Annotated in this window: 54 protein-coding genes and 7 pseudogenes (1 of these 61 cut by a window edge); 22 read left to right on the forward strand and 39 right to left on the reverse strand. The window is 60.9% G+C overall.

All coding sequences use genetic code 11. The features are described from left to right. From NKJ81_RS20415 to NKJ81_RS20430, 4 genes and pseudogenes are all read right to left on the reverse strand, one after another. Nucleotides 1-387, reverse strand: partial view of a hypothetical protein gene (locus NKJ81_RS20415; RefSeq protein WP_352541520.1) — the 5' portion only. 291 nt of this gene lie to the left of the window's left edge; 387 of the gene's 678 nt are visible here — the first part of the coding sequence; it begins with the start codon at nt 385-387; the stop codon falls past the left edge of the window. A 156-nt stretch (nt 388-543) separates the two neighbouring features. Continuing rightward, a complete protein-coding gene (locus NKJ81_RS20420; protein WP_352541550.1) occupies nt 544-678 on the reverse strand; it encodes a helix-turn-helix domain-containing protein in 135 nt (44 codons plus the stop codon). A 171-nt stretch (nt 679-849) separates the two neighbouring features. Continuing rightward, nucleotides 850-1569 (reverse strand): SMC-Scp complex subunit ScpB, encoded by a 720-nt coding sequence (gene scpB / locus NKJ81_RS20425; protein ID WP_352541521.1) that lies wholly within the window; start codon nt 1567-1569, stop codon nt 850-852. Nucleotides 1570-1574: 5 nt separating this feature from the next. Continuing rightward, nucleotides 1575-1658 (reverse strand): annotated as a pseudogene (locus NKJ81_RS20430) (DUF1403 family protein); the annotation flags it as partial. A 95-nt stretch (nt 1659-1753) separates the two neighbouring features. Here NKJ81_RS20430 and NKJ81_RS32685 point away from each other — a divergent pair. Further along, nucleotides 1754-1975: a hypothetical protein gene (locus tag NKJ81_RS32685; RefSeq protein WP_502904305.1), complete on the forward strand. Its 222-nt coding sequence runs from the start codon at nt 1754-1756 to the stop codon at nt 1973-1975. Nucleotides 1976-2068: 93 nt separating this feature from the next. Further along, a pseudogene (locus NKJ81_RS20435) lies at nt 2069-3053 on the forward strand (IS5 family transposase). A 203-nt stretch (nt 3054-3256) separates the two neighbouring features. Here NKJ81_RS20435 and NKJ81_RS20440 read toward each other — a convergent pair. After that, on the reverse strand, nt 3257-4228 hold the full coding sequence (locus NKJ81_RS20440) for a LysR substrate-binding domain-containing protein (protein WP_352457357.1): 972 nt from the start codon (nt 4226-4228) through the stop codon (nt 3257-3259). Nucleotides 4229-4350: 122 nt separating this feature from the next. Between NKJ81_RS20440 and NKJ81_RS20445 the strand changes: the two genes are divergently transcribed. The 8 genes and pseudogenes from NKJ81_RS20445 to NKJ81_RS20480 all read left to right on the forward strand — a co-directional run bounded on the left by NKJ81_RS20445 (nt 4351) and on the right by NKJ81_RS20480 (nt 9503). Continuing rightward, nucleotides 4351-4818, forward strand: a complete 468-nt coding sequence (locus NKJ81_RS20445; protein ID WP_352541522.1) for an ATP-binding cassette domain-containing protein — start codon at nt 4351-4353, stop codon at nt 4816-4818. Next, nucleotides 4818-5594 carry an amidohydrolase family protein gene (locus tag NKJ81_RS20450; RefSeq protein ID WP_352541523.1) on the forward strand — a complete coding sequence of 259 codons (777 nt, stop codon included), beginning with the start codon at nt 4818-4820 and terminating at the stop codon, nt 5592-5594. The genes NKJ81_RS20445 and NKJ81_RS20450 overlap by 1 nt, the downstream gene beginning before the upstream one ends. Before the next feature lie 35 nt (nt 5595-5629). Then, entirely contained in the window at nt 5630-6382 is a 753-nt protein-coding gene (locus NKJ81_RS20455; RefSeq protein WP_352541524.1) for an SDR family NAD(P)-dependent oxidoreductase, read from the forward strand. 19 nt (nt 6383-6401) lie between these two features. Continuing rightward, a complete protein-coding gene (locus NKJ81_RS20460) occupies nt 6402-7241 on the forward strand; it encodes a transketolase (protein WP_502904306.1) in 840 nt (279 codons plus the stop codon). Next, on the forward strand, nt 7238-8260 hold the full coding sequence (locus tag NKJ81_RS20465; RefSeq protein ID WP_502895560.1) for a transketolase family protein: 1023 nt from the start codon (nt 7238-7240) through the stop codon (nt 8258-8260). The genes NKJ81_RS20460 and NKJ81_RS20465 overlap by 4 nt, the downstream gene beginning before the upstream one ends. 106 nt (nt 8261-8366) lie before the next feature. Then, nucleotides 8367-8653: pseudogene (locus tag NKJ81_RS20470) on the forward strand (transposase); the annotation flags it as partial. Nucleotides 8654-8724: 71 nt separating this feature from the next. After that, a pseudogene (locus NKJ81_RS20475) lies at nt 8725-8880 on the forward strand (ATP-binding protein); the annotation flags it as partial. 266 nt (nt 8881-9146) lie between these two features. Next, on the forward strand, nt 9147-9503 hold the full coding sequence (locus tag NKJ81_RS20480; RefSeq protein WP_352453730.1) for a hypothetical protein: 357 nt from the start codon (nt 9147-9149) through the stop codon (nt 9501-9503). A gap of 138 nt (nt 9504-9641) precedes the next feature. Here the strand turns inward: NKJ81_RS20480 and NKJ81_RS20485 are convergent, their stop codons facing one another. Then, entirely contained in the window at nt 9642-10610 is a 969-nt protein-coding gene (locus NKJ81_RS20485) for a glycosyltransferase family 10 domain-containing protein (protein WP_352453731.1), read from the reverse strand. Between the two features lie 536 nt (nt 10611-11146). On the opposite strand from NKJ81_RS20485, the pseudogene NKJ81_RS20490 reads away from it, so the two are divergent. Continuing rightward, nucleotides 11147-12270, forward strand: a pseudogene (locus NKJ81_RS20490) (site-specific integrase). 242 nt (nt 12271-12512) lie between these two features. Here NKJ81_RS20490 and NKJ81_RS20495 read toward each other — a convergent pair. Then, nucleotides 12513-14174: a tannase/feruloyl esterase family alpha/beta hydrolase gene (locus tag NKJ81_RS20495; protein WP_352541526.1), complete on the reverse strand. Its 1662-nt coding sequence runs from the start codon at nt 14172-14174 to the stop codon at nt 12513-12515. Between the two features lie 191 nt (nt 14175-14365). On the opposite strand from NKJ81_RS20495, the pseudogene NKJ81_RS20500 reads away from it, so the two are divergent. Then, nucleotides 14366-14675: pseudogene (locus NKJ81_RS20500) on the forward strand (integrase); the annotation flags it as partial. Between the two features lie 2 nt (nt 14676-14677). Here the strand turns inward: NKJ81_RS20500 and NKJ81_RS20505 are convergent. From NKJ81_RS20505 to nadE, 4 genes and pseudogenes are all read right to left on the reverse strand, one after another. Beyond that, nucleotides 14678-14935, reverse strand: a complete 258-nt coding sequence (locus NKJ81_RS20505; protein ID WP_352453904.1) for an aminopeptidase — start codon at nt 14933-14935, stop codon at nt 14678-14680. A 56-nt stretch (nt 14936-14991) separates the two neighbouring features. Continuing rightward, a complete protein-coding gene (locus NKJ81_RS20510; RefSeq protein ID WP_352541527.1) occupies nt 14992-15144 on the reverse strand; it encodes an aminopeptidase in 153 nt (50 codons plus the stop codon). 452 nt (nt 15145-15596) lie between these two features. Beyond that, the gene (locus NKJ81_RS20515) at nt 15597-16679 is read right to left on the reverse strand and encodes a sensor histidine kinase (RefSeq protein WP_352541528.1); all 1083 of its coding nucleotides are present in this window, start codon (nt 16677-16679) and stop codon (nt 15597-15599) included. Nucleotides 16680-17083: 404 nt separating this feature from the next. Then, nucleotides 17084-17415 (reverse strand): annotated as a pseudogene (nadE, locus tag NKJ81_RS20520) (NAD(+) synthase); the annotation flags it as partial. Between the two features lie 1013 nt (nt 17416-18428). Here nadE and NKJ81_RS20525 point away from each other — a divergent pair. The 6 genes from NKJ81_RS20525 (at nt 18429) to NKJ81_RS20550 (ending at nt 24640) form a co-directional block, all read left to right on the forward strand. Continuing rightward, nucleotides 18429-20495 carry a carbamoyltransferase family protein gene (locus NKJ81_RS20525; protein WP_352541551.1) on the forward strand — a complete coding sequence of 689 codons (2067 nt, stop codon included), beginning with the start codon at nt 18429-18431 and terminating at the stop codon, nt 20493-20495. Between the two features lie 583 nt (nt 20496-21078). Continuing rightward, a complete protein-coding gene (locus tag NKJ81_RS20530) occupies nt 21079-22263 on the forward strand; it encodes a glycosyltransferase family 9 protein (RefSeq protein WP_352541529.1) in 1185 nt (394 codons plus the stop codon). A gap of 538 nt (nt 22264-22801) precedes the next feature. Then, nucleotides 22802-23086 carry a type II toxin-antitoxin system TacA family antitoxin gene (locus tag NKJ81_RS20535; protein WP_352453587.1) on the forward strand — a complete coding sequence of 95 codons (285 nt, stop codon included), beginning with the start codon at nt 22802-22804 and terminating at the stop codon, nt 23084-23086. Next, nucleotides 23087-23596, forward strand: coding sequence for a GNAT family N-acetyltransferase (locus NKJ81_RS20540; protein ID WP_352457366.1), 510 nt, complete (start codon nt 23087-23089; stop codon nt 23594-23596). It abuts the gene before it with no gap. A 187-nt stretch (nt 23597-23783) separates the two neighbouring features. Then, on the forward strand, nt 23784-24221 hold the full coding sequence (locus tag NKJ81_RS20545) for a hypothetical protein (protein ID WP_352541530.1): 438 nt from the start codon (nt 23784-23786) through the stop codon (nt 24219-24221). Between the two features lie 236 nt (nt 24222-24457). After that, nucleotides 24458-24640 (forward strand): hypothetical protein, encoded by a 183-nt coding sequence (locus NKJ81_RS20550; protein ID WP_352457368.1) that lies wholly within the window; start codon nt 24458-24460, stop codon nt 24638-24640. A gap of 27 nt (nt 24641-24667) precedes the next feature. Here NKJ81_RS20550 and NKJ81_RS20555 read toward each other — a convergent pair whose 3' ends face one another. From NKJ81_RS20555 to NKJ81_RS20620, 14 genes are all read right to left on the reverse strand, one after another. Continuing rightward, a complete protein-coding gene (locus NKJ81_RS20555; protein ID WP_352457369.1) occupies nt 24668-24802 on the reverse strand; it encodes a hypothetical protein in 135 nt (44 codons plus the stop codon). Between the two features lie 1139 nt (nt 24803-25941). Beyond that, nucleotides 25942-27912, reverse strand: coding sequence for a relaxase/mobilization nuclease RlxS (gene rlxS / locus NKJ81_RS20560; RefSeq protein WP_352541531.1), 1971 nt, complete (start codon nt 27910-27912; stop codon nt 25942-25944). A 191-nt stretch (nt 27913-28103) separates the two neighbouring features. Further along, a complete protein-coding gene (locus tag NKJ81_RS20565; protein WP_352541532.1) occupies nt 28104-28790 on the reverse strand; it encodes a lytic transglycosylase domain-containing protein in 687 nt (228 codons plus the stop codon). Beyond that, nucleotides 28778-29326, reverse strand: a complete 549-nt coding sequence (lepB, locus tag NKJ81_RS20570) for a signal peptidase I (protein WP_352541533.1) — start codon at nt 29324-29326, stop codon at nt 28778-28780. The genes NKJ81_RS20565 and lepB overlap by 13 nt, the downstream gene beginning before the upstream one ends. Then, nucleotides 29323-29592, reverse strand: a complete 270-nt coding sequence (locus NKJ81_RS20575) for a helix-turn-helix transcriptional regulator (protein WP_023679653.1) — start codon at nt 29590-29592, stop codon at nt 29323-29325. The genes lepB and NKJ81_RS20575 overlap by 4 nt, the downstream gene beginning before the upstream one ends. Before the next feature lie 151 nt (nt 29593-29743). Further along, the gene (locus NKJ81_RS20580) at nt 29744-30067 is read right to left on the reverse strand and encodes a DUF736 domain-containing protein (RefSeq protein ID WP_023672372.1); all 324 of its coding nucleotides are present in this window, start codon (nt 30065-30067) and stop codon (nt 29744-29746) included. A 546-nt stretch (nt 30068-30613) separates the two neighbouring features. After that, the gene (locus NKJ81_RS20585; RefSeq protein ID WP_352541534.1) at nt 30614-32002 is read right to left on the reverse strand and encodes a chromosome partitioning protein ParB; all 1389 of its coding nucleotides are present in this window, start codon (nt 32000-32002) and stop codon (nt 30614-30616) included. Further along, on the reverse strand, nt 31924-32334 hold the full coding sequence (locus NKJ81_RS20590; protein WP_352541535.1) for a ParB/RepB/Spo0J family partition protein: 411 nt from the start codon (nt 32332-32334) through the stop codon (nt 31924-31926). Before NKJ81_RS20590 ends, NKJ81_RS20585 begins: the two co-directional genes overlap by 79 nt. A gap of 77 nt (nt 32335-32411) precedes the next feature. After that, entirely contained in the window at nt 32412-32831 is a 420-nt protein-coding gene (locus NKJ81_RS20595) for a DUF2958 domain-containing protein (RefSeq protein ID WP_023800968.1), read from the reverse strand. 14 nt (nt 32832-32845) lie between these two features. Beyond that, a complete protein-coding gene (locus NKJ81_RS20600) occupies nt 32846-33049 on the reverse strand; it encodes a hypothetical protein (RefSeq protein WP_352502724.1) in 204 nt (67 codons plus the stop codon). After that, nucleotides 33046-34008 (reverse strand): ArdC family protein, encoded by a 963-nt coding sequence (locus NKJ81_RS20605; protein WP_352541536.1) that lies wholly within the window; start codon nt 34006-34008, stop codon nt 33046-33048. Before NKJ81_RS20605 ends, NKJ81_RS20600 begins: the two co-directional genes overlap by 4 nt. 487 nt (nt 34009-34495) lie before the next feature. Beyond that, nucleotides 34496-34816: a sunset domain-containing protein gene (locus NKJ81_RS20610; RefSeq protein WP_352468497.1), complete on the reverse strand. Its 321-nt coding sequence runs from the start codon at nt 34814-34816 to the stop codon at nt 34496-34498. A 58-nt stretch (nt 34817-34874) separates the two neighbouring features. Continuing rightward, entirely contained in the window at nt 34875-35102 is a 228-nt protein-coding gene (locus NKJ81_RS20615) for a hypothetical protein (RefSeq protein ID WP_352453620.1), read from the reverse strand. 135 nt (nt 35103-35237) lie between these two features. Beyond that, entirely contained in the window at nt 35238-35489 is a 252-nt protein-coding gene (locus tag NKJ81_RS20620; protein ID WP_023722035.1) for a helix-turn-helix domain-containing protein, read from the reverse strand. A 117-nt stretch (nt 35490-35606) separates the two neighbouring features. On the opposite strand from NKJ81_RS20620, the gene NKJ81_RS20625 reads away from it, so the two are divergent. Next, nucleotides 35607-35876, forward strand: coding sequence for a DNA -binding domain-containing protein (locus tag NKJ81_RS20625; protein WP_352496249.1), 270 nt, complete (start codon nt 35607-35609; stop codon nt 35874-35876). Nucleotides 35877-35971: 95 nt separating this feature from the next. Here NKJ81_RS20625 and NKJ81_RS20630 read toward each other — a convergent pair whose 3' ends face one another. The 11 genes from NKJ81_RS20630 to NKJ81_RS20680 form a co-directional block, all read right to left on the reverse strand. Beyond that, nucleotides 35972-37879, reverse strand: a complete 1908-nt coding sequence (locus NKJ81_RS20630; RefSeq protein WP_352541537.1) for a putative bifunctional diguanylate cyclase/phosphodiesterase — start codon at nt 37877-37879, stop codon at nt 35972-35974. A 303-nt stretch (nt 37880-38182) separates the two neighbouring features. Further along, nucleotides 38183-39364 carry a 5-demethoxyubiquinol-8 5-hydroxylase UbiM gene (ubiM, locus tag NKJ81_RS20635; RefSeq protein ID WP_352541552.1) on the reverse strand — a complete coding sequence of 394 codons (1182 nt, stop codon included), beginning with the start codon at nt 39362-39364 and terminating at the stop codon, nt 38183-38185. 423 nt (nt 39365-39787) lie between these two features. Continuing rightward, nucleotides 39788-39940: a cbb3-type cytochrome oxidase assembly protein CcoS gene (ccoS, locus tag NKJ81_RS20640; RefSeq protein ID WP_023679633.1), complete on the reverse strand. Its 153-nt coding sequence runs from the start codon at nt 39938-39940 to the stop codon at nt 39788-39790. Then, nucleotides 39937-42225 carry a cation-translocating P-type ATPase gene (locus tag NKJ81_RS20645; protein WP_352541538.1) on the reverse strand — a complete coding sequence of 763 codons (2289 nt, stop codon included), beginning with the start codon at nt 42223-42225 and terminating at the stop codon, nt 39937-39939. Before NKJ81_RS20645 ends, ccoS begins: the two co-directional genes overlap by 4 nt. Then, nucleotides 42222-42719 carry a FixH family protein gene (locus NKJ81_RS20650; RefSeq protein WP_352474118.1) on the reverse strand — a complete coding sequence of 166 codons (498 nt, stop codon included), beginning with the start codon at nt 42717-42719 and terminating at the stop codon, nt 42222-42224. The genes NKJ81_RS20645 and NKJ81_RS20650 overlap by 4 nt, the downstream gene beginning before the upstream one ends. After that, nucleotides 42716-44275, reverse strand: a complete 1560-nt coding sequence (gene ccoG / locus NKJ81_RS20655; protein ID WP_352541539.1) for a cytochrome c oxidase accessory protein CcoG — start codon at nt 44273-44275, stop codon at nt 42716-42718. The genes NKJ81_RS20650 and ccoG overlap by 4 nt, the downstream gene beginning before the upstream one ends. A gap of 132 nt (nt 44276-44407) precedes the next feature. Further along, nucleotides 44408-45271 carry a cytochrome-c oxidase, cbb3-type subunit III gene (ccoP, locus tag NKJ81_RS20660; protein ID WP_352541540.1) on the reverse strand — a complete coding sequence of 288 codons (864 nt, stop codon included), beginning with the start codon at nt 45269-45271 and terminating at the stop codon, nt 44408-44410. A 2-nt stretch (nt 45272-45273) separates the two neighbouring features. After that, nucleotides 45274-45423: a cbb3-type cytochrome c oxidase subunit 3 gene (locus tag NKJ81_RS20665; protein ID WP_023679629.1), complete on the reverse strand. Its 150-nt coding sequence runs from the start codon at nt 45421-45423 to the stop codon at nt 45274-45276. An 11-nt stretch (nt 45424-45434) separates the two neighbouring features. Further along, nucleotides 45435-46166, reverse strand: coding sequence for a cytochrome-c oxidase, cbb3-type subunit II (gene ccoO / locus NKJ81_RS20670; RefSeq protein WP_352541541.1), 732 nt, complete (start codon nt 46164-46166; stop codon nt 45435-45437). Beyond that, entirely contained in the window at nt 46157-47788 is a 1632-nt protein-coding gene (ccoN, locus tag NKJ81_RS20675) for a cytochrome-c oxidase, cbb3-type subunit I (RefSeq protein WP_352541542.1), read from the reverse strand. The genes ccoO and ccoN overlap by 10 nt, the downstream gene beginning before the upstream one ends. 607 nt (nt 47789-48395) lie before the next feature. Beyond that, nucleotides 48396-49142 carry a Crp/Fnr family transcriptional regulator gene (locus NKJ81_RS20680; RefSeq protein ID WP_031194961.1) on the reverse strand — a complete coding sequence of 249 codons (747 nt, stop codon included), beginning with the start codon at nt 49140-49142 and terminating at the stop codon, nt 48396-48398. A gap of 154 nt (nt 49143-49296) precedes the next feature. Between NKJ81_RS20680 and hemN the strand changes: the two genes are divergently transcribed. Continuing rightward, nucleotides 49297-50646, forward strand: coding sequence for an oxygen-independent coproporphyrinogen III oxidase (gene hemN / locus NKJ81_RS20685; protein WP_352541543.1), 1350 nt, complete (start codon nt 49297-49299; stop codon nt 50644-50646). A 557-nt stretch (nt 50647-51203) separates the two neighbouring features. On the opposite strand, the gene queE is transcribed toward hemN, so the two are convergent. The 3 genes from queE to queC are packed head-to-tail and all read right to left on the reverse strand — an operon-like array spanning nt 51204 to nt 52989. Further along, on the reverse strand, nt 51204-51938 hold the full coding sequence (gene queE / locus NKJ81_RS20690) for a 7-carboxy-7-deazaguanine synthase QueE (protein WP_352541544.1): 735 nt from the start codon (nt 51936-51938) through the stop codon (nt 51204-51206). Beyond that, entirely contained in the window at nt 51935-52291 is a 357-nt protein-coding gene (gene queD, locus NKJ81_RS20695; RefSeq protein ID WP_023722053.1) for a 6-carboxytetrahydropterin synthase QueD, read from the reverse strand. The genes queE and queD overlap by 4 nt, the downstream gene beginning before the upstream one ends. Continuing rightward, entirely contained in the window at nt 52291-52989 is a 699-nt protein-coding gene (gene queC, locus NKJ81_RS20700) for a 7-cyano-7-deazaguanine synthase QueC (RefSeq protein WP_031194962.1), read from the reverse strand. The genes queD and queC overlap by 1 nt, the downstream gene beginning before the upstream one ends. Before the next feature lie 612 nt (nt 52990-53601). Here queC and NKJ81_RS20705 point away from each other — a divergent pair. Continuing rightward, nucleotides 53602-53991 (forward strand): hypothetical protein, encoded by a 390-nt coding sequence (locus NKJ81_RS20705; RefSeq protein WP_352541545.1) that lies wholly within the window; start codon nt 53602-53604, stop codon nt 53989-53991. 254 nt (nt 53992-54245) lie between these two features. Then, entirely contained in the window at nt 54246-54389 is a 144-nt protein-coding gene (locus tag NKJ81_RS20710) for a hypothetical protein (protein WP_352541546.1), read from the forward strand. The last annotated feature ends 341 nt before the right edge of the window (nt 54390-54730 follow it).

The raw sequence follows: 54730 nt of genomic DNA on the forward strand, positions 1-54730 counted from the left end.
CTCTCCCGAAGAGAGAAAGCCGTTGGCTGAGCATCGCCTAAGGGTGTCATGAAAGCCCACCTTCGGCGGAAGGTCTTCTCCTGCCACATGCAGAAACCCGGCCAGAGTATTTTCCGCAAGCGATTGGCAAAGTAAAATGGTCGCGGCGAAGTTGCCGTGGACGAATGACGACCGTGCCTCAGTCAACGCCGTATGGGCTACAGTTCCTCCAAAGAGAAGCGTTCCGCCACTCCCCAACGAGCGTCCGTGATCGATTAAATAGTGATACCGGCCGAGTCGGCCTGCTAGGTCATCGTGCAGGTCGGCCAGTAGTAGTTGGAGAAGTGCGACATCCGACGGAGTTGAAAAGAGATCATCCCTGTGATCGTTTGGATCGATTTCGTTCATGTTCCGCTCGTGGGAACCGTGGAGACCGCACACGACCCGTGATGAAGCAATTTTTTCGCAGAAATCTGCATCCCGCCGATCGCTTCAAAATGGTGCCGGTCAAGTCTTTCCAATGCCATCGTTTGTGTCAGAACCATAGCCTGTTTCTGACAGCTTTCAACAAAGGTGGATTTTAGTCGTGGTGGTTGAATTTGTGCGAGACATCCCCCTGCCCGTCATCTCGCGCAGCCCAAGCTCGTCAACGAGATCGAGCGTCTCCTGTTTTTTCACTTTCAACCTGTCCTGGATCAGGCCGGATCAAACGAGGGCCGGCTGATTTCGATCCATGTCCGAAATATGCTTACAAATTTCGGACAACAACGCGGCGCCGGTGGCACTATCTCGCGTTTATAGCTGATCGACTTTATTGATCAGGTGCGAGCACTGGTAAGGCGCTGCACTACTCCTGGCGTCAACGCAGAGCTATTCGTCCGCCTCTCCTTCGATGCCCTCTTGAAGACCGGCAAAGTCCGGCATGATGTCACCAGCCAGCAACTTCGCCTTCGACAGCAGGCCGGCGTCCTCGAGCGCCTCGATATCCGGCAGGTCGCGTAGCGTGTCGAGTCCGAACTCCAGCAGGAATTCTTTGGCCGTCACGTAAGTGTAGGGCGCGCCGGGCGTCGGGCTGCGCGGACCCGACGAGATCAGGCCGGCGCCGCGCAGGTGGCCGATCAGGTCGCGGGAAACCTCTTTGCCAAAAAACGACGACAGTTCTCCGCGCGTGATCGGCTGGAAATAGGCGATGCACATCAGCACCAACACGTCCGACTGCGTCAGGTCTGCGACACGCCCGTTCCCGCCGGCGGCCGTGCCAAATGCACTGCGGATGGCGTCTGCATAGGCAGGCCGGGTCAGGTGCTTCCAGCCACCGGCGACGGCCACGAGGTCATAGGGCCGACCGCGCAGCTCCTCGCGGATGTCGTCGATAAGCAGATCTATGCTACAGTTTTTGCCGACGACGCGGGCGAGCGTCTCGCGGCCGACCGGTTCGCTGGCCGCGAAGATCGTTGCTTCGACGCGATGCATCCATTCTCGCCAGCGCGCCTCCGGCGGTAGGTGATCCAGTTCCTTATCAAACAGGCGGTCGCCTGATCGACCGTCATCTGGCCGGCCCTTCCCTCGTCTGCGCGCCGCTTCCACCATGGTCTTCAGAGTCCGTAGATGCGGAAGGTCGGACGGCCGGATAGCTCTCGGACGGCGCCGAGCTCGACCAGCCGGTCGAACAGGCGACTCGCTTGAGAAGCGCGGCGGCCGAGCACGGCGTTCGATTGGCTTTTGTGCCGAAAGCCTCGTAGGCAACGGCCCACGCCGCAAGACGCGCGTCCCTTTGGGCGTCATCGCGAAGCGCCGCCTGTTCCGCCGCCGCAATCGTGTCGTTCAACGCCTGTGCATCCGGCACGTCGATTTCAGCGTTCCGCACCACAATGCTGATCAGATGAAAATCCGGGTAGCGGGCCTTGATCTCGGGGCAATCAATGGCGTGAAAGACATGGGAAGCTCTTTTCTCATGGGGAGGCTTTGCGCTGCGGGTCGTTCGGGAAATGTATGAAGAAAGGTGCTTGTCGAGGCGTTGGTGCGTGGAACATTTTTCAAGGGTTTGCCGATGGGCAGGCGAGATCGCCAACGACATGATCTTCGCCCGATGCCCTGCAAACACAATGCCAGCCGCCGTCACCGAGTCGCGAAGATGAAATTCAAGGTGACAAACTGGCCGGAATACGAGGCGGGCCTTCGGCGGCGCGGCAGTCTGACGCTGTGGTTGACAGAAGAAGCCTTGGCCAGGTGGCATGCGCCGCGAAGAACGACCCGCGGCGGCCAGCCCCGCTATTCCGATCTCGCCATCGAGGCGGTCTTGACACTGGGATGCGTCTTCGGGCTTCGTCTGCGCCAGAGCGAGGGATTGGCGACCTCGCTGCTCGATCTGATGGGGCTTGATCTACCGGTTCCCGATCACACGACGCTAAGCCGCCGGGCGCAGATAGGGGAACCATCGGCCAAGCGGCAGCGGCATCCCGAGGACGGTCCGCTGCATGTGCTGATCGATAGCACCGGATTTGAAAGTCTACGGCGCCGGCCAATGGCTGGAAGACAAGCACGGTGCCAGATCACGCCGGACCTGGCGCAAGCTGCATTTGGTTCTCAATGCCGACACCGGCGAGATCATCGCCCATTGTCTGACCGACCAGGACGGCGACGATCCCTCGCAGGTGAAGCCGCTGCTCGACCGCATCGACGCAGAGATCGACCAATTCACGGCCGACGGAGCATATGATGGCGGCCCCACCTACTGCGCGGTGCTGCAACACAGCGCCACCGCAAGGATAGTCATCCCGCCACGTTCAACGGCCGTGGAGAGTGATGACACCGGACCACCCGGTCAACGGGACGGTCACATCACGGCGATCGCCAATGATGGAAGGCTGAATTGGCAGGCGTCCACCGGCTATGGCAAGCGCGCCCTGATCGAGACCGCCATCGGGCGCCACAAGGGGCTGATCGGACGTCGCCTGCGAGCCCGCTCCTTTTCGGCTCAGCAGACCGAGGTCGCCATCGGCTGCGCCGTTCTCAACCGCATGACGGCGTGCGCACGCCCGGAGTCCGTTCGCTGCCCGGCAAGGCCGACATAGCAGGCGGCATCAAAGAGCTGATTGTGCCTAATGCCACATTTGTGCACCAACGCCTTGTGGCGCGGGCAGCCACAGGCACAGGCTACGCGGAAAATGAAAAGCGGGGCCAACCCATTCGCTTGCACACAGCCTGCGTTTTGCCAGCTCCTCAACCGCAACGTGCTGTCAATCTTCGTCTTGCCATGTCTTGAACGCCGAACTGTTCACGCCATTGGCGCCGCTTTGTCATCCCGTGCCCCGAAATGAGGCCGTCGTTCGAACGATATGCGCAGTTGCTTATCCGCCAGAAACCGGCGAGCCAGATCGGTGTCGCGCTTACCCACGCGTGACACCCAGTCCGAAAACAGGCGAACCGCGCGCCGGTTCATATGCCGCGAAGGACAGACCAGCCAGTATCCCGGAAACTCGATGACCTCGAACTCTATCGAGACCGGAACCAGAGAACCCGACACCAGGTCCTCGAATGCGATGGATGTGCTTTCCAGGACCACACCTGCACCGTCCTTCGCCAGTTGAACCGACATTGACGAACGGTCGAAACGATAGGGATACGTCATGCGGGCGCCCTGGATACCGTTGCACGGCAGCCAATAATCCCACCGGAAATAGGCCTTCACACTGTCGATCAACCGCGCATGGCGAAGCTGCTCGCGCGGATCCGGTGAGATCGCGCGCAGTTCGGCAAGATAGGAAGGCGAGCACATCGGCAGGATCAGATCGTTGACGACGCAATCCGAATAAAGGCCGGCCCAGCCGCCGTCGCCATAACGAAGATCGAGATCGATGACCTCCGTTTCGAAATCCGAGAAATTGGGCGTGGCGTCGACGCGCAAATTCCAGCTCGGATAGCCCTTGCTGAACTCGGCCAACCGCGGCGCCAGCCATTTCTCGCCGAAGGAAGGACTGACGCGCAGGCTAAGCTGGAAGCTTTCGCGCTGCCGCACAATGGCATTACGCACCTCGCGTATGGATTCGAAAGCCTGGGTCGTGGTCTGGAAGAGCCGCTCACCGTCGATCGTGAGCGAGAGATGGCGCTTTTCGCGCTGAAAAAGCCGCACCCCGAGTTGGTGTTCGAGCAGCCGCAGCTGCTGGCTAACCGCCGAAGGTGTCACCTGCAATTCCTGAGCGGCCTTTGCCACGCCGCCGAGCCGCGCGACTGCCTCGAAATGCGTCATCGAATTGAACTTGATGTCTGACCTCGTCCTCGTCAGTTAAGCTCAGCTACACAGAATGTTAAGAAACGAAAATTGAGCCGAATGTCAATCGGTCGCACAGTGGTCCCGGAAGGAGATACAGGATGGAGCCGAGTTCAACCCAAAGCTTGGGTAGCGCCGGCAACGTGCCGGGAGTTGGACAGGTATTGACCAGGAAGCCCCTGATCGAAGCTGCGAATATCGAGAAGAGTTATGACGCAACCCGTGTCCTGCGGGGTGTGAGTTTTCAGGTCCGGGCCGACGAAATCCACGCGCTCCTGGGCGGCAACGGCGCCGGCAAAAGCACTCTCATCCGCATCGTCACAGGGCTGACCTCACGCGAAGCCGGCGAGATTGGCTTCGCCTCGTCGAAGGCCGACCACAACAGCCCGATCATGGCGGTGGTGCATCAGGAGCTGGCGCTGTTGCCCGAGCTGTCCGGTCGCGGAAAACATCGGCATTGTGCATGCGAGGTCGGGCTGGTCGCAGATCAGCCGTCGCCGCACGCGCGAAACTGCGCTCGGAGCGCTCCAGCTGATCGACCCAGCGATCGGCGAAGCGATCGTCGATAATGCCGGCACGCAAATTGTCCCTCCACGAAGGCCAGATCGTCCAGATCGCTCGTGCCCTTTCCACCGGAGCCGAAGTGCTGCTTCTCGATCCCGGCGATCCGGTTGGGGAAACGCGCTGGCTGCAGGAAATCGCCAACAAGCGAGGCTTTCCGCATGGCATCGTCGGCTATGCCGACCTGTCCCAACCCGACGTCGGCGACCTCCTCGACCGCCACATGGAATATCCGAACTTCCGCGGCATGCGGCAGCCGATGAATTATCATCCCGACCCCGCCAAGACCTATCTGGCGCGGCCGGAGGTCAGTCGTACGCCCGAATGGCGGCGCGGCTTCCGGGAGCTGGCGAAGCGCGGGCTGAGCTTCGACCCGCAGCTCTACTATCCGCAGATGAGCGAGTTCCTCGAACTGGCGCGCGACTTTCCCGACGTGCAGATCATTCTCAATCACACCGGCATGCAGGTCGACGGCGCCGAGCATTTTGGCGCCTGGAAAAAAGGCATGCACCAGTTAGCGCAAGCGCCGAACGTCGCCTGGATCTCGGGCCTCGGCATGGGCGACTGGACTTGGACCACGTTCTCGATCCGTCCTTATGTCGAGGAGGCGATCGCAGTCTTCGGCGTCGGCCGCTCGATGTTCGCGACGAACTTCCCCGTCGACAAGCTGTTCTCGAGCTTCGACGCCATTTTGAACGCCTTCAAGGAAATTACGATCGCCCACCCGCACGAGGAGCGGCTCGCGCTGTTCCATGACAACGCCGCCCGGTTCTACCGACTTTAGATCGCCGGCAAACAGAAATAGCAGGAGAGTTCGACTTGTTGCTGAAGGGCAAGGCCGTGGTGATTTCGGGGGCCGCGGGCCCCCGGGGAATTGGCCGCTCCACGGCAGCGCTGATGGTACAGCACGGGGCTCGCGTTGCAATACTCGACCTCGATGACGGGCAAGCGCGTGACGCCGCTGCGTCGCTTGGACCCGACCATATCGGCCTTGCGTGCAACGTCGCGGACCTCGACGCCTGCAAGAGGGCGGCGGCGCAAGTGACAGAAACCTTGGGCAGGATCGATGTGCTCTGCAACAATGCGGGCGTCACGCAGCCCGCAAAGACACTGGATATCGGCCCGGCTGACTGGGACCGCATGCTCGATGTCAACCTACGCGGCGTGCTCTATCTCAGCCAGGCATTCATCCCGAACATGCGAGAAAATGGCGGCGGCTCGATCATCTGCATGTCGTCGGTTTCGGCCCAGCGCGGCGGCGGCATCTTCGGTGGCCCGCACTATTCGGCTGCCAAGGCGGGTGTTCTGGGGCTTGCCAAGGCCATGGCGCGCGAATTCGGGCCCGACCGCATCCGCGTCAACTGCGTCACACCGGGCCTGATCCAGACCGACATCACTGGGGGCAAACTGACCGACGCCATGCGCGCCGACATCATCAAGGGAATCCCGCTCAGCCGGCTGGGCGACGCACGCGACGTCGCCGGCGCCTATCTCTTTCTGGCGTCCGATCTGGCCAGCTACATCACCGGCGCCGTGATCGACGTCAACGGTGGGATGCTGATCCATGGCTGAGAGGACACCGGATCTTGAGATGCCTCGCGCTGGCAGCAATGTCAGCCTGGCCGAACGAGCCTATCGTATCCGCCGACATGCCGTCCGGATGGGTCAAGTCCAGGGCCAAGGTTACGTCGGACAGGCACTGGGTATCGCCGACGTGCTTGCCGTCGCCTATTTCCATGCGCTTCACTACCGGCCGGACGACACGCTGTGGGAGGGACGCGACCGCTTCCTGCTGTCGATCGGACACTACGCCATCGCGCTCTACGCGGCGCTGATCGAAGCGGGCGTGCTACCGGAGGAAGAGCTCGAGACCTATGGCAGCGACGATAGCCGCATGCCGATGTCCGGCATGGCGGCATACACGCCCGGCATGGAGATCACCGGCGGCTCGCTCGGTCACGGCCTTGGCATCGCTGTCGGTATGTGCATGGGGCTGAGGCGCAAGCAGAGCGACAGTTTCGTCTATAACCTCCTGTCCGACGGCGAACTCGGCGAGGGTTCGACCTGGGAAGCGGCGATGTCGGCGGCCCACCACAAGCTCGACAATCTCATTGCCATCGTCGACTTCAACAACCAGCAGGCCGACGGTCCATCGACGGCCATGCTTTCCTCCGAGCCGGTGACAGACAAGTTCGAGGCGTTCGGCTGGCACGCGCAGCGCGTCGACGGCAACGACATCGAGGCGGTCCGCAAGGCCTTCGACATGGCGCGCGGCCTGAAGGAACCTCGTCCGCGTGTGATCGTTTGCGATACGCGCATGGCCAAGGGTGTGCCATTCCTGGAAACCCGCGACATCACGCATTTCATCCGCGTCGAACCGCACGAATGGACGTTAGCGCTCGAAGCTTTGGAAAAGGGACGTCCGCGTTGAGGTTGTCAAAGTTCGCGCCGCGCCACGCCGCCAATGCCGGTGAGCGCAAGACCACATCGGCGATGATCGCGTCGATCGCGCCCGATGGCGTACCGACACGCAATGCGCCGTTCGGGCACACACTGGCCAGACTGGCGCACCAGCGGCCCGGGATAGTTGGCCTGACGGCGGACCTCGCGAAATACACCGATCTCCATGTCTTCGCACAGGAGCATCCGGACCGCTTCTATCAGATGGGCATGGCGGAGCAGGTGCTGATGAGCGCCGCCGCCGGCTTGGCGCGGGAGGGTTTTACGCCCTTCGCCACCACCTACGCCGTCTTCGCATCGCGACGTGCCTACGATTTCATCTGCATGGCGATCGCCGAGGAGAAACTCAATGTGAAGATCGTCTGCGCCTTACCGGGGCTGACGACCGGCTACGGCCCCAGCCACCAGGCGACGGAGGACATCGCGATCTTCCGCGGGATGCCGAACCTGACGATCATCGACCCTTGCGACGCGCTCGACATCGAACAGGCCACGGAGGCGATCGCGGACTACAACGGGCCGGTCTACATGCGGCTTTCGCGCGGTAAGGTTCCTGTCGTGCTCGACGAAGACGACTATACATTTGAAATCGGCAAGGCGCGAATGCTGCGCGAGGGCGCGGACGTATTGTTCATTTCCAGCGGCCTGATGACCATGCGCGCGCTGGAGGCCGCGAAGGCGCTTGAAGCCGACAGGATCGGCTGCGCCGTTCTGCACGTTCCGACGATCAAACCTCTGGATACGGAGGCGATACTCGCTGCCGCGCGCCGTTCGGGACGGCTGGTGGTGGCGGCGGAGAACCACACCATCATTGGTGGCCTTGGCGAAGGCGTTGCCGCGCTGCTGATGCGCGAGAGAGTGACCCCAGTCTTTCGCCAGATCGCCCTGCCCGACGAGTTCCTCGACGCTGGCGCGCTGCCGACGCTTCACGATCGCTACGGGATCTCAACTTCCGAGCTCGTGCGCCGCGTCCGCATTTGGAGCGAATGAGAAGTAAGAGCTCTCCCCACACAACAGTTGAGTCATCGACCTTGACCTTGCCCCTCTTATCTAATCCGGTTTGAAGTTCGTTCTGGCCCATCGAGAGGACCAGGACATGAAACGTAGCCGCTTCTCTGAAGAGCAGATCATCGGAATTTTGAAGGAACATGAGGCCGGGGTATCGGTTGCCGATCTGTGCCGCAAGCACGGGGTCAGCGACGCCTCGATTTACAACTGGAAGGCCCGCTTCGGCGGGATGGATGTCTGCGAGGCTCGGCGACTGAAGGCTCTGGAGGACGAGAACACGCGGCTGAAGCGGCTTCTGGCCGACGCCATGCTCGACAATGCCGCGTTGAAGGATCTTGTGGGAAAGAAATGGTGACGCCCGCGGCCAAGCGGAAACCTTTCCAGCGACCAGATCGATCAACTTCAACGCCGACTGCAACGGACCAGGCGATCAAGGAAAGGTGCATCATGAAGCATTCGCGGAGCCGACAATAGCCGACGCCATTCTCGACCGGATCATCCACAACGCCCATCGCATCACCCTCGAAGGCGACAGCATGAGAAAGCAAAAAACACCGTCGCCCTTGACCGGCGCCGAAAACGGCGAAATCAATCACAAATGACTTCAACCAGGCAACCGAGCGCCGACCCCATCCTGCTGTCCGCGAATTAGTGAAACTGCTGTCCGCGATTTAGCGGAACGACTGTCCCGTTTTTGCGAAATACGCACGTCCGACGCAGCTTGCGTTGACAGAGGCGGTTTTACGCGCAGTTGCAATAGCACTTCCGCCGGCCTATTTTTGTGGAGTTCAATTGTGGTTCGGCCAAGGGCGCTTTGGGCGCCGGACCGGCCCCGTGTAAACCTCATTAAAGAGAGACGAACCCTGCCATGGAAGAATTCTTATCGCGCATCGCCACTGGTGCCGGCATCGGCCCGGCTCTCGCAGAGAAGGCCGTTGGGTTAATGCTGGGTTTCCTGCAACGCCACGCGGCCGACGGTCCCGTTGCGCGCATGATCGCGGCCATTCCCGGAGCTTCGGAATTAGTGGCGAAGTATCATGGCAACGACCCAGAGGGCGGAGGCGGCCTCATGGGGCTCGGCCAGCAATTGATGAGTGAGGGTCTCAGCATTCTAAAGATCGCCGCCATCGCCAACGAGACGATCGCCTTCGCCAAGGAACATGCCGGCGACGAACTCGTGGACGAGGTCCTCAATTCCGTTCCTGGCCTTCCCCAGTTCGTCTGATCAGCGGCAGCCGGGGGCGCATGACCTCGTGCGCCCGTGCCGGCCCGTCTGCGCAGGTAGGCATTCTCCGCCGAGCGCTCCGTACCGATCTCGCCAGACCACCAACCGCCGGGCACGCGAAGCGAGCGTTGGAGTACTTCATTCGTCTGTCCCAAAATCGACCGCAGGCGAACCGATGTGTATAACTTCCGGCGGTAAGGGTTTATCGTGAACGCTTTCGATGAAGCCCGCGAGATAAGCAAACGTATTGTATTTCTCAAGAACCAACCGCTTCGCCTCTTGTATTGCGCCGCGACGCTCCTTCCAGAGGTCCGAGTCGATGATTTCTTGAATTTTTTGGATTACGTTCTTGTCCTCTGGGTCAATCAGAACCATTGAGTCGGAAGGGAAGAACCTCGTGATTGCCGGGCTGCCGTAATAGATCGGCATTGTTTCAGCAACGAAGCAGTCCATAAGCTTCTCTGTAAAATAGTAATCAGCACGAGTATTCTCGAAAGCTATACTGTAACGGTACGGTGCGAGTGCGTCCCATTTATCTCCAATCAGCCGAAAACCTCGGCCGAACAGGTCAAAATCGAGCTCCTCTCTCAGCCGTTCCAGAAACGCCAGCCGATATCGATGCCCTTTAAGCAGGGCGATGTTACTGGTAATCCATGAGAGCCGAAGCGGCTTGTCCACGACTTCGCTGACCAGAAGTTGGTCATATGTCTTTGTTACAGACCAAGACCGAGTGATAGGTGGAGACAAAACGAATCGGCGCTCTGCATTCTGCCGAGCAGCCAGCTCTGCGTCAGACGTCAGGACGATGGTATTTTTCCCCTGCCCTTCATGAAATGCGCGATGAGCTTTCGTCGGCGGTTCGCCGATTGCAAAAATTGTCCTGTTTGGACTCGCCTCGATATCAACAGGGAGCCCAAAAATAGAAGCAGAGTTAAAGACAATATGCCAATCGGGCGCGAAGGATGTCCTGCGTACAAAAGCGACATTGTTCCAGATTCCACTGCCCTTTGGAGTGAGATGGTGGATTGCATCATCCAAAACGCCCCAAGAATCCAGACATGTAGCAACAATGGGCGCCGGACGTTCCGTCAACAATTTGGTCGACAAAGCAGTTCCACCCCATTCACTTCCGTTGGACCGGGAGCAACTCGTGCATCGGGCGCAAGACCTCTCTGCACCTGAAATAGCTCGCGATCCTGATCGGTATCAAACACACGATTCTGTGCGACTTCGCGATTCTGTGCGACTTCGCGCCATTCGACAACTCATCTCTAAGACCGCGGGAATCCCTTCACTCGTGAAGGTACTCAATCGCCATTTCGGATTGCGGTAAGATTGGGCAGCATAAACCTTCCGGGACCCGCTGTCGAGGCAATTGTCGCTTTGCACCTAACCAGGTTCTTCCTCACTTTGTGTGGTGATCAGGCCGGTTGAGTGGCAGCATGCGTGCCCTCTAAAATATGGAAGTTGACTACATTCTTATTATTAATCGGGATATACGACCAGTTTAGAGGCGGCTCGCCTCTCACAGGCGACGTTTGCAGCGGCGACGGCAGATCGAGATATTGGCGGGTTGATGCCGGGGCTTTGTCCGAAATCTGTGGTCCGATTTCGGACGAAGTGACGGTCAAGATGTCCGAAATATGCTACGAATTTCGGACAAGCTTCATACACAAAGCGCCGCGGCTTTGCCCGACATCATCGATATCGTCATGCAGATGGGCGATGCCGACCTAGCCTCGTCCCCTCCCCTTCCAGCCATTGCCAATCCCAGCCTGCCTGCGCAGCTTGAGGCGCTCGCCGGCCGCGCGCGCGATTATATCGAGGCGGCGAGTTCGGCCAACACGCGCCGCGCCTACGCAGCCGACTGGAAGCATTTTTCGAGCTGGTGCCGGCGCCAAGGCATCGAGATGTTCCCGCCCGATCCTGAGGTCGTCGGGCTCTATATCGCCGCCTGCGCGTCAGGTACGGCCACTGGCGACAAAAAGCCCAACACCGTTTCAACCATCGAGCGCCGGCTTTCGTCGCTCTCCTGGAATTTTGCCCAGCGCGGCCAGCCGCTGGACCGCAAGGACCGGCATATCGCCACGGTGATGGCTGGCGTTCGCAACACCCACGCCTCCCCTCCCCGGCAGAAGGAAGCGATCCTGCCCGAGGATCTGATCGCATGTTCGAGACCCTCGACCGCGGCACGCTGCGTGGTCTGCGCGACCGCGCCATGCTGCTTTTGGGTTTCGCCGGCGGCCTTCGCCGATCCGAAATCGTCGGCCTCGACGTCGGCAGGGATCAGACCGAGGACGGCCGCGGCTGGGTCGAGATTTTTGCCGATAAGGGTCTGCTTGTCACATTGCGCGGCAAAACCGGCTGGCGCGAGGTCGAAATCGGCCGCGGCTCCTCCGACGTCACCTGCCCTGTGGTCGCTCTGCAGACCTGGCTAAGACTGGCGCGCATTGCGCACGGACCGCTGTTTCGGCGCGTTGCTGGTCAAGGCAGAGCCGTCGGTGCCGATCGCTTGAACGACCAGGAGGTCGCACGCCTGGTCAAGCGCACGGCGCTCGCCGCCGGCGTGCGCGGCGATCTGTCGGAGGGCGAACGGGCCAAGAAATTCGCCGGCCACTCACTGCGCGCCGGCCTCGCCTCGTCGGCCGAGGTCGACGAACGCTATGTGCAAAAACAGCTCGGCCATGCCTCCGCGGAGATGACGCGAAATTATCAGCGCCGGCGCGATCGTTTCCGCGTAAATCTCACCAAGGCGTCCGGGCTCTGATGCCCCCGTTTTGTCCGCTGGGATGAGGCGGTCAGATCTCAGGCGATAACAATTACCTCATCGAGCACAGCGAGCGCTGTGTCCAGACTATCGGCGGCCGACGCTTCGTAGTCAGGCATGATCATCAACTGCGTTATGGCACGGCCCACAAATTCCGGGTTTAGCTTTTCCAACCGATCCTTGGTCCGGGAGACCTGTTCCGGGAATGCGCGCAGATTGAAGCGAACAAATGACGAGGTCTCTTATCCCCGACACGAATAGCTCGCGATCTCATCGGGATTTCCCTTACCGCCATAGGCAGCTTGAGTGGGATAAGCGCAGATCGGCTGGTGCTTGCCGGGGAATGCCTTGCTGCCAGCCGCGAGAGAATCCGGAGCCTTGTCTTGGTTTATCCAGCCCTCGATGGCGGCCAAAGGATCAAAGTCGTCGAAGGCTTGGCCATCGCCGCAGTGGGTCATCCCCGGGATTATGAACATGCGCACGAAACGGCGAGTCGCTTCCAAATCGCCGCCGCTTGTGACCTCGACGACTTGCTTGTACCAGCGCACCAGATCGTTGGCTGAGAAGACCGGATCGGAAAGTCCCTGAAACAAGAGCAGCTTTCCACCGTGGGCAGCGAAGCTGGCGAGATACGTGCCGGTCGCATCATTGAGCTTGGCCGTATCCGCAACGCGTGCCGGATCCTTGTCGAAGTCGAACTTCAGGGGGTCAAAATTCGGCGCCGGGGGCGTCATGAAGTAGTATTGAAGCGAGCGGGCTCCCAGAACGATGTTATTTGCATCCGACTGGGAAGTGGGGGAATTGCCCAGCTTCCACATTCTCCAGTCCGCGCCCGCAACGCCCGTATCATATGGCCAATCGCTGTAAAGCTTTTCGCCATCGGAGCTTTCCGGACCCGCGAACGCGCGGCTCATGGACTGCACTTGACCAGCCGTGAGGCAGCTGTCCGTCTTATCGCCTTGGCAGGACAGGACCTTTGGGTCGAACCGGCACTGCTCCCAGGCGTTGATGACGCCATCCTCAATGCCATCGCGGGCATCACAGGCAGCGAGAACCGCCTTGGCGACGATGTTCAGATCCTGCTGGGAGAAGGCGCGGGATAGAATAGGATGGCCGGCCTCATCCTTGGGAGCGATGCTCATGTACTGGCGAGTATCCCAGGCTTCGGCAATGTTGGCGGCACTGAGACGAAAACCCGGGCTACCTGCAACAATGCCGTCGAACTCGAGCGGATATCGCTGAGCCGCTATCAACGCCTCACGACCGCCATTCGAGCATCCCATGAACACCGACTTTTTCGGAGCCGCCCCATAGAACTTGGCAATCACCTGCTTCGAGACCGAAGTGACTTTGCCAATGGAGGCGTACGCAAAATCAATGCGTGCGGCTTGATCGACCCCGAAAGCCGGATCGGGGCTTGGGTGCCCGCCATCCATGCTTACAACAGTGTAGCCGCGCAAGAGCCCGGGAGCCGCGGTCGAGTTCCGGCAAGGAATGGTCCCGACGGCCGGCGCCAGGAAGCCATCAACTGCGCCGCCGCCCTGGAAAAGGAACATGTCGTTCCAGGTCGTCGGAAGACGCACCTCAAACCGGGTGCCATATGATTGACCATCGACCCCCTGGCGTTTCCCGATAACACCTCGGACAAGGCAGTGCCCGCCCACTTTTACCGCCTGAGGCGAGGCGCCGGTGAATGCAGTGAAGGGATCTGCGGGGATCTCCTGCGGCTTTTGAAGGCTAGCCTCGGTAAAGATCACGCTTGGAATTTTGAGCTTGGCGATGGACCGGCACGCCTGATCCGACGCGTTTGCCGCCAGTGCAGGCGCACATACACATATGATCGCCAACATCAGTGCCAGCGTGCACCCGCGGTCCCGCAGCTTGAGCCCGTTAGCCAAGAACATACCCATCCTCCCTGGATGCGCCCGATAGCCCGAAAGCTGATCGCATTGGTAGCTAGTTGTGAGCTTTCACTAGGTTGTCCATCCGGTCCGAACCGGGAAAGCTGAGATTGTCGAAGCTTCAGTGACTCCAGGGGGACCGGATGAACATCCATAAGAATACCGGTCTGACGCCGCTCGGTCGAGAGCGGATTTTTTGCGCCTGGGCGCGCCGGCAGCACCTCGAGGTGTTGCCGCCTGATCCGCAGACCGTCGGCCTCTACATGTGCATCCAGAAAGGTTACAGGAGACAAGAAACCAAACTCTGTGGCGACGATCGAGCGCCGTCTCTCCTCCCTGGCGTGGAATTATACGCAGCGTGGCGAGCCGCTCGATCGAAAGGACCGCCATATCGCCACCGTGCCCGCCGGCATCCGTAACAGCCACGCAAAACCGTCTGTGCAGAATGAGGCCATACTTCCCAAAGACCTGATCGCCATGCTGGAGACGGTGCTCCGCAAGACCCATCAGGTCGCCCCAGGCCAGAGCAACCGGCTGGTCCCCGGGGAGGACGAAACGGTCGACCACTCCGCTTGTTCGACTTGTGTTCGGGCGACTATCCCGGCTTCTATGCATCGCGCTTCGGCGCGGCGAGCTTTGTCCAACGCGCCAAGCCTTTGAACCGAATCGCTGTAGACGGAAGTCGCGGCGAGCTTCGCGTTGTTGATCGGAGCATCGAACCAGGCGTCGTATCCGCGGTATCCACCCCATCGTCTGTCGCGCAATCTGTTGGCGAGCGCATCCTCAGCCGTTCGATCGCGGCCGTCTTTGCCGCAAACTATTATATGGCGGCCGCCGATGCCATTCGGGCGCGCAATATCTCAGGGGTTGAAGGATCGTCGATCAGTTTTCCGATGTCTTGGCGGGCCGCGATGATCTGCACATGACCCTGCAAAGATTGCGCGTAGTAGGAAATACTGGTGCAACTGCTCACCCCAGGCGTCAGGATAATCGTAGAACCAATCGAACGAATGCACGCATCGCGGTTTGCCTACAGCACTGCTCTCCTGTCCCGATAGCGCAAATTCGCGGTTACCTCCGGCCACGAACAGTCGGACCAATTTTATTTGTAGGTTAGACCTTCGTCCTCGGCAAGATTGGCCAAGCGATGACTCGCTGCTGAATTGCCGGCCCGCGCGTGATGAGCGCGAAGGCGTCAGGTAGCCCCCGCCGTCAAGACTCAAGCCGCAACGCAATCAGGCGGGAGTGCCTTCCGCTAGGTGGGGATGGACTGGCCGCCGAAATCAGAAGCAGCAAGCCTGGAGCATAATGGAAGACCTCGACCATGTGAAGCAGGCCGTGAAGGGCGACCTAGCCTATTTGCAGCCACCTGCTCAAAGCCGCGACATGAAGCCAGCCGCCAGCCTGCTAGTCGACAGCAACCGTTCAGCTTGCTGCCGCCGACCGCTTGAAAACGATGGTCACCTTCGTCCCTTTGTTGGCGCTGGACTCGACGGCTAGCTGCGCCTTGGCGTTCTCGGTCAGCGATCGCGCGATCAGCGCTCCGAGCTTGCCTGGTTTGGGCCACACGTCGCCTTCCGGCAGGCCGATTCCGTCGTCCGCCACTATAACCCGGCAGCCGTCGCCATCGACGACGCTGTGCAGTGTTATCGTGCCGCCATCGCGGCCCCGGAACGCATGCTTTAGTGAATTGGTCAGCAATTCGTTTACGACCAGCCCGGCCGGCATGGCGACGTTTATTGACACCGGATATGTATCCACCTTCATATCCAGCCGGATTCCCTCGACCGCATGCGAGCTCATGACCGCGGACGCGATCTGGCTGAGATAGACGCCAAGGTCGACCTCCTCCTTCGGCTCGTCGGCCGTTAGCGTCTGGTAGAGGATCGCCAGAGCGTCGACGCGACCGGCGAGCCGCTCAAACCGTCTCCGGTCGGCCTCGGTCGCGTTGCGGCTTTCCAGCCGGATCAGCGCGGTGATCATCTGCAGGTTGTTCTTCACCCGGTGCTGCAGTTCGCGCAGCAGCGTGTCTTTCTCGCTGACACGCTCCTCCGCCGAGCGCTCATCTCCCGCCTCGCCATGGGCGGATACGTCGACCAGGGCCACCAGTCGGAAGCACACCTTGCCGTTGTCGTCTTCGATCACGTTCGAATAAACGTCGACGATCGCGGGTTTGTCCTCTCCGCGCTCCAGCTTGAAGGTGCCGACCAAATCGGTTCCCTCGACCACGGCCTCGGCAAGCGGCCTGTCCTTTTGCTGATGGAGGCCTTTGCCCAAAAGGGCTGCCCAGTTTGCTCGTGTGAGCCTGGCGGCTGTCAGGCCTGACAGTTTCTCGAATTCCGGATTGGCGTAGACCACGCGCTCTTCACCGGCAAGGTCCGAAACGGCTATGGCGATCGGCACCTGGTCGAGGAATTTCTTGAACTGTTCGCTTTCCAGTGCGGTTGCAAGGTCAGGTGTATCAAGTAACTGCTCGACCGCCTCAGCCTTCTCTGAATCCGATGTCATTTGCGCGCCTGTTCTGTGCGGATGATATCAACAATGCGGCGAGCCCGCCATCGCCAAAACTGGAGCTGCATCTCACGTTTCGCATCACGCATCTGACAACCAGCTCTGCATAGCGTAACGGCCGCACGTCTAGCATTGCGACCGGCCGAAGGAGAGCGGCAAGGATCGGCTACAATCCAGGTGCCTGGAATGTCGAAGCGACCGGTCAAGTGGGTACGCTGCGGAAGATCGATAGAGCAGGCATTCAGGGAGAATGAGTTCGCGTGCCGGCCTCGGCGATACGTGCCGACACTGTCAACCTCATGACCGCATGCGGGCTGAAAGAGCAGCGCTTCGCTCCAGCGGTAATTCAGGCCGCTAGCTGCCTAACTGCGGCAAGCCCATCGATCGTGTATGTTGAGACGCTATTGCCGATGCCTAAATATCGAACCCGTCATGGCAATCGTTGTGACGGGAAGCGCTCGCTTATGGGCTGTGCCGGAATGCGCATGAAGTATACGCCTGTGCGCCGCTTCGTTGATCTCTTGGCCTTCGAGGAAGTCGTCAATCTCATCGTATGTGAGACCGGGACGAGGTTCTCCAGGTCGGCGGTCGGGATCTTTTCAACAAGATCAGACGGAGCGCCCAGATACACTGCCAAGGCGCGAACTCTGCGCTTGTTCAGCCCGGAAAGAGGAAGAATGTCTGCGGCACCATCGCCGAACTTGGTGAAGAAGCCCATCAAGGCCTCGGCTGCTTCGAAGCGACTTCTGAAAAAGAAGTGTGGGTTTGCTCTCATACCCTTTGCTGAAAAATGTTGTCATAGAGCGCATGGAATGCCACGCGCTTCGAATCGGAGTAGCCATCCGGGAAGCCTGAAGCCCCTTTGAAGCGCATGTCCGGCAGCTATTCATAGCGTGGATGACTTTGATCGAAACAAACGATTTCATAACTCTTCGGAAATCTTGCATGGACAAAAGCACGTCCGCACCGGTCACCCATCCAAAGGAGAAAATCTTCCATGCGCCCTGACGTGCAGTGGAGGTCGTGCCGAGAAGTGAGTTGCAACTGGCCGATCATGTCGGCGGTTCGACGCTAGTCGTCCCCAATGTTCCTGAGCTGCGAAGTCTTGCAGGCGAGCCAGCTGCCCAGCGCGATTCTGCTTGTGGCGGGCTTTTTGCCGCAGGCAGTCCGCTCGTTTGGGCAGCGGATTGGAGACCCGGCCGGCAGCGCTACCATACAACATCAGCGCACTTTACATCTACGCGGTATTGCCGGGCTTCCAGTCGGTGCCATGTTTGGCCGACGAATGACGCGATACGGCCTCCTGCACAAGCGAAGGCGTTATCGGATGTGCGACCGGGAAGCAGGCGGACAGTGCAGCACATGTCAGTCGCCTGTGCGACGGTCTTTCGGGGAATGAAATCGGGCCAGTTCACGGCGCGGCATTATTCGTCAACAGCCGCCCCTTCGCAAGGATATAGGCAGCCCGCGTCACAAGTTCGTGCTGCAGATGAAAACGGCATCGCCGGCATGCAAGTCAGCAGCCGCTCAAGATTCGATGATCCAGCCAAGCTCTCGGCGTCATGGAACGGCAGGCGCCACGATCGAAGCATCTCATGTTGATTCAGGCGGACCCTTATGAGGCGTTCTTTGATGCCGGTGATGCCTGACAGGCGGTTGCAGCTGCAAGCGACAACGCGGCCTATTTAGTTGGAAACGGTCTGAGGCAGGCCAATTTGGCTTGCCCGTCACTATGTGGAGAAAGAAATGCTGTGTCTAGGAATTAGCGGCGGACTTGACCAAGTCCATGAAAACCGATTCGAGCTTCGGAACGCCTTTATGCACGATGGCGCCGCGGTGCTCGTCCGAGACGGACGGGTGATAGCAGCCGTCGAAGAGGAACGCCTCAATCGGATGAAACACTCCAACAAGCTCCCAATTCGTTCGATTCAATACTGTCTGTCAGCGGCGGGGGTTCAGCTCAACGACATTGATCGTGTCGCGCTCTACGCCAGCGAGCCCTATGCCAACGCCATGCTTGAAGGTATGTCCGCATCCCACCCGGACATTCTCTCCATTCCGTTGGATGCTAAAACGTTGGTGCAGGATCTGTTAACGCGTGAGTTCGGCACTAAGTTGGACAGTTCGCGTATTTCATTCGTAAGTCATCATCAGGCGCACGCCGTGAGCGCCTTTGCAATGTCGGGCTTCGAACAAAGTCTCATTCTAGCGATTGATGGCTCTGGTGATTTCCTATCGGGCCTCTTGGCGGTAGGGTCTGGCACAGAAATTACGCAACTCGAGGCTTTCCCCGAGAACAATTCTCTTGGGCTGTTTTATCTCGAGACGATCCGCTATCTCGGCTACGGCTTGTTCGACGAGTATAAGGTAATGGGACTCGCGCCCTACGGCGACCCCGCTCCCTATCGCGAGCTCTTCGAGCAGTTCTACGAGCTCTCCGCCAACGGCGGTGGCTACCGTGTTCACCTCGACCGCATCGGTCCGGCGTTGCTCCGCAATATCGAGGTCAGGCGAAAGGGAATGCCCTTCACCCAGCAGCATCGAGATGTGAGTGCGTCACTGCAGGAAGCGCTTGAGCGGATCGTGTTCCACATTCTCCGGCATCACCGTGAGGCCACCGGCATGAAGCGGTTGTGCCTGGCGGGGGGGGTGGCCCACAACTGCACGATGAACGGTAAGCTGCTGTATTCAGGGCTTTTCGAAGACATTTTCGTGCAACCCGCGTCTCACGACGCTGGCTGCGCATTGGGAGCTGCGCTGATAGTCTCTAACGAGATGGGCCGCCCCGCGCCGTGTGAGCGACTGCAGGAGGTCTATTGGGGTCCTGATCTCGGGAGCGAGCGCGCCGTGCAACAGGAACTGAATGCATGGGCCGGACATCTCGAGGTTGAACGCTCTGATGACGTGGCAAGCAGTGCAGCCGACTGGATCGCCAACGGCGCCGTGATCGGCTGGGTGCAGGGTCGTTCGGAGTTTGGGCCACGTGCGCTGGGCAACCGCAGCATTCTTGCCGACCCTCGGCCCGCCGCAAACAAGGACCGGATCAATGCGATGGTCAAGAAGCGCGAAGGCTATCGGCCCTTCGCGCCATCTGTGCTGGAGGAGGATGCGAGCGAATTTTTCGACCTCCCGGACGGTAGGCACGAATTTCCATTCATGAATTTCGTCGTTCGCGTGCGTGACTCAAAGCGCGCCTTGCTCGGTGCCATCACGCACGTCGACGGTACCGCTCGCCTGCAAACAGTATCGCGCAACGCCAATCCCGCGTACTGGGAGGTCATCAATGCGTTCAAGAAGCGCACAGGCACTCCAATTCTGCTCAATACGTCCTTTAACAATAATGCCGAACCGATCGTGGATTCGGTTGCAGACGCGATTGCCACCTTTCTGACGACAGAGCTGGATGGACTTGTGGTCGGGCCCTTCCTGGTAAAAAAGCGGGCTGCAACGCTGCAGGATTGGACTGCGCTTGCGGTTTCGTTGCCGCCCTATGTGTCCCTCCATCAAACCCGCGCTTACAAAGCGCCAGATCGTCGGGAGACTCACTGCGAGATCAGCACGACCCACTTCAGCAGTGACAGTGTACGAATTTCACACGACTTGTTTAATCTGCTGATGCGGATTGAGGGCGAAGCCGTGTTGGGAGATCTCCTCAATACAATTGCGCCGGATCAGGCTAAGCGTGAAGCTCTGATGGAGGGCCTGCGACGGCTGTGGGAGCAGCGCCTCGTTCGATTGCATCCCTCACAAGCTGCTCGCATGGATCATGACTGCGATCAAACGCTGGACCAGCATAACAGGCTCTCAGCGTGATAGAGGTGCCGCTATCCAAGCTCGGCGAATAAAGGTGTTCATCGACGCCGCCTGCCCGCGCACCCCGGCCAGGCGGTCGACTTCATCACAGGGTTGATTCGTCCACTTCATGTTGGACGACCCGGACGCGCAGAAAAAAGCGCCTGCGGCGGGTCCTTTGTAACCACCATGATGCGGGACCACAGCGACAGGGCGTGCCGGAGACAGTCAATCCGGCCGGCGATGTCGTCGCCGGCGGCGACGGTCTCATTCAGGATCAGCATCGACCAAAGAGCGAGGCCACTGCCGTTATGCTCCGAGATCTGGGGACGGCGGCTTGGCGATCACCGTCTACTCGGCGTTGCCGAACTCACTGCATGCGAGACCGTGACGAAGCCCTTCACATTGCGGGTCGGGACATAGCTGGCTTTCTTGGCGCGCTACCATCGCTAGAGATGCAGACTTCGCCCAACAGCTCCTGCTGGAGCGCGGCTTGGATCTGATGGCAGAATTCTTGCGGAGACGCGGACAAAGTGGGGAGCACTCCAACCTACACACGCGTCACTGGGCTATCAGTGTTGACCGTATAATCTTCGGAATGGCAATGGCATATTTTACAAAGCACGACGGCAATCAAATTATATACCGCAGCTGGGAAGAGCCGGAACAGTCAAGCGCAAGGATGAGAATTTTGGTCCTCAAGCTTGATCATGTCGGCGACTTTTGGATGTCTCTAGGGCCTCTAAAGGACCTTCGTCAGCGTTTTGCGCATGCCCACATTACGCTGGTGGTGGGAAGCTGGAACATCGCTACTGCAAAACAGTTTGACCTCGCCGACGATCACGTTGCTTTTGACTTTTTTCCTCGCAACCCAAAAGTCAAAACGCGCAAAGAAGCCGCGGACATAAGGCCGCTGCTGACCGGCGAGTTTGATCTTGCCATTGATATGCGTGTTCCGGAAGAAACAAGGCCGATCTTGCTTGAAGTTCCCGCCAGGCACCGTGCGGCGATAGTTGATCCGTACAGCATGCATCAGATCGATATTGCGATAGCGCCATTCAATCTGAAACTGCGCAGAACCATTTTCTACAAGCTGGTCCAAAAAATAGGGCTTGCTAACAAAATCCCCCGTAGATGGCTTGATTGGTTCATTGACCGTAAGCAGGTGCGTCTCCAGCATGTGTCAGAAATCCTCCTCTTTCTGGTCGCAAAGGCAGCTGCCTATTTCGAAAGCGGAGCGGGTCACCCACAGAATTCGACTACAGGCAATGCCCCGATTGTCGTGGCTCCGTTCTCCAATTCCAGCCTGCGAGATTGGCCCATTGAAAGTTTTGGCAAAGTTATCGCTGCTCTTTCGACCCGTGGTGAGGTGGTCCTCGTTGGCCGTGGCGAATGCCTGGAAGCGCTTGAGGAGGTTGCGAAGATAGCTAGGGAACGTGGGGCCGCGAACATTCGGACGGCTGTCGACTTGTCAGAATTGGAATTCAATTGTCTCGTGAATTCGGCCGCGCTCGTGGTTTCGAACAATTCAGGCACCGGCCATGTCGCTGCCCAGCTTGGCCGCCCTACTATCGGCATTTTCACGGCGTCACATCTACCGGAGATTTGGGGGTTTCGAGGTCCCTTGGTCAGCATGCTTATGAGTGTTATTGAATGTCGCGGATGTGGTCTGGACCAAGTGCGGCATTGTCCGGTCAAAGTCCGATGCAAGTTCGACATCACGCCGGATCTCGTGATTGCCGAGGTAAACGCCTTGATGAATCATTGTAAGGGTACGGCACAAGCTTAGTGGCTCGCGGTCACCACAACCGCGATTGCCCAGCCCTTGTCGCTGATTCAATCGCTACAATCATCTAAAGGCCGAAATTCAGAATCGAATCGACTTGTTCGAAGGACCGCAGTGGCGATGTCACATTGGCCGACAGGTGGCATAGAGCGGCGCCTGAGAATGAAAGTGCCGCCGCCCAGCCTTCATAGCCGTTCCTCCTTTGTTGCGTGACGGCCCGAAAGTCGCCATCGCGTCAGATGTTCATCAGGTTCGGGATAGCCGGGGCTCGTCCGGCGACAGTCATGGCAGCGACTTCGCTTCTGGACCCGCTCATCCGGCCGCCAAAAACAAATGCGCTTTCTAAGCCGTAATTGATCCGCCGGAGCTGACCAAAGCCACCTTGCTCTGGGTTGCGGCAATGGCGACTGGGGCGAGAAGCCGAGAAGAACCGATGCGGCGAGAAATCCTGAGACCATCCGCCACGAGACGTCGCCAGGGAACGTAGTATTGCGTTCCGCGTTACACTAACGTATATACGTCCGCAGCACAGGAGCGCGCCATGGCCACCACACCCACCAGGAAGGAAGCACCCGTCTCGATGCGGTTTCGCGACGATGATCTCACCATCATCGACCGCGGCGCGGAGCTGCTCGGCCTGTCGCGCACGGAGTTCATGCGGCGCGCCGCGCTGCACGAGGCGCAGGCGGCCATCCTCAACGAAACCGTCATCCGCGTGTCCCCGGAAGCCTATGACGCCTTCATGCAGGCGATCTCAGCCCCGGCCGCTGCGCCCCCGGCGAAGGCGGCCGAGCGGCTGCGTCGGTCCCCGCCCTGGGACCGCTAGGTGGCGCTTTCAGGCATCGAACTCCTCGACGACGCGCACCGCCTCGACAGCTTCGATTGCGGCAAGCCGGCGCTCAATGCTTGGCTGGCCGGCTTCGCGCGAACGAACCAGGCCCGCGGGTTTACCCGCGTCCTGGTCGTTCACGACGAGGGAACAGTCGTCGGGTATTACGGCCTCGCGCCGGGCGTGATCCAGCCAAATAGCGCACCGCGCGCCATCCGCACCGGACGCCCGCCCGATCCGATCCCCTGCCTGCTGATCGGACAACTCGCCGTCGACCACCGCTATGCCGGACAAGGCGTCGGTAGCGGCTTGGTCAAGGACGCGCTGTATCGCTGCGTCGCCGGCGCCGACATCGTCGGCGGCCGCGCGGTGGTGGTGCGGGCGATCGACGCCGAGGCAGAGCGCTACTGGCAGAGCTGGGGCTTCATTCCCGCGCGGGACAATCCGTCGGTGCTCATGCGCTCGATCCAGGACGTGAGCCTCTGGCTGGCCGACAAAGGCCACTAGCTCCGCGCGCGTAGCGCCTCCGGAAGCGGCAGGTCTGCGCGCGGGCCTGCCGCCGACCGGGCTCTAGTTGCGGCGTCCCGCCGCTCCCCGAGCCGGCTTCGCCGTCTCGGCGTTCGGGTGACCCCTCACGCAGGGCCAGAGGGAGACGGCGGTCAGAGCGAGGGAGCCCTGGAGAGAAGGGAAAGTCATGATGTCGATGATATTCATAGGGGGTTCACGCGAGATATTTGAGCTGATGGAACCTGCCATCGCTCGGATCCGCCCAATCGTTGTTGCCGTGCACGGCGTGCTGATTGGCGACGCGTCTGGAGCCGATGCCGAGGCGCAGGGCCTGCTCGCGGGCTACGGCTACAAACATGTCGGGGTCTTCCATGCGGCCAAGGAACCCCGCAATGATCTGGGCGACTGGGCTGCCTACCGGGTCCCGTCTCCTGAAGGTGCTAGAGGATACTGGATCTACGCCGCCAAAGACCGGGAGATGGCGCGCGCCGATTTTGGGATGATAGTCTGGGACGGCGCATCACCCGGCACGGCCGTCAACGTGCTTCGGCTCGCCATGGCGAACAAGCCGAGGTCATCTACGATCTGGCCAGGGGCAGCATGGCGACTACGCACCATGTCGTAGACTGGTGCGCCATTGCTCCGCGATGCCGGTCCAGACATTCGGCGCGCCAAGCCGAAGCCCGCATGACGCGAGGCGAGCGCCTGGCGTTGCCGGGATGATGGACGCGCGGTCCCGGCGGGTCCAACGCGATAGGCTTGATCCGGCCCCGCGCCCCCAACTCCACTTGTATGAACGGCCGGGGCCGGCCCTTTTCGAAACCGGCTCACCGCCGCGTGGCGTTGTGCAGGATGATTGTCTTGACCCGTCTCGCATCTGAAGCGGGTGCAAGCCTGCCGCACATGCCGCTGCTTGGTCATGCGAGGCATCGCTACCGTGGGGCGTGGCGTTCGCCGATCTCCAAACCGCTGTGCCGCCATACCGAACACGCAAGGCGGTTTAACCGCCAGGCTGCTGTCTGGGTGGAGATCCGCCTGATCTAAAGCGTCACCCACCCGACGGACAACATCTCACGACGCGCCGAGCAGCTTGGCCAAGAATCCGCACTGGCCGATCTCGCGCTGCGTGCGATCGCCTCCTCGATAGCATTGGAGCAACACCTTCTTGAAATCGGCCTCTGCCGGCAATTTTGTCGTAAAGCTCATGGTGGCGACTCCCGCACGCGCGCAGGACAGCCGGCAGATCGCGCATCTTGGCGATCAACCCTGCCATTCGGCCCGTCGTTCTTCTTTATTCCAATGGAGATCGTAATCAGGTCCGGCCGGTCACGGAGTGAAGTGTTCTCCCTTCGAGCAGCCACGTCGGCGCCGCTCAGAATCTTCGACGAGCGCGCCATGACAGCATCGATCTCCGCAAATTCTTGCCAGCAGATCGTCCTCACATCATCATGCCCTTGGCTTCAACCGGGCTGGTGCCCTCCCCTTCCCGGCTTTTTGTCCCGACGCTCGGGTCGCGTCGCCCGGCCCGGTCAAGGCCCGGCGCGATTGGTCGGGTCTCATGCCCAAAGCTGCCTCGGTGCCAGTAGCGGCACCGCATGGCCCCACCCAGGCTTGCGCCAGTAAAGCGTCGGCGAGCCAGCATCCGACGGTGCGTTCGAGCGATCTCATTCGGCGGCCATGATCGCGCACGTCACCATGCTGCAGCGGAAAGCTGCCGAAGCTCGTCTGGCCAGGTCGCTGACCGCCTCGTCGTCGCGGGCGACGACCGAAATCTTCCCCACCGCAGCGAGGTTTCTCCCGTTAGAAGATCCTCAGCGGGATGGGCTGCCAGTTCACGCCCGGCCAACAAGCATCCGGCCCGCGGGACAGACCTCGTCTCCCGGTCGTGTGAGCAGAAGAACATCGCGAAGTGCGGCTTCATCCTCGACGCCGCGAGCCTGCTCGCTATACCGCGGCCGCCGAAAGCCCTAGAGCTGTCACCAGGCGCCAGCCCACCTTTCTAGCTGGCGGACCATCTCATCGAGCGCGCCGATGGCCGCACGGTCAGTGATTGCAATGTCCTCAATGCGCCGCAACTGTTTGGGTCGGGGGCAGCCCTGCGCAACCAGGCCGGCACCGCCGTCGTCGGCGCGGCTTCCGTGGCACCGGGAAGAGTGCCGTGGTGGCGCAGGAGGGTTTTGGCTCAGAATCATGGAACACGATGAATCATCGCGGCGCTTTTTGTAGAGCGAACGATAAGTCTTGCACGACCAGCCATTTATCCCTCGCCAAATCAATGCCGCGGGCGCAGGCGAACTCCGTCCGGACTAAGTTCAACGCGGGCAAAAGAAGTTGTGTAGGCCATGTCACGAAATGCTTGGTCCGCTTCTCTGCCGGCCGATGGTCCATGAAATCCCCTCCCCACCCACGACACCAGACACCTCCTTGCCAATATGCCGATCAAGTACTGGCCTCCATGGTACCAGCATGAACTCACGCGCCTTCTCGACTATCACGTACTTGCCGCTGGCAAGGTCGATCGAGCGGCGCAATCGACCCTCTATTCGATCACCAGGCTGCGCTTCGGAATACGAGAGTCCGAGTTCGTCAGACAGTTGACCGGCAACACGGTTCAGCTCACGTTGACGCAGGATCGAAAGCATGTTGGCGCGATAGACGATCCGGTCCTGCTCTTCCCGAGCAAGACCTTGCGCAATCAGCCACTGCCGTCGGCGGCCTTGCGCCTCTCGGACATCGCGGCCGAAACCAGAGCTGTGCAAGGCCTCCGGTGTGTCGGAAACCAGCTCTCGATCGAGCCAGGTGGCGCCGTCGAAGCTGACTTGTTGTTCCAGCGGCGTCGATGAGAGCTTGTCAACCGTGACAGGCTCGGCCCCGGCCCGCTGACGCTCGTAGTCAGACACACGGTCGAGATGATCCGGTGCGACGATCCAGGTGCCGTCCGGCTCGCGCTCGACACGACCGGTCGCCCGGCGGATCGCCTCCAGTCGCCGCACGTGCGTTTCGGCAAAGCGTTCGGTGGCCGACGGGTCATGCTTGAGATGGATATCGATGCTGTAGCGCCCGTCATGGGCCGTGGCGATCTCGGCAATTGTGCGGTCGACTTGCCTTGGCCCGGTGTCCCTCGGCGTGACCCGCACTATGCAGCCCTCTGGCGTCGGTTGGGTTGCCTCGCCTTTGCCGATATCAACATAGTGGCTTTTGCCGTCCACGGCGTCGACGACGAGGTAATGGCGGTCAGTGATTTCGTCGGCCAGGCCGCGCGCAACGATGCAGCCGACGACAGGCTGCATCTGCTCTGCAGATCGATCATGGATAACATAGTCGGCGGCACTGCGGGCGAGCCCCTTGCCGGTCAGTTCGCGGTGCATGGTCTTGATGATGTCGCCCCGCTCGCCGATGCGGCGCAGCGTCGCTTCAAGCTCGCCATCAAGGCGCCAGCGGCCCGAGCCGACTTCCTCAGCCAGACCCATCCGCTCGAGCTTGCGCAGGCGCCCCTGGTGCAGCGTCTGGCGAAACGTGTCTCGGCTGGCCGGTGAGACATGCCCCTCATGGTCGCGTATGCGGAGCAGCTGCCGATCGATGCTGGTGAAGCGTTCCCGCTCCATTTCCTGGCGCAGGCGTTGCTCGATCTCCCGGTCCGTTCTCGGGCCAAGGTCGAGGCTGACCAGCTCGGCCGCCCGTTCACGGATTCCAGACGAGATGTAGTCTCGCGCGATGACAAGATTTTCGCCGCGGTCGTCCCTGCCGCGGACGATAATATGGGTATGCGGATGACCAGTGTTGAAATGATCGACGGCCACCCAGTCGAGCCTGGTGCCGAGGTCTTCTTCCATCTGCGCCATGAGGCGCCGCGTGAGCGGCTTCAGGTCATCATACTCGATGCCGTCTTCAGGGGCGACGATGAAGCGAAACTGATGCCGGTCGCCATCGGCACGATCGATGAAGGCCTTGCCATCGACGCGGTCGCTGTCGGCGCTATAGAGCTCGCCAGGCTGGCCTTCGCGGGTCACGCCGTCGCGCTGGAGGTAGCGAAGGTGTGCACGTGCCCCGTCAACACCCTTGCCGGCCAGCTTGACGATACGGGCCTTGACGACGGCGCGCCGCTGCCGAAACGCCGCGTGGGGGTCGCGCGCTCTGAGAACGGCGGCAGCAGCCCCGCCGCGCCCCGCCCGGCTTCCGATGAAGCGGCCACGGCGACCGCTGCCGCCGCCGGCTCGGTTGATCGCGGCGCGGATCTGGCCGGCGAAACGCTTGCCTGCCTTCGAGCCGCGCGATCCGATTTTGCCCAGGCTCGGCTTGAACTCTTCATCCTGCATTGAGCCTCTAGTAATCTTAAGCAATATCAGAGGGTTGTCGGCAACAGCTCTCCTGACGCTGAAGGCAGCCTCCGTGGAAAACGATGTGCAGACAAAGACTTCGCCGCCTCCAGGAGGCGATGCCTTTATCTTGCCTTCCGCGGACCTGCCTCCCTGCATCCCTGCCCGCCCGACCCACGGTACCCCTGCCCTCACCTGCGATCCGGCCGGCCTGACCTTGCTCGCTCCGATCCGAGCGGCACCACGATTTGGCCATTCGGATCGGTCGCGGAAACACCGTTTCGCAGGAAAAACAGCGACTGCCCGGACGGGATTTCCGGCGCTTTTCCGGAACGGGATTTGCCGGTGAACGCGTCCATGTCGGCGGCCGAAATCCCCGCAGCCTTGAGCTCTTCCAGATACGAAACCGTCTCGCTGGGCAGCGGTCGCCCACGCTGCAAATGCTGTTCGTAGCGGTCCGGCCCAGCGTTATAGGCGGCAAACAGGCCGGGAAAGCCGAAGCGGTCATACATGGCGTGCAGATAGGCAGTGCCTGCCAGAATGTTATCGCGAGGGTCGTGCGGATCGGCCCCCAGGCCAAACTCTGCGCGCATCTCCTCGTAGGTGCCGGGCATCACCTGCATGAGGCCAATGGCGCCGGCGTGTGAGGCGATCGGCCGCCCGTCCAGCATTGTCTGCCCCCGGCTTTCGGCATCCATGACGGCATAAATCCAGGGCTGTGGAATGCTGAAACGCCGGCTTGCCTCAGCTACGTAGTGCTGCCATCTTGCCATCTGCGGACCACGGGAGATGGCGGCCGGCTGAGCGTCGGTCGCGGCGGAACAGGCGCATGGCGCTATCGCGACCATGCCCAGCATCAGGAGGGTTACTCGGTCCATAGCGGCACGAGCCTCCCGGCAATATTTTCGGCCGGCACCGGCCCGAAATAGCGGCTGTCGAAGGAGTGATTTCTATCGTTGCCGAGCAGGAAAAACTCGTCGGCGGCGAGCTTGCGGCAGGCATTCCACCAAGGCAGCGGACGGTGCTGCGTGTCGGTTGCCAGCCGGCGCGCGACAATCTCGCCGCCGATGATGATGGCGTCGCCGAAGGCGCAGACATGCTCGCCAGGCAGCGCGGCAAGGCGCTTGACCAGCGGCACATTGCTGGGCAGATAGAAGCGTTCGGCGGCGAGATCGGCGACCGGTTTTGGCGGGCGGACGAGCACCAGATCGCCACGAGCCGGCGATCCGGACGCGAGGCGATAGAGGCCGACCGGCGCACTGGCCGAGGCATTCCAGACCAGCCAGGGCGATGGGTTGTCGAAAGCGGCGAAGCCGATCAGGCCGAGGCCTATTGTGGCCACGGCGATCGTCTTGCGCGCCCGAACGCGCCGCAGATGGCTGCCGATCAGACGGATAGTGGGACGCCGGCTCATGAGCGGCCTCCCTCACCGGCCGAGCCGGAATCGTGCCCGGCATCCTCGGGCCTGGTCTCCTGCGCGCGTCCCTTCGACCAGTCGTCGAGCTCGTCGATGTGATAGCGGACATAGCGGCCGTGCTTGCGAAATTGCGGGCCACCGCCTTTGAGCCGCATCTTCTCCAGCGTGCGCTGGGACAGCCCGATATAGAAGGCGGCCTGCGCGGTGTTGAGAAACGGACTGCCCTTCTTGGCGCGGGCCGCGCGTTCGTTTTCGTCGTCCATGATGGTCCTCGTTTCGTTAGGGACAAGCGAAGGCGAGGATCGGCGAGCGAGATCGTTTTGGGGACGGGCGAAGAGTGGGGGGCGAGTTTTCGCCGCCCCTTCTTGAGAAGAGCCCCGCGCCGGTTGCGGCGCGGGGCTCGAGGCAGGCGGTTCAGTCGACCGGGTTCCAGATGATGGCGTATGTGTCGTCGTCATCCTGGCCGGCGGCGCGGCCGAGATTGGCGTAGAGCTTGCGCGGGCCGAACTCCGGGGCGGCAATCGACAGGCTCACATAGTCCTTGCCGGAGGTCTCGCCGGTGCGGATCCAGCCGGCCCCTACTTCGACCCCTTGCGTCAGCACCCGGAAGTCGGGATGGGTGTCGGCGCTCTTTGCCTGATTGGGCACGATGTCGATGTCGGCGCGGACGCTGAGCGTCTTGAGCTGGCCCTTGTAGCCGCCGTTTTCCTGTTTGGTGACGTATCCGATCGCGGTCATTTTCAGTCTCCTTTTTGGTGCTCGCCGGGGACCATTCCCCTGCGATGGCGAGACCGTGATGGGCGCGTCCGGACCGCCGGAACCGGGACGGCCGCAGCGATAGCGGAGGACTCGAGCGGGCAGCTTTTTTGAAGTGAAGCGGCGCGAGGAAGCCGCCGCAGGCGGCGGGGAAAAAAGCTGCTGGCGAGGGTTTCGGGCGGGCCGGATCCGCCCATAGGTCGTCAAGCCAGCCGCAGGGGAATGGTTCCTGAGACACATGGAGACAGGTAGCGCGATCGGTGACACAAGGAGCCGGCGGCAATGCAGGGCGCCGGCTGCGCGGGCTCTGTCGGCAACCGGATCGGACAATTGGCCCATGCGCGGAGCGCCTCGGCAAGCAACCCGGCGCGCTGCAGGGCTGCCGAAATGGGGGCGAGTTGCCGTCGGGATTTCTCGCGCGCGGCACCGGCTCGACAAGACGACCGATCGGCAGCCGGCGCGGTCCGGAGCGGCGCGCGCGACCTGAGCGGCGGCACTCGAAAGAACCGCCGCTTGGGTCCTGATCGATTATTCGCGGACGAACAGCGGCTGCACTTGTGCCCACTGATCGGCGGTGCGGAAACCGCCGCGGCTGGTGTAGCTTTCGGCCGGGAATTTCATCCAGCGCGGCAGCCAGGTCTCGACCCTGAGGCGGCCATTCTCGCCCGCCAGGAAGTCACGGATGATCTTCTTTTGCGTCTTGACCTTCTCGGCGACATTGCCATCCGCGACCAGCTTGCCGCCGACGTCGGCCAGCATCGAATTGGCGATTTCCTTATCGCGCAAGAGGTCGAAGAAGGCATCGTCCGGTTGCCACCATACGCCCATATCGACATTCAGATGGTTGCCGAGCGCCTCGATGACGGCGCTGCCGGCTGCAAGCGTCTCGGCCATGACAAGGGTGAGAACGCGCATGACATCGTCGTCGCACAGCGCCAAGAGGCGCGCGAACACGCCGGCGATAGCAAAGGCGTCGCCATTGCCGCCGGCGACCACGCCATCCTCATCCGGTGATCCGAGCAGGGCCAGTACCTCGCGCCGCTTTTTGCCGAATGCGGCTTCAGCCTTGCAGCCGGCAAGGCTGGCAGTCACCGTCTCGTTGGCTGCGCGCTGTGGCTCACGGCGCACCTGCCACAGGCCGGAACCGGTGATGGCGTGCGCCACCACGAGGCGCAGCGCCACGGCGGGATGGTCGAGCATGGCCGCACGCACGGCGGCATGGCGATGCAGATCGACATAGTTCTGCATCGGGCCGGTGAGTTCGGGGCGCGGCGGCTTGGCGGCTGTTTGTTCTTGCTCACCGCCCTCGCGGGCGCGGCGGGCTTCCTTGTGTGACAGCCAGCCCTCGTGACACTCGACCTCGCCGCGATACGTGACCGCGATGAAGACCTTGCCGCCCTTCTTCTTCGGGGTCTTCTCGTGGTCCCATGGGTGGAAATACTGGCCCGGTTCCAGCAGCACCACCTCACTCCAGCCGCCGTTGAGATAGGTGTCGCGTCTGGCGGCAATCGCTTCGTTCTGCTTTTGCCAGAACAGGTCGGCATCGGCGAAATAGCTGTCCTCGCCGAACAGGTCCGAGGTGATCAGGCCGGGATATTCGTCGATGGCAAACAGCGCCACCTTGGTGGAAATCGACTGGCCGCCGAACAGCCATTGCTTCAATTGAAAGCCACGCGGCGCGTATTGATCGGGATCGGCACAGAGTGCCAGCCAGTCCTTCTGCTGCGCCTTGGACGCCATGGTGAGATGGCGCACCGTCTCGGCGTCGATCTCCTCGCGGCGATAGGCTTCGCGGATTTTGGGCAAGAGGTCGCCAAGCGCCAGAATGCGTTTGACCTTCAGGTCAGTGATGCCGAAGGTCGCAGCGATATCGGAACGGTGCGGCCTTGCCTGACGAGCCGCGAAAACGTCTCCCATTGCGAGACTTCGTCAGGATCGAGGCGGGCGAGGTTTTCGATCAGCGAGGCTTCCAGCGCATCGGCGTCGTCACCGTCCTCCATGATGGCGCAGGGCAAGGGATCGCCTTCGCCGCGCTCGTCGGCAAGCGATTTGGCGGCGAAATAGCGCCGCCTGCCGGCAACGATCTCGAAGGTTTCCGGCTGGCCGTTGGGCCGCACAAGGAGAGGCACCAGCACGCCGCGCGCACGCACTGACGGCAGGATGTCGGATATGTCGGGCGCGCGTTTTCCATGGCGCATGTTGAGCGCGGAAATATTGAGCTGATCCAAGGGGATGTGGGCAAGCTGCATGGTTACTCTCCTTCGCTTTGGTTGAGGTTGTCCCGCCGCAGAGGCCGAAGGCCGGCGCGGCGGGACGGTTTTTGCCCCTATCGGCGCTGCTGTTCCGCCGTGTCGGGCGGAAGCTCGGAATGGGGCTTTGAAAGGGCGTCTGCTGCCTGCCGCAGAAGTCGCTCGGCCTCGGTGATGTGGCCGCAAATGCGGGCGGCTTCGGCATAGACGGAGAGCGTAAAGCGCGCCTGGAAATGCAGGTCGCGCTCGATGCCGAGGCCAAGCGGACCTTTTACGGATGCAAGCTCGGCCAGACTGACGCTGCCGAGTTCGGGGAAGCCGAAGCCGAGATCGCAAAGGCCGAACAGCGTGTCGCCATCGGCGTCGAGTTCGCTCAGAAGCCACGTCGCGGCACCTGTCGGATTAAACAGTTTCACAACGGGAAAATGGTCGATGTCGGCGTCGGCGGCGCCATTGGCGAGCAGTCGTGCGCGCAGTGGATCGGTGATCAGGATCATGGAAAGACTCCTTGTCAGAACAGGTCGAGTTGATTTCTGCTGGCTTCATCGAAGAGGCCGATATCGAGCGGTTTTTGCGCCGCGCGCGGACACATCGGCGCGTCCATCAGGAGGGTGAGCCGATCGCGCGTGGTGATCGGCCGAACGCCGGGAATGAGCAGCTGCTCGCCTTGCGGCGTCGGCTCGGTCGCGGTCAGTTGAGGATCGCGCATCGTCATGCCGCAATCCCTTCCTGCGCCTCGCCTTCGGCATCGGCCTGAAGGCCAAGCAGGAAATCGGCGGCCTTGGAGGCAAGACTGGCGGCACGGAAGATCGCGCGGTTGTCCTCGCGCAGCACCTTTAGCCATGAGCCGATGTAATCGGCATGACGCACGGTCGGCTCGATACCGAGATTGCTGCAGACGAAGGCGGCAGTGATTTCGGCGACCAATTCTTCACGCGCGTAAGCCTTGGAGCCGAACGAGCCGGAGAGGTCGCGAGCAAGCCGCGTTGGGTGGCCGGTCCAGTGGCCAAGCTCGTGAAAGCAGGTCCGGTAATAGTCGATCTGGTGATGGAACGCCGGCTGCGGCGGCACCTGAATGTGGTCGCTGCCCGGCATGTAGAAAGCGCGATCGCCGCCGACCCTGAAATCCGCACCGCTGGCGCGAATGAGCGTCTCGGCGTGCGGCACGATCTCGCACTGAGGCAGCGGCTCGGCGGCGGCATAGAGGTCTTCCGGAAGATTATCGCACTGCGCGACATTGAAGACGGTGAAGCGCTTCAGAAAAGGCACGGCCTGTGGTTCATCGCCCGCGTGGCGTGCGCGCTCCTTCTCGTCCTTGGGGACAAAGCGGTCGGCATGCACGATGGTCGTGCCGCGCTCGCCCTTCCTGACATTGCCGCCAAGGACGAGCGCCTGCCGGAAGGTGAGCCAGTTCTGGCTGGGATAGCTGCGCTCGACGACCGCGCCCCACAGGATGAGGATATTGATTCCGGAATAGGTGCGCCCAGAGGATGCATTCCTCGGCAGGCCAAGGCCTGCCTTTGCGCTGCCCCATGGCTTGACCCATGGCACGGTGCCGCGCTCCAGCTCGGCAATGATGCGGTCCGTGATCTCCTGATAAAGGCTGGCGCTGGGGCGCCCGCCCTTGCCGGCGCCAGCCTCTCCGCTGGCGGAACGCTTGCTGTTTGCATGCATCGTCTCATCCTCCGCTCGCCAATCGCCGCGCCTTTCCCCGGAAGCGGGGTGGGCGGCGAGTCGCGACCGGAAGGGCCCGCCGTGGTAGGCGGACCGCATCCGAAGGACCGGAACGAAGAGGAGGACCCTGAGCGGCACGCGAAGGGTTGCGGGCTGCCGCGGCGGGCCTAGAAGGGAGTGCCGCCCACCCCGCGCCACCGGGAAAGGCCAACAGACAGACCCCGCCGCCCGCAAGGGCGGCGGCCGTCTCAGCCCGAAGGGCTGCCCACGCCAAGGGGCGAAGCCGAATGGCCGAGACCGCCTGAGCTTGCCGAAGAAAAGCGGGCTCGGTTCACGAGCACCTGGTGCGCGTCGTCAGGCGCGCGGGCGCCCGCCAGGACGGCAGGCTGGACAGATTTTTCGAACGGATCGCGATAAATACTTCAAATGAATGCTGCACCTAAAACATGTGCGATGCAGCATTTTCGCAAGCATTTACCACGGACGCTCAGACCCGAGACTTCCGCCACCCAGCCTTGCGCGCGGCTTCCTCCGAACAAAACCAGCGCTCGCCTTTCAACAGGTTGATGCGCGTCTCCCAGTAATATTCCTGTCCGGGAACATGATAGATGCGCTCGCCCGTGTTGTAGCTGATATTGGCTTTGATGTTGCAGCCGAGAGCGGCAGGGCCGATTTCGAAGGCAAGAAAGCCAGCCAGGATTGTTCCACCAGCAACGATCTTTGCCCACAACGGAACGTCCTTCGAACGATGGCGCTCGCCATACCTGCGACGGTTGTACCGATTGTCTTGATAGCGATGGTTGCCCACGCCCCTTCTCCCCGAAGAGAGAATGCGACGTTTGCAGCCTGGAGTCTATAAGTCTGGTCTAATTCACCGGTCCTGTTCCGAACCATTGAATGAACGGCGCATCCTTACCGGTGATATCCTTCACCGTCTTCAACAGCGCTTCATGGGTGCGTTGGAGAGCCCGGTAATGGTTGCTGGTAGGTGATAGAAGCGGCTGGACGATGCTCTGGTGCAGCCGTTCTGCCTCCGCGAGAAAGCGCTCGATTTCAGCCTGTGAAAGCTGCTTGGAAAGTTTGGTCCTAGCCATTGCGATCTCCGTTGAGGAATCGCCCCACCTAGGATTATCATCCTATATCGGCATGGCTTGGTAAAGACCCACCCGCAGCGGAATGGCAGCTTGCCGAAGAAAAGCACGCTCGGTTCACGGTACCGGCGCGAGCCGTTAGACGCGCAGGCGCCCGTTAGCCCGCAGGCTGGACAGAATCTCGCACGGATCAGCGTCAAGCGCCGCAGTTAAGTCGAGAAACTCGATGACATCGAGACGCCGCTCTCCACCCTCGTACTTGGCCACGAAGGATTGGGGACGATCAAGCTTCTCGGCCACCTGCGCCTGAGTCAGGCCTTTGGCCTTGCGCAGGGAAACCAGCTGGGCCAGAAACCGCTGGTGGCGGGGCGAGCGGAGAGATTTGGGCATGTAGGCGAACCGGTCGGGTAAAGACCGGATCAGCGACTAATCCCGGTTTCGGATTATCCCATTTTGGGATATGCTGCGGGCGCTCAACAGGCGAGGTTCGCAGGCATGAATCGATCAATGGGAACAGATGAGACTCGAAACTCAACTCTGTGCGACGAAGTCCCCTGGTCGGAGAACCTCACGAGCTACGACAGGGAGCATTTCACGATCTACCTGCGGATCCTGGATGCCTGCGCCGACAATGCCAGCGAAGAGGAGATGGCCGATCTCATTCTCGGCATCGACCCGTCCCTTGAACCGGTCCGCGCCCGCAAGGCTCTTCGCAGCCATATCGACCGTGCGAACTGGATGGTGACGACTGGCTACAAGGAACTGTTCGCCGGCTGACGCACAGCACGGACTGTCATGCTCGTCAAACAAAGAAGTTCAGATACCCGTCACTCATGAGCGCACGGCCGCGAGAGACGGCGCGGCGGGAGCGGTTACAACTGGTTCGCGTGCTGTTTGACTGCCATTTCTAGTGCTTGGCTCAGAGGCACAGCCTTGGAGAACAGGAAGCCCTGAGCGGTTCGGCAGCCAAGCTTGTGCAGGGTTTGCCGATCCGCCTCTGTTTCGACGCCTTCGGCCATGACCTCGATCCCGAGCATGTTACCGAGATCGATAACCGATTTGACAAGCAGTCGGTCCTCTCGGGACTTGGCCAAGCCGCGAATGAAGCCCTGGTCTATTTTGACCTTGCGTATCCGACTGTCCTTGAGCGATGCCAACGTAGAAAAGCCGGTGCCGAAGTCATCGAGCGCGATGGAAATGCCCGCATGTGAAAGCCGTCCGAGCTTTTCATCCACTCTGTCCGGGTCCACCGGGGATTCTTCGGTAATCTCGATTTCGAACATCGTTGCAGGGAGGCCTTTTGCCGCCAGACCATCCAAAACCATGTCGTCGATATCGCCGGCTTCCAGTTCGCGCGGCGAAACATTCATCGCCACACGGAAATCACGACAGTCAGCTTTCACCAAGCCGTCGATAAAAGCACAACAGTCGGCGAAGACGGTTTGCGTCAGCAGCTGAAGCATTCCGGTTTCGCGTGCAGCTGTGATGATTTCGGGTGGAGAGATGGCACCATGAGTCGGATGGGACCACCTCAGCAAGGCTTCAAAACCGACCACGGCCTCGGTGTCGAGTTTCACGATCGGCTGGAACCAAGGTTGCAAGCTTCTCGTCTTTATCGCCGAATGAAGGTCCCGTTCGACGGACTGGCGGCGTTGCAGTTCCCTGTCGAGTTCGGCATCGAACAGGCAAAATTCGTTCCTGCCACGGCGCTTGGCCGTGTAAAGGGCGATATCCGCCCGCAACAACATTTCGGTCAGGCCCGGGCTTTCCGCCAGGTATATTCCTATTGATGCCCCGACCCGGACGGACGCGACCTCCCGATAGGGGCGGGCAATTTTTGCTATGATATTGGAGGCGAGATCATTGGCAGAAAGCGAAACCCTCGTTGAGGGAAAAAACAGCACGAATTCATCGCCGCCGATACGAGCGAGCGTTGAGCCTTCCGGTGCTTCCTCCTCTATGCGGCGGGCGATCCTGACAAGCAGTTCATCACCGCTCCTGTGACCGTAGGTATCGTTGACGGATTTGAACCCGTCCAGGTCAACCAGCATTGCCACGAAGGGGCCATCCGCGGTCTCGAACCGTCCGATAGCGTCTTCGAGGCCACGCCTGTTGAGAAGGGCCGTCAGGTGGTCCTGCCTGGAACTGGCCTTCATCTCCGCCGCAAGCCGCTCGGCCTCATGCCTCAGGCGGCTCGCTTCGCGGAACCGTGCTTGCCCAACAAACGAAGCTCGAACCAAGCCGCCCATGAAGAGCAGAACGGTAAAAGCCAGAATGTAGTCTTCAAAATTGCCTTTCGCCAAAAGGCAACCCACCGTGATGAGGAGCGGAGGTGTGATGAAGTTGATCGCCGCCGCGGCATACGAACTGCCGTATGTAACCGCACCAGCTGAAATGCCCGCCAGAATGACCAGATGCAGCGGTGCTTGAGGTGTCGTGTATCCAACAGTCAGGACGGCCAGGAAGGACCAGGCAAACCCTGCCAGAAGAGCAAGGATGCCAAACCAGCGAAGCCGCGGCAAAACCCCCACTAATCCGTCATGGCGCCCCGTTTCCTTTAGCTGATAACGCGCGAGTGCAAGGCGGGCGGCATTTATCGCATTGACGACCAGGAACCAGATTGCAGCTGCAAAGCCGCTGCCAGAAAGGGCGTGCACCGCCCAAATCAGGCCTGACAGGATAGCGCTTATCGGCATCGACACGAAGAGGCCGGCCCTCAGGTCAGCAAGCTGATCCTGACGGATTTTGGCCTCCAGCGTGTCTTCATTCTTCGGGGCCATGGACGGACCAGCTTGCTCCCATCGTTGTTCGCGAGGACAAGCCTACGCAGGCCCACTGAAGGACGGGTTAACTATCCAGCGGGGATAACCAGTGTGCTCACCATGTCTTCGGGGCGCACGTCTGCCTCTTGGCCTTGCCGTCTGACCATCGAGCTCTTGCCCGCACGCGTGCCTTGATCCGAATCATCCCAGGATCGGCAACGTCACCATGGAAGCAGCCCTACCAACGGCATCAACGCGCCCGGCGAGACAAAAGGAAGCCGGGCCGAGATAGCGTTCCAGAGCGGCAGCGCTGCCTGCGATTCACCGCCTGAGCATGGCCGAAATGCCATGGCGGATAAAGGGAAGATATTGGGCAAAGCGAAGCCCTGCATGTCTTGCAAGCCGTGCCGCCGGGTGCTCGCCTGAGTAGAGAGCGACAAGTGCATTCGTAGCATGATAGAGCGGTGCCGCCGACAGACGCAGCCGGCTTTCGTATCTGCCGAGCATGTCGGGATCAGCAATGTCGCGGCGCTCGCGACATGCCGCCAGGATTCTATCGGCGAGTTGCTTCTGGCCACTGAGGCCGATGTTGAAGCCATGCGCGGTCACCGGGTGCATGCCGAGGGCAGCATCGCCGATCAGTGCCGCACTCGGAGCCCAGAACTTGTGCGCCCAGGTCGTGACCAGCGGATAGGCATGGCGGGTGCTTGCCAAGGTCATCTCTCCGAAGCGTCCTCGACACCGGCTCGTCGATTCCATGAGGAACAAATCGTCGTCGAGAGCAAGCAGTCTGTCGGCCTCGCTTGAGCGCAACGTGAGAAGCAGCGACGACACGCCTTCCATGAGCGGCAACATCGCTATCGTCTGATGGTGATCGAACCATTCGACCGCGATCTGGTGATGGGCGCGCTCGTGCCTCACTCGGCAAATCAGCATGGAGTTGCCAAGCCGATTGATGTCGGCGCCAATGCCGAGCAGGTCGCGCGTCGCGGACAAACGCGAATCCGCTGCAACGAGCAGCCGAGCGGCCAATTGCCTGCCATCAGAGAGCGTTATGACTGCTTCTTTGTGGCTGGTTGTTGCATTGACGACCGAGCGGCCGCACAGCAGCTGGGCATGATCCTGGAAGTGGACAAGCTTGAACAGGGCGTCGCGGATCCGACAATTTGGGACCAGAATTCCGAGTGGTTCCCCAGATCCGCTGGGAGAATCGAAGCTCAGGGCGAAAGGGCTCGATCCGTTGAGCACGCGCGCGCCTTGTAGCGGTGATTTGTCCGAAGCGGGGATGGCATCCCAGGCGCCGAGCTCGCGAAGGATTCCAACCGATGCGTGGGTCAGCGCGATCTCGCGACCGTCGAAAGCAGGATTCGCCAGGCTTTCGAGCGACTGCCGTTCAACCACTGCCACCTTGAGTCGGCTCTGGGCAAGCGACGCGGCGAAGGAAAGTCCGACCGGCCCGGCTCCGACCACAATAACGTCGAATCTATCGACAGGGCCGGCCATCAGCGTGCCGCCATTGCGTCGGCTATCTGCGACGAAGGGCACTGGAACGCATCGCAATCGATCCACGGTTTGCGGCTCATCTCCCCAAGCGTCTCCACGCGACCTAACCGTCCGTTAGACATCCGTTCTCCGTTCAAAAATGCTCAATGAAACCATGCCTATGAAGAGATAACCCTGATGTGGATCAACCAGGCTCGATAAACGCGGCAACGGCGGGTTCACGGTCGACTGGTCGACCGCCACACCATGGTCTGGTCAGGTCATCATGGAATGGCCGGCTTCCCGTTCGGTGCGGCCCTTTCCTGGCCGAAAGTTCGGCAACGTATTCTGGCTGATCCGTTCGCACCCGTCGCGCGCCGAAATCGGCATGACGCGAAGCAACCGCGGAAAATATTCGAGCGAGTCCTCGCAGGGCAGGCTGGGTCAACTGCGTGGCTCGTCGCGGTCGATCAGGATCCGCTCGGCGGCGCCATCGAGATCTTCATATTGGCCGCTCCTCAAGGCCCACAGGAACCCCGCCAGCCCAAGCGCTCCGAGGAACAGGGCCACAGGTATGAGGTAGGCGAGCGTCGTCATGAGGATTGTGCCAGTGCGCCAATGTCCGAGCGCCTGTCATGTCGGGCATCTTGCACCGATGCATTTGACACGAAACCTTGCAGACGTAGCGCATTGCCGATGACCAGGAGGGACGAGGCGGACATCGCGACCGCCGCGATCAGTGGCGTAACGTGCCCCAGAATGGCGACCGGCACGGCGATGCCATTGTAAACGATCGCGATGGCGATGTTCTGCCGGATCAGCCGTCCGGCCTTCCGCGAAATGTCTAAAGCAAGTGGGACCGCCAGAAGACTTTTACGCAGGAACACGAAATCCGCGGCGTTGCGACCGATATCCGCCGCCGTGGCCGGAGCGATCGAAACGTGTGCGGCGCCCAATGCAGGCGTGTCGTTGAGCCCATCGCCGACCATCAGCACCTTGTGGCCAGTTCGCGTCAATGCTTCGATGTGTTCGACCTTCCCGGAGGGAAGCAACGAGGGAACGAAGCGCTCGACGCCCAGTGCTTCCGCGACTTCGCCGCAGGCAGCTTCTGTGTCGCCCGACAGCATCTCCACCGACACGCCGGCGCCGTTCAGTTGCTCGATGGCCGCCTTGGCATCGGCACGCAGCTCATCCTCGAAATCGAAAGTCGCGACAATGACCCCGTCCTTCGTCAGAACGGTTCCGCCATAGCCTTGTTTGCCTTCGCCGCCGATCCGAGCTTTCCACTCACGCCATCCGCGGCGACCCAGCCGCCAGGTACTGCCCTCGGCGATGGCTTCGATGCCGAAGCCCGGATGCTCGCTGACGGACGCGAGTTTCGGCTGGCCGGCAAAGGCTGCATTGCCAGCGATTGCCTTCGAAAAGGGATGGCGGGAATGCGCTGCCATCTCGGCCGCCATGGCGAGCATCGTCGGATCGATGGACGGCGCATTGATCAGCCTGGGCAGTCCGAGCGTAAGCGTGCCGGTTTTGTCGAACAATGCCGTGTCGATCCCCGCCAGGCGCTCAATGGCGGAGCCGTCCCTGACCATGACGCCGCTTTCAAACAGCCGCCGCGCAGCGACCACCTGCACGATCGGCACGGCGAGACCGAGCGCACACGGGCATGTAATGATCAAAACGGCGATTGCGATTGTTATTGCCCGGTGCCAGTCGCCGGTCGCCGCCATCCAGCCGAGGAACGTCACAAAGGCGGTGAGGTGGACCACGGGGGCATAGAGCGCGGAGACGCGATCGGCGATCCTGCGATGGCGGGCGCGGCCGCCCTCTGCCGCTTCCATCAGCCGAACGATTTCGGCCAGGAATGAATCCTTCGCGGCGGCCGTCGCCTCGATGGTCAGCGGACCGGTGAGATTGAGTGTACCGGCCTGGACCTGCGCCCCCGGGCCCACCGTTCTGGGCGTGCTTTCCCCGGAAACCAGGGAACAGTCGAGATCCGATGCCCCGCCAATGATCCTGCCGTCGATGGGCACCCTCTCGCCGGCCGCGATCAAGAGCTCCATTCCTGGTTCGATCTCGCCAACCGGCAAGTAGTCGCGCGAACCATCCTCGCGCAGCACCATGGCGCCGCGCGCCGCCAGCCGAGCCAGTCCGTTCACGGCCGTCCGTGCCCGTTCCCGCATCACGTGATCCAGCGTGCGGCCGATCAGCAGAAAGAACAGCAGCGACACCGACGCGTCGAAATAAGCATGGTCGCCATGGTTGATCGTCTCGTAGAGGCTCATGGCGTAAGCGAGCGATACCCCGACCGCGATCGGCACGTCCATGTTCATGCGGCTGTGGCGCAGCGCATTCCAGGCCGAGCGAAAATAGATGCCGCCGGCGAAAGCGAGCGCAGGAATGGCAATCAAGGCCGAGACCCAATGGAACAGGTCGCGGGTCGCGCCTTGCGCGCCGGACCAGACGGAGACTGATAGCAGCATGATATTGCCCGCCGCAAAGCCGGCGACCGCGACGGCGCGGATCAGTTCCGAGAGCGTCCTGTCCTTCCCGTCAGCCTCGGGATCGAACAGGTGCGCGCCATAGCCCAGCCGTCCAAGTGTGGCGACGAATGGCGGAACCTCGTCGCCGCGCCACCGGACCGAAACACGTTTCGTTGAAAGATTGACACGAGCGCCTTCGACGCGATCCAGCTTGCCGATCGCCGTCTCGATCGTCTGGATGCAGGCGGCACAATGCACAGCCGGCACCGAGAGGTCGGTCTGGCGAAGATTTTCGCCAATCGAGCGGCTCGCCAGTCTGATTTCCTGGCCAGAAGGCAGGACCAGTGTGACCTTTTCCAGGTCCAATGCCATTTGGGCGCCTGGCGCGCAGCAGCTCATTGCAGCGCCCCGTGGGAAATCATGATCCGGCGAACGTCGCGATAGGGTTCCGCAAGGCTCGCATCGGCGTCGATTTCGACGATCCAGAGGCCATCCTTGGGCGTGTGGTGCGCGGCGAATATCTGACCGGAGGCAGCCTCAAGAGTGACGGATTTGTCCTCGGCCTCGTAGGCGGGATGACGGAACAGCACCTTGACGCCATGCAAGGCAACCGGCTTGCCGACAGCATCGGTGAGGCTGTAGCGGACCTCACCGCCTGCGATGGTCAGTTTGCCAGTCCAGCCGAGGGCCGCCTGAGCTCGCCCTTGCTCGGCCTTTTTGTTGAATTGCTGGCTCGCCACATAGGTGTTTTCGACGACAAGGCCGGTCCAGCTCGTGTTGGCGAGCGTCGCCATCGTCAGATTGACCGCTATGACCACGCCGAAGAAGCCAAGGATGGTGAACAGCATATGCCTGCCGGTGAATTCGCGGGATTGTCGCGAGGTGTCGCTCATCTGGCGCTCTCCGGTGCGTTGAAAGTGGCCGTATATTCGTCCGACTCGAACGTTGCCTTGTTTTCGACCCGGAACTTGAAGCTTTGCGCTGCACCCCGAACCTGATCTGCCGGCTGACGCACGAAAACCTTGAGCATCTTCAGCCGGTCGGGTTCGACCGGGACGGCGAAGGAGCGATCCGCCGGCAGGTCGATGCCGACAACGCTTATTTCGGCTCCATGCAGGCCCTGCATCGTGACAATGATCGTTCTTGGTTCGGGGATCATGTTGAGCAGCTTGACGGTGTAGCCGTTGCGGATCGAACCGTCGGACAGCGTCACGAACTGCGGGTTGCGATCGTGCAGGACATTCAATTCGAGCCGTTCGCGGGTCAGCAGCGAATAGAGCAGCGCGAGACCGACCGCCGACCAGACGCCCATGTAGATGAAGGTGCGCGGGCGAAAGATCTTGCGAATATGGAAACGGGCCACCTTGTCGGAGAACAGGCCGTCAGCGCTCCTGACCAGTGACGGGTTGACTGAACCGGAGCCGCCCGGGGTCGCCAGCATCACATTGGCGTTGTAGTCGGCCAGCGTCGCATAGGAAATCAGTCCGCGCTCCCTGCCGAGCTTGTCCATGATACCGTCACAGGTATCGATGCAGAGCGCGCAGGTGATGCATTCAAGCTGCTGGCCATCACGAATGTCGATCCCCATCGGGCACACCGCGACACACGCATTGCAGTCGACGCAGTCGCCGACGGGCTGCCCGGCGGCAAGGACCCTCTTGGCGTGACGCGAGCGCGGTTCGCCGCGCCAGTCATTATAGGTGACGGTGAGGGAATTCTCGTCGAGCATGGCCGCCTGGATGCGCGGCCATGGGCACATGTAGGTGCAGACCTGCTCGCGCATCAGCCCGCCGAACGTATAGGTCGTCGCCGTCAGCACGGCGACGGTGATGTAGGCGACGGGGGCGGCGGTGCCGGTGAAGAGTTCCCCAAGCAGCATCGGCGCATCGGCGAAATAGAAAATCCAGGCGCCGCCGGTCAGCACCCCTATGACCAGCCAAATGGCGTGTTTCGATGTTCGCAGCACGAGTTTGCGGCTGGTCCAGGGACCGGCGTCGAGCTTGATGCGCGCATTGCGGTCGCCCTCGATGGCCCGCTCGACGACCAGGAACAGATCGACCCACACGGTCTGCGGGCATGTATAGCCGCACCAGGCACGACCGACAGTCGACGTGATCAGGAAAAGGCCGACACCGGCCATGACCAGCAGGCCGGCGACGTAGTAGAATTCCTGCGGCCATATCTCGATGAAGAAGAAGTAGAAGCGGCGGTTGGCAAGATCGACCAGCACGGCCTGGTCAGGGGCAAATGGCCCGCGATCCCACCGCAGCCAGGGGGTCAGGTAGTAGATCCCCAGCGTGATTGCCATCACCGACCACTTGAAGCGGCGGAAACTGCCAGAAGCCCGGTTCGGGAAGATCTTCTTGCGTCCGGCATAGAGCGGCTGACGGGTCTTGGCGCAGTTGACCGCATCGGCTTCGAGCCGTTCTATTTGCGTGTTATCGAGCACGAGAAGCTCCAGTCACCAGCGACGATTTCGCCGGAAGCCCGACCCATCGGTTTCTGGATGATGCCGAGGCCCGGCTCGCGCCGGGCCTCGTCGCTTGGCGGTTGGGGGGAGGACGAGAATAGGCTTGCGTTCCTATTCTCCGCCGCCAAGCGAATGGACATAGACCGCGAGTTCCTTGACCTTGATCTCGCCGAGACGCCCGATCCAGGCCGGCATGACGCCATGCCTCGGGGCGCGGACCTGCGCGGCGATGGCTGTTTCGCCAGACCCGTAAAGCCAGATCGCGTCGGTCAGGTCGGGTGCGCCGAGCTCCCTGTTGCCCTTTGCATTCTCACCATGACAGGCCGCACAATTCTCGGCGAAAACATTGGCGCCGAGTTCGATCAGGCTTGTGTCCTGAACAGGATCGGAGAGGCTTGCGACATAGGCGCCGACCTGCTTGATCTGATCCGTCGTGATGATGTCGCCAAAAGCAGGCATTTCCGACAGGCGCGTATCCGGGTCTGATGCGAAGCGGATGCCGTGCGCAATCGTCTGCTGGATCTGTTCGGCGTTGCCACCCCACAGCCAATCGTCGTCGTTTAGGTTGGGAAAACCCTTGGACCCTTGAGCGCCCGAGCCATGGCACTGCACGCAATTGACCTTGAACGCGGCGCCACCTGCTGCGACGGCGAATTCGCGTAGCGTATCGTCGGCAGTAATCTCGGAGACGGTCTTCGCCTGAATGGCATTCACAAATTTACCCTTGGCCACTTCGGCCGCGGCCAGTTCATTCTTGACGTCTCTGCGGCTCGAATACCCCAGCGCACCCCTGGTCGCGGAAGTCAGCATCGGCCATGCCGGATAGACGACGGTGTAGCCGATCGCCCAGGCAATGGTGATGTAGAAGGTGATGACCCACCAGCGCGGAAGCGGGTTGTTGAGTTCCTTGATGCCGTCCCACTCATGGCCGGTCGTCGAGATACCCGAAACCTCGTCGATATGCTCGCTGCCCATGATCAGTCGTCCTTGAGAGGAATGTGAGCGGCTCTCTCGGCTTGCCTTCGGCTGCCGGGACGAAGTGCAAAGGCAACGCATCCGAGGAAGAAAAGCGCCATGGCAAGCAGGCCCCAGCTGTCGGCAAATTCCCGCATGAAATTGTAGGTCATCGCCATTCTCCTCAGCGGTAACCGGCGGCTTCGTCATAGGTCCTGAAATCGACCAGCGTGCCGAGCATCTGGAGATAGGCGACCAGCGCATCCATTTCGGTGACCTGCTGCGGATCGCCGTCGAAGTCCCCAACCTTGGCTTTCGGATAGCGTCTCTCCAGGCCGGATGTGTCGGCATTCGCATCGGCCTGCGCCATGAGATCGGCATTGGCATGAGCGATCATGTCGTCTGAATAGGGCACACCGACACGGCTGTTGGCGATCAGATGCGTCGAGAAATCCTTCACCTCGATGGGCATGTCCTTCAGGAACGCGTAGCTCGGCATGATCGATTCCGGCACCACCGAACGCGGCTCGGTGAGATGCTGGACGTGCCATCCGTTCGAGTAGCGGTCGCCGACCCGGGCGAGATCCGGCCCGGTGCGCTTCGAGCCCCACTGGAACGGGTGGTCGTACATCGACTCGGCCGCCAGGCTGTAATGCCCATAGCGCTCGACCTCGTCACGGAACGGCCGGATCATCTGGCTATGGCAGAGGTAGCAGCCCTCGCGCACATAGATGTTGCGCCCCACCAGTTCGAGTGGCGAGTAAGGGCGCATGCCTTCAACCTTCTCGATCGTGTTGTCGAGATAGAAGAGCGGTGCGATCTCGACGATGCCGCCGATTGTCACGACCAGCAGGGACCCGAGGAGAAGAAGTGTGGCGTTCTTCTCGATGACCGCGTGTCTGTCCATCAGGCCCATTTTCTGGCTCCTGATCGTACAGGCTGGAGGGCGGGGATGGAGCGCGGCATCGGATCCTCCTCGCGCCGGTAGCCGAGGATGGTCATGGCGATGTTCCAGGCCATGATGAGGGCGCCCGACAGATACATCGCGCCGCCGATGGCACGCATGATGTAGTAGGGATGCATGGCGGCGACGGTTTCGGCGAAGGAGTAGACCAGGAAGCCCTGCTCGTTGTATTCGCGCCACATCAGGCCCTGCATGACGCCGGAGACCCACATCACCGCGGCGTAAACGACGATCCCAAGCGTCGCCAGCCAGAAGTGCCAGTTGACGAGCCGCAGCGAATAAAGCCGGTCGCGATTCCATAACTTCGGGACCATGAAATAAATCGCGCCGAACGAGATCATGCCAACCCATCCGAGCGCGCCCGAATGGACGTGACCTATGGTCCAGTCGGTGTAGTGCGAGAGCGAGTTGACGGCCTTGATTGACATCATCGGGCCTTCGAAGGTCGACATCCCGTAGAAGGCGATGGCCATCACCATCATACGGATGATCGGGTCGGTGCGCAGCTTGTCCCAGGCGCCCGAGAGCGTCATCAGGCCGTTTATCATGCCGCCCCACGAGGGCATCCAGAGCATGATCGAGAACACCATGCCGAGCGTCTGGGCCCAGTCCGGCAGGGCGGTGTAGTGGAGGTGGTGCGGACCGGCCCAGATGTAGAGAAAGATCAAAGCCCAGAAGTGGATGATCGACAGCCGGTAGGAATAGACCGGTCGGTTGGCTTGCTTGGGCACGAAATAATACATCATCCCGAGGAAGCCGGCGGTGAGGAAGAAGCCGACGGCATTGTGGCCGTACCACCATTGCGTCAGGGCGTCCTGTACGCCGGAGAAGGCTGAATAGCTCTTGGAGCCCAGGAAGGAGACCGGCATCGACAGGTTGTTGATCACATGTAGCATTGCGATGGTCACGATGAAGGCAAGGTAGAACCAGTTGGCGACATAGATGTGCGGTTCCTTGCGCTTTAGGATCGTGCCGAGGAACAGGATCAGATAGGCGACCCAGACAATGGTCAGCCACAGGTCCACATACCATTCGGGCTCGGCGTATTCGCGGCTCTCGGTGATGCCGAGCAGGTAGCCGGTTGCCGCCATGACGATGAACAGCTGATAGCCCCAGAACACGAACCAGCCGAGATCGCCGCCGAACAGCCGAGCGCGGCAGGTGCGCTGGACGACATACAGGGACGTGCAGAGCAGCGCATTGCCGCCGAAGGCGAAGACGACGCCCGACGTATGCAATGGCCGCAAACGGCCGAAATTGAACCAGGGCTGGATGTTGAGATCGGGGTAGGCGAGCTGCAGGGCGATGACCACGCCGACCAGCATGCCGACGACGCCCCAGAATACGGTGGCGACGGCACCGAAGCGGATCGGCCCATCCATGTAAGCGGCGGGGTCGATCGGAACTGCCGGCTTGAACTCCGTGTTGCGCAACAGAATCGCAGTGAAGCCAGCCACGGCGAAGAACAAAACCCACATATGCCGGCGAAAAGGTTCATCTACGCCGAAGCCGGCAGCCACCAGGGCCGCAAACGCAAACAGGCTTAGAAGGACGATCTCTGTGCCGAATTTCATCGCAAGCCCCGATTTCGAATTCCGGCGGGCGCCAAACCGCAGTGCCTTATTGCGCAGCCGTGGCCTGCTCGCCCTGATCCATGTCAGAGCCGCACGATTTTGCTTCGAGCAGCATCGAGTTCGGTGCGATCAGACTGTGGCGATCGAATTTGGAAGCGCACCACCGGCCGCCACGCCTAATCGACAGGCCCGGCGTCCCCGGTCGGGCCGGGTATGGAGGCGATCGCGGGCGTGTGGGGAAGCGCGCCTTCTGTGACGCTGGAAAGTAGGCCGATGCCTTGCCGAACGTCGATCGTTTCAATGCCTTGGGACAGCCAGCGCCAGCGTTGCGCTGCCTTCGTGACATTCATGGTTCGGGGAGACGGCGATTTTCCCCTGCGTATGAGGCGTCTTGACTTCGGCCGAGTGCAATCCTGCCTGGAACAGCCGGTTGCACATCGAGCACGTCGAGGATGGATGCTTCTCCGACGAGTTGGCCGAAACGCACCTGGCTCATGCGATCGGATGGAGAGCGGGCTGTCGCTATGCGACTTCTTCTAACGCCCAACGCGAGCATGCCCCGCCCCGAACGAAGTAAGTGACGTAGGCCATGCAGCTTCGGTGTCATTCAAACGGCGGTTGCGCCTCGGCCGCCGCAGCGCCGTTCCAGCCGGCTCATGCTGTCCACGGTGACACGGCGGTTGTTCTCGATCCGAATCACGCCGTCCATTCTCAGGCTGGTCAGCTGACGGCTCACGGTCTCGTTTGTAATTCCAAGGAAATCAGAGATGTCGGCACGCGTCATCGGCAGCTCGAAGCACGCCGACCTAGCCGCCGGGTCAACACTGGAACCGATGTTCCGGGCGATCATGAGGAGAAAGCTCGCCACCTTCTCCGGTGCGGTCTTGCGCCCCAGAGTCACCATCCATTCGCGTGCCTCGTCGAGTTCGTTCAGCGCCTGCTTGAGCAGGCGATGCACAAATTCCGGTGATTCCTTCATCATCCGTTCGATGGCCGCTCTCGGAAACGAGCATAGCGAGACAGCTGTTGCCGCTTCCGCATTGATCGCGCTTTTCATCTTGAAGGGCCGTCCCAGAAAATCCGGCGCGAACTGGAGACCGACGATCTGCTGGCGGCCGTCCGAAAGGCTCTTCGTGAGCTTCACCACGCCTGAAAGCACGTTTGAATAACAGTCGACCGCCTCGGCGTCGCCGATCAGTTCGACCCCCGGCTCGATGTTGTGCCGCGACGACGTCTTGGCGAGCTGAGCCAAATGGTCTGGTTCGAGCGCACCACAGACACCGCGGTGCCGTGCCTCGCAAGACAGGCAAAGAACGGGAATGCCGGAACTGTGAATGTCCTGCCGTAATGTCATTCGATCGCTCTACCGGTCCAGTGCGGGCAGGATAGCAATCGACGGTAGAAAAATCCTTGCGGCAGTTTGTCCGTGCTGAAGGTTGATCGAAATCAGGGCTTAGGCTCATCCAAGCATCCACAGTTCCGGCGACGCAAACACGGTGGACCACGACATGCGACTGGAGCTAGCTGCCAGACTTGGCGAGAACGTCCCGCGCTATACCAGTTATCCGACCGCGCCGCATTTCCATGCGGGGGTCGATGCCGTCGTTTACCGAGGCTGGTTGGAGGCGCTCCAAGGTGGTGACGAGATATCGCTTTACCTCCATATTCCCTATTGCGACAAGCTTTGCTGGTTCTGCGCTTGCCACACCAAGCAGACACGCCACTACGAACCAGTGACCACATATCTGCGCTCACTGGATGCCGAGATCGCAACCGTCTCCAGTCTTGTCGCAGGCAAGGGCCGCGTGCGTGCCGTCCATTTCGGCGGCGGTTCGCCAACGATGCTCAAACCGGAGGATCTGGTGGCGCTGGGAACCGTCCTGCGCAACAGCTTCACCTTTCTCCCCGGTGCAAAGATCAGCGTTGAGATCGAACCCAACGATATGGACGATGCCCGCCTCGATGCACTTGCCGAAATCGGCATGACAAGGGCGAGCCTCGGCGTCCAGGATTTCGACCCGAAGGTGCAGAAAGCGATCAACCGCGAGCAGAGCTTTCTGCAGACCAAGACGGTTGTTGATGGCGTTCGTTCGCGCGGCGTCGAATCCGTCAATCTCGATCTGCTCTACGGCCTGCCGCATCAGACCAGGGAGAGCGTCGCCTCCACGGTTGCACAGGCACTGACCCTGGAACCGGATCGGATCGCGCTTTTTGGCTACGCCCATGTGCCGTGGTTCAAGAAACATCAGACGATGATCGACGAGGCATGGCTGCCGGGTCCGGCGGAGCGGTTTGCCCAATCGCAATTGGCAGCGCGGGCGATCATGGACCAGGGATACGAAGCAATCGGGCTCGACCATTTCGCCAAGCCGGGCGATGGGCTGGCGCTTGCGGCCCGCGCCGGGACTTTGCACCGGAACTTCCAAGGCTACACCGAGGACCGCTACCAGACATTGATCGGCCTCGGCCCATCGTCCATCAGCCAGTTTCGCCAGGGCTATGCACAGAATATGCCTTCGACCGCCGAATATGGACGCATGGTTGCAGAAGGAGGGCTGGCAGCGGTCCGGGGTATCGCGCTTTCCGAAGACGACCGTGTTCGCGGCTGGATCATCGAGCGATTGATGTGTGACTTCGCCTTCTCGGCGATTGAGCTGGTAGAGCGCTTTGGCGAAGCCGGCCAAAGACTTCTCGTCCGAGCGAGTTCCACGGCCCTCCAAGATCCTGCGCGGTTGCTTGAACTTGATGGTGACCGCTTCGTCGTGCCTGCGGAAAGCCGGCCCTTTGTCAGGAGCATCGCGGCAAAGTTCGACAAATATTTCGAAATTGGAACGGCCAGGCACTCAGCGGCAGTCTGAGCACCGCAGAGGAACGGTCATGGTTCTCAGTCGATCGTGAACCGATTGCGCTATGTTTTTCACTGTTGATCGGCGACCGTCGTATCGAAACAGGATTCGGAGCGGACCAGACGCGTCTTGGCATAGTGACGATATCGTCCGGTCGTGCCTTCCGGCGCCGTATTCCATTTCGCAGTCCCTGAAGCGCCACGTCGAGTCCGGCCTCTTTTCTGTATCGGAAGCAGTCGACAATCGTCCTGGCCAGATCATGGTTGTCGGCCGACAGCTCCCTTCGGCCTTGCAACAAGAATCCGCAAGGACCGTGCCAGCTGCAGCAGGCGCCGCCGCACCGCACCACCATACTATCCACCCGTGGCTCGCGCTAACCCGTTGATTGGTTCGCGCCAGGGACGCCCGTCGAAACCGAGCCTCGGCAACAATCCGAGTCGTAAGCGGCTGGCCACGCTCTTGGTGCCGGTGGCAGAAGTCCGCAAGCACCCCGGCAGCGCCGTCAAGCGTGGGACAACCCGTCCACCCGAATATCCGCCGGCGCAGTTTCAGTGAAAAGCGCGCCTAGGCTACACGGCTCTCTTGTTACCCCAGAGCATAACGTGCAGCTGCGGCAGCACACGGGCTTCGAACCACCTGTCGCGGGTCACGCTATCAACCAGCCACTCCATCCGCTTCAATATTCCGTCAAGGTCGACAGGCGCGTCTTCATTTGCGAGGCGTGGCGGTGTGTGATTGCCGGGTTGCAGATAGATCGGAAGTCGCGGAAATCTCGCAGCGGCGTCTTTCGCGTAGGCGTAGTCCCTTTCGTCGAAAACAATGAGCTTGAGCACGACTTGCGGCCTGCCTTGTGCCGCCTGGAGGCAGGCCTCGAAAGCGGCCCAATCGGTCGTCATTTGGCTTGACGGCGGCTTTGGGCTGAGGACTAGCACGTCAAGGTCGGCAAACCAGTCTCTGGCCACCGAACCTTGGGTTTCCAGCGCAAAACGGTAACCTTCACCATGGCCTCGCTCGATGAGCCCGCCGAGCGGCTGGATGGCCGGATTGCCGCCTGACAGCGATACCATCAGCGGGCGGCCACCGGAAAGCGCAAGCACGTTTTGCCACACCGCGGCAATGGACATCATCTCCCATTCATGGCGGAATTGATTGTCCACCGCATGCAGGCTGTCGCACCAGGAACAGCGATAGTCACACCCGCCGGTTCTGACGAAGACCGTCGGCAAACCGATGAGCACGCCCTCGCCCTGGATCGTCGGCCCGAAAATCTCACTCACGCGGATTGCGGGATGCGTATCGGTCATGGCCGGTATTCCGCCCAGGTTTTCGGCGTTTCGCTCACCCGCACGGCCGAGGTTTCGCGCAGGCGTGCCTTGCACCATTCATAAAAATGTCTGGCCAGATATTCCGCCGTGACTTGCTCATGTCCCAGCACGTCGTTGAGATGTCGGTGGTCGAAGCTCTCGTCGATGTAGCGTTTGAATGGCGCCAAATCGTGATAGTCGCGCACGAAGCCGTTGTCGTTCAGTCCATTCGCTGAAAGCTCCACTTCAACGATGTAGTTATGCCCGTGCAGGCGCGCGCATTGGTGATCGGGTGGCAACGAGGTGAGCTGATGCGAGGCTGAGAAGTGGAATTCCTTGGTGATGCGGAACATTACGCGGTCCTCCTTCGCAGCGCATCGAGCCAGAAGTCGGAGTCCTCGTAGTCGGTGGGGTCCGGCTGCCCAGAGAGATGAAACGCCTCGCGCCGCTCGACGCAGGTCCCGCACCTCCCGCAGTGACGCTCGGCGCCCTTGTAGCAGGACCAGGTCTGCGCAAACGGCGTGCCGTATGCTGCTCCATTCCTAACAATGTCCGCCTTCGTGAGATTCACATAGGGTGCATAAATACGAATCTCCGCGTAGCCGTCGAGCGCGTGGTCCTGCATCATCTGGAAAGCGTCGATGAAGGCCGGACGGCAGTCGGGATAAATGAAATGATCCCCACCATGCACGGCCGTCGCCACCGCCTCAGCGCCGTGCGCTGCGGCGAAGCCGAAGGCAATGGCCAACATGATGGCGTTCCGGTTCGGCACCACCGTGACCTTCATCGTGTCTTCGGCGTAGTGCCCGTCGGGCACGTCCACATTATCGGTCAGCGCGGAGCCGGAAAGGCCGCCGCCGATCTCGTGGATGTCGATGATGCGGTGCGGGACGCTCAGTCGCTCCGCGCAAAGGGCGGCGAAGCCCAATTCCTTCCTATGCCGTTGGCCGTAATCGAAAGATAGGAGGCCGGCGAGTTCGTGCTCCGCTGCCACCTTGTGAGCAAGGGTAACGGAGTCCAATCCGCCGGAGCAGACGACGAGAGTCTTCATTTTTGGGTCCTTGTTTTAACCGGGTAGGCTGCGACCGGAGATTTCTCTGCGCTCCCAGTACTTCAGGAAATCCATTTTGTGAAGTGAACGGGGGACGAGTTTCATGCGCTGACGTGCCGCTGTGTGCAAGGCGCCCTCGCGGTGAGTCTGCAAGGAACACGGACTAGCGGAACGTCACGCTTCAGCGGAATGCTCAAAGGCGAGCGCACCAGAATATGCTCTGCAGGAGGTCCGGACCTTCGTAAACAAAGTTCTCGACGATCAAGCGCCCGGCGGTCCCGAGCTTCGAGGGACGCCACCGCGAGGGTTTCAGGTACAAGACGGCCCGAGGTTGGGCTTGCCGCAAGAGAACGGACTTACCAGTGGGATGTTCAGCGACGCCGATGCAGATGCCTGGAATGATCACGACATCAATTGTCGCGGCAACTTTGGCTGGCCTGCTCCTCGGGTTCCGTAGATCCAGCGCATTCCGCTTCAGGATCGGTTCGAACCGGAGCACGCCCTCGGTCAATGGACGTCCGGCAACAACCTGAATGATCGGTCGTGAGCCGACATCTGTGAACAAGCGGTGTGGTCGATTGCTATCACCCATGTGTTGCGCGCAGGTACCTTATGGCAGTGGATGAACTGGATTTGATGGTTTTACAGCTGGCGGTCGAAAGCGTCCGCTCGCTCTCCTTAAGCTTCGCTGAAAAGGCCGCCGAGGTAGCCACCAGGAGCCGCGGCATCCTGCTTTTCGACGTGCGGGTCGACGGTGATGCGGGGGTCCAGCGGGTCGCAGCCATCCGATATCAGGGCGACCAGATCGGCGTGCTGGCGTTGGACAGACAGGGCCTTGTTACCCACCATTGCATCGTCAACGGTACGTTCTCACATTTCATTGCGCCCTTGGAGAACTGGCACAACATGCCCCTGTCGATGCAGGCCAAGATCGATGCCAACGGCCATGCCAGTCTCTTCCTAGGGGCCTTGCGAAATGCCGGACATTTGCTGGGCAGCTAGCATTTTGGCTAGAATGCATCTGTGAATTTTTGCATGCGCATCGCTGCCGACACCGCTGGCATGATTGTCGTGCTCTAAAACGGCTGCGGCGATCCCGGCAAAGCGATCGCCGCGATGATGGCGATCTACGCGTGGGCGTTGCATCGATGCGCGATCTTTTAGACAGAGGTCTCCGCCTGGGATCGAGCAACATGCACGGAGGTACGCAAAACGCAAATGCATCAAGTAGTTGAAGGGACGAGCCCCTCGCGCAAATGGAGCTTGCGCTGCCGTTGTCGTCCCATCGTGCCGCCGAACTCGGGGGCGTGACGATCGACCACGATGGCCTATTTTTTTGCAAAGCCGAATGTCCCGATTCCGAAGCCAAGGAAAAAAACTCCGACCACAGCGAAGAATAGTAACAACACGGGCGACGCAAGCCGCCTTGCCCTCTAGCAGGGGAGGTGCTTGCGGTGCTCTCACCGACACAAGATCGCAAATGGCACGTGGGTGAGCACCAGAACTGGCGACACGCATGGTGATCGGCTTGACTCGCTGGAGGAAGCACAAGGCCTCAGTGGGCGGAGGCGCCAGCGACGGTCGAATACTGGCTGGCTGCTCGGGATCTGATCGGAAATGACGTAGGATTTGGTTGCTTAAGCCGATCCGAACCATTTCCCGGAGACCACACCCACCATGAACGATCTTGCGCTGCCGCTGAGCGGTTTGTCATCAGTCGGCGGCAAGTCCGTCGTCGCCC

The sequence above is a fragment of the Mesorhizobium sp. M0018 genome (assembly GCF_040323955.1).
Classification (GTDB): domain Bacteria; phylum Pseudomonadota; class Alphaproteobacteria; order Rhizobiales; family Rhizobiaceae; genus Mesorhizobium.

What these genes read in the sequence shown, in the direction of transcription:
- NKJ81_RS20555 (WP_352457369.1), bottom strand. Translation starts at nt 24,802, where the DNA reads ATGAGCTTTACGACAAAATTGCCGGCAGAGGCCGATTTCAAGAAGGTG.
- NKJ81_RS20515 (WP_352541528.1), bottom strand. Translation starts at nt 16,679, where the DNA reads ATGACATCGGATTCAGAGAAGGCTGAGGCGGTCGAGCAGTTACTTGAT.
- NKJ81_RS20680 (WP_031194961.1), bottom strand. Translation starts at nt 49,142, where the DNA reads ATGACATTACGGCAGGACATTCACAGTTCCGGCATTCCCGTTCTTTGC.
- NKJ81_RS20705 (WP_352541545.1), top strand. Translation starts at nt 53,602, where the DNA reads ATGGCAGTGGATGAACTGGATTTGATGGTTTTACAGCTGGCGGTCGAA.
- NKJ81_RS20565 (WP_352541532.1), bottom strand. Translation starts at nt 28,790, where the DNA reads ATGGACCGAGTAACCCTCCTGATGCTGGGCATGGTCGCGATAGCGCCA.
- NKJ81_RS20445 (WP_352541522.1), top strand. Translation starts at nt 4,351, where the DNA reads ATGGAGCCGAGTTCAACCCAAAGCTTGGGTAGCGCCGGCAACGTGCCG.
- NKJ81_RS20645 (WP_352541538.1), bottom strand. Translation starts at nt 42,225, where the DNA reads ATGAGCTGCTGCGCGCCAGGCGCCCAAATGGCATTGGACCTGGAAAAG.
- ubiM (WP_352541552.1), bottom strand. Translation starts at nt 39,364, where the DNA reads ATGGCCGGCCCTGTCGATAGATTCGACGTTATTGTGGTCGGAGCCGGG.
- NKJ81_RS20535 (WP_352453587.1), top strand. Translation starts at nt 22,802, where the DNA reads ATGGCCACCACACCCACCAGGAAGGAAGCACCCGTCTCGATGCGGTTT.
- lepB (WP_352541533.1), bottom strand. Translation starts at nt 29,326, where the DNA reads ATGAGCCGGCGTCCCACTATCCGTCTGATCGGCAGCCATCTGCGGCGC.
- queD (WP_023722053.1), bottom strand. Translation starts at nt 52,291, where the DNA reads ATGTTCCGCATCACCAAGGAATTCCACTTCTCAGCCTCGCATCAGCTC.
- NKJ81_RS20440 (WP_352457357.1), bottom strand. Translation starts at nt 4,228, where the DNA reads ATGACGCATTTCGAGGCAGTCGCGCGGCTCGGCGGCGTGGCAAAGGCC.
- NKJ81_RS20450 (WP_352541523.1), top strand. Translation starts at nt 4,818, where the DNA reads ATGCCGGCACGCAAATTGTCCCTCCACGAAGGCCAGATCGTCCAGATC.
- NKJ81_RS20615 (WP_352453620.1), bottom strand. Translation starts at nt 35,102, where the DNA reads ATGGCTAGGACCAAACTTTCCAAGCAGCTTTCACAGGCTGAAATCGAG.
- NKJ81_RS20460 (WP_502904306.1), top strand. Translation starts at nt 6,402, where the DNA reads ATGCCTCGCGCTGGCAGCAATGTCAGCCTGGCCGAACGAGCCTATCGT.
- hemN (WP_352541543.1), top strand. Translation starts at nt 49,297, where the DNA reads ATGCGACTGGAGCTAGCTGCCAGACTTGGCGAGAACGTCCCGCGCTAT.
- NKJ81_RS20710 (WP_352541546.1), top strand. Translation starts at nt 54,246, where the DNA reads ATGGAGCTTGCGCTGCCGTTGTCGTCCCATCGTGCCGCCGAACTCGGG.
- NKJ81_RS20530 (WP_352541529.1), top strand. Translation starts at nt 21,079, where the DNA reads ATGGCATATTTTACAAAGCACGACGGCAATCAAATTATATACCGCAGC.
- NKJ81_RS20525 (WP_352541551.1), top strand. Translation starts at nt 18,429, where the DNA reads ATGCTGTGTCTAGGAATTAGCGGCGGACTTGACCAAGTCCATGAAAAC.
- NKJ81_RS20545 (WP_352541530.1), top strand. Translation starts at nt 23,784, where the DNA reads ATGATGTCGATGATATTCATAGGGGGTTCACGCGAGATATTTGAGCTG.
- queC (WP_031194962.1), bottom strand. Translation starts at nt 52,989, where the DNA reads ATGAAGACTCTCGTCGTCTGCTCCGGCGGATTGGACTCCGTTACCCTT.
- queE (WP_352541544.1), bottom strand. Translation starts at nt 51,938, where the DNA reads ATGACCGATACGCATCCCGCAATCCGCGTGAGTGAGATTTTCGGGCCG.
- NKJ81_RS20630 (WP_352541537.1), bottom strand. Translation starts at nt 37,879, where the DNA reads ATGGCCCCGAAGAATGAAGACACGCTGGAGGCCAAAATCCGTCAGGAT.
- scpB (WP_352541521.1), bottom strand. Translation starts at nt 1,569, where the DNA reads ATGGTGGAAGCGGCGCGCAGACGAGGGAAGGGCCGGCCAGATGACGGT.
- NKJ81_RS20590 (WP_352541535.1), bottom strand. Translation starts at nt 32,334, where the DNA reads ATGCAGCTTGCCCACATCCCCTTGGATCAGCTCAATATTTCCGCGCTC.
- NKJ81_RS20595 (WP_023800968.1), bottom strand. Translation starts at nt 32,831, where the DNA reads ATGATCCTGATCACCGATCCACTGCGCGCACGACTGCTCGCCAATGGC.
- NKJ81_RS20495 (WP_352541526.1), bottom strand. Translation starts at nt 14,174, where the DNA reads ATGTTCTTGGCTAACGGGCTCAAGCTGCGGGACCGCGGGTGCACGCTG.
- rlxS (WP_352541531.1), bottom strand. Translation starts at nt 27,912, where the DNA reads ATGCAGGATGAAGAGTTCAAGCCGAGCCTGGGCAAAATCGGATCGCGC.
- NKJ81_RS20625 (WP_352496249.1), top strand. Translation starts at nt 35,607, where the DNA reads ATGGGAACAGATGAGACTCGAAACTCAACTCTGTGCGACGAAGTCCCC.
- NKJ81_RS20600 (WP_352502724.1), bottom strand. Translation starts at nt 33,049, where the DNA reads ATGACGATGCGCGATCCTCAACTGACCGCGACCGAGCCGACGCCGCAA.
- ccoS (WP_023679633.1), bottom strand. Translation starts at nt 39,940, where the DNA reads ATGACGACGCTCGCCTACCTCATACCTGTGGCCCTGTTCCTCGGAGCG.
- NKJ81_RS20575 (WP_023679653.1), bottom strand. Translation starts at nt 29,592, where the DNA reads ATGGACGACGAAAACGAACGCGCGGCCCGCGCCAAGAAGGGCAGTCCG.
- ccoP (WP_352541540.1), bottom strand. Translation starts at nt 45,271, where the DNA reads ATGGGCAGCGAGCATATCGACGAGGTTTCGGGTATCTCGACGACCGGC.
- NKJ81_RS20585 (WP_352541534.1), bottom strand. Translation starts at nt 32,002, where the DNA reads ATGGGAGACGTTTTCGCGGCTCGTCAGGCAAGGCCGCACCGTTCCGAT.
- NKJ81_RS20620 (WP_023722035.1), bottom strand. Translation starts at nt 35,489, where the DNA reads ATGCCCAAATCTCTCCGCTCGCCCCGCCACCAGCGGTTTCTGGCCCAG.
- ccoO (WP_352541541.1), bottom strand. Translation starts at nt 46,166, where the DNA reads ATGGGCCTGATGGACAGACACGCGGTCATCGAGAAGAACGCCACACTT.
- NKJ81_RS20480 (WP_352453730.1), top strand. Translation starts at nt 9,147, where the DNA reads ATGGAAGAATTCTTATCGCGCATCGCCACTGGTGCCGGCATCGGCCCG.
- NKJ81_RS20605 (WP_352541536.1), bottom strand. Translation starts at nt 34,008, where the DNA reads ATGCATGCAAACAGCAAGCGTTCCGCCAGCGGAGAGGCTGGCGCCGGC.
- NKJ81_RS20665 (WP_023679629.1), bottom strand. Translation starts at nt 45,423, where the DNA reads ATGACCTACAATTTCATGCGGGAATTTGCCGACAGCTGGGGCCTGCTT.
- NKJ81_RS20580 (WP_023672372.1), bottom strand. Translation starts at nt 30,067, where the DNA reads ATGACCGCGATCGGATACGTCACCAAACAGGAAAACGGCGGCTACAAG.
- ccoN (WP_352541542.1), bottom strand. Translation starts at nt 47,788, where the DNA reads ATGAAATTCGGCACAGAGATCGTCCTTCTAAGCCTGTTTGCGTTTGCG.
- NKJ81_RS20650 (WP_352474118.1), bottom strand. Translation starts at nt 42,719, where the DNA reads ATGAGCGACACCTCGCGACAATCCCGCGAATTCACCGGCAGGCATATG.